Annotated in this window: 51 protein-coding genes and 1 pseudogene (1 of these 52 running past the window's edge); 19 read left to right on the top strand and 33 right to left on the bottom strand. The window is 31.1% G+C overall.

Going from position 1 to position 57,671, the window contains the following annotated elements; translation table 11 throughout:
• The 5 genes from KO500_RS08510 to KO500_RS08490 all read left to right on the top strand — a co-directional run.
• On the top strand, positions 1-1,344 hold the 3' portion of the coding sequence (locus KO500_RS08510; RefSeq protein WP_215956111.1) for a chondroitinase-B domain-containing protein. The gene continues 1,002 nt to the left of window position 1, outside the view; 1,344 of the gene's 2,346 nt are visible here — the last part of the coding sequence; the start codon falls outside the window, past its left edge; the stop codon is at positions 1,342-1,344.
• Between the two features lie 469 nt (positions 1,345-1,813).
• On the top strand, positions 1,814-4,987 hold the full coding sequence (locus tag KO500_RS08505) for a SusC/RagA family TonB-linked outer membrane protein (protein ID WP_215956110.1): 3,174 nt from the start codon (positions 1,814-1,816) through the stop codon (positions 4,985-4,987).
• Between the two features lie 12 nt (positions 4,988-4,999).
• The gene (locus tag KO500_RS08500) at positions 5,000-6,337 is read left to right on the top strand and encodes a RagB/SusD family nutrient uptake outer membrane protein (RefSeq protein WP_215956109.1); all 1,338 of its coding nucleotides are present in this window, start codon (positions 5,000-5,002) and stop codon (positions 6,335-6,337) included.
• Between the two features lie 354 nt (positions 6,338-6,691).
• Entirely contained in the window at positions 6,692-7,408 is a 717-nt protein-coding gene (locus KO500_RS08495) for a FadR/GntR family transcriptional regulator (protein WP_215956108.1), read from the top strand.
• Positions 7,409-7,433: 25 nt separating this feature from the next.
• Positions 7,434-8,186: an SDR family NAD(P)-dependent oxidoreductase gene (locus KO500_RS08490; protein WP_215956107.1), complete on the top strand. Its 753-nt coding sequence runs from the start codon at positions 7,434-7,436 to the stop codon at positions 8,184-8,186.
• Positions 8,187-8,234: 48 nt separating this feature from the next.
• Here the strand turns inward: KO500_RS08490 and KO500_RS08485 are convergent, their stop codons facing one another.
• Positions 8,235-8,996: a hypothetical protein gene (locus tag KO500_RS08485; RefSeq protein ID WP_215956106.1), complete on the bottom strand. Its 762-nt coding sequence runs from the start codon at positions 8,994-8,996 to the stop codon at positions 8,235-8,237.
• A 59-nt stretch (positions 8,997-9,055) separates the two neighbouring features.
• Complete coding sequence (locus tag KO500_RS08480; RefSeq protein ID WP_252732457.1) at positions 9,056-9,391, bottom strand: n-acetylglutamate synthase; 336 nt, start codon at positions 9,389-9,391, stop codon at positions 9,056-9,058.
• 90 nt (positions 9,392-9,481) lie between these two features.
• Here KO500_RS08480 and KO500_RS08475 point away from each other — a divergent pair, with 90 nt between their 5' ends.
• Positions 9,482-10,363, top strand: coding sequence for a DUF808 domain-containing protein (locus KO500_RS08475; protein WP_215956105.1), 882 nt, complete (start codon positions 9,482-9,484; stop codon positions 10,361-10,363).
• On the opposite strand, the gene KO500_RS08470 is transcribed toward KO500_RS08475, so the two are convergent.
• On the bottom strand, positions 10,364-11,338 hold the full coding sequence (locus KO500_RS08470; RefSeq protein ID WP_215956104.1) for a helix-turn-helix domain-containing protein: 975 nt from the start codon (positions 11,336-11,338) through the stop codon (positions 10,364-10,366).
• Between the two features lie 78 nt (positions 11,339-11,416).
• On the opposite strand from KO500_RS08470, the gene KO500_RS08465 reads away from it, so the two are divergent.
• The 7 genes from KO500_RS08465 (at position 11,417) to KO500_RS08435 (ending at position 28,541) form a co-directional block, all read left to right on the top strand.
• Positions 11,417-13,756: a TonB-dependent receptor gene (locus KO500_RS08465; protein WP_215956103.1), complete on the top strand. Its 2,340-nt coding sequence runs from the start codon at positions 11,417-11,419 to the stop codon at positions 13,754-13,756.
• A 17-nt stretch (positions 13,757-13,773) separates the two neighbouring features.
• Entirely contained in the window at positions 13,774-14,490 is a 717-nt protein-coding gene (locus KO500_RS08460) for a DUF4198 domain-containing protein (RefSeq protein ID WP_215956102.1), read from the top strand.
• A gap of 423 nt (positions 14,491-14,913) precedes the next feature.
• Positions 14,914-15,210 carry a hypothetical protein gene (locus KO500_RS08455; RefSeq protein ID WP_215956101.1) on the top strand — a complete coding sequence of 99 codons (297 nt, stop codon included), beginning with the start codon at positions 14,914-14,916 and terminating at the stop codon, positions 15,208-15,210.
• 2 nt (positions 15,211-15,212) lie between these two features.
• Positions 15,213-16,754: a PepSY-associated TM helix domain-containing protein gene (locus tag KO500_RS08450; RefSeq protein ID WP_215956100.1), complete on the top strand. Its 1,542-nt coding sequence runs from the start codon at positions 15,213-15,215 to the stop codon at positions 16,752-16,754.
• A gap of 242 nt (positions 16,755-16,996) precedes the next feature.
• Entirely contained in the window at positions 16,997-25,618 is an 8,622-nt protein-coding gene (locus KO500_RS08445) for an Ig-like domain-containing protein (RefSeq protein WP_215956099.1), read from the top strand.
• A 13-nt stretch (positions 25,619-25,631) separates the two neighbouring features.
• Positions 25,632-26,579 (top strand): PorP/SprF family type IX secretion system membrane protein, encoded by a 948-nt coding sequence (locus KO500_RS08440; RefSeq protein WP_215956098.1) that lies wholly within the window; start codon positions 25,632-25,634, stop codon positions 26,577-26,579.
• Positions 26,580-26,582: 3 nt separating this feature from the next.
• Positions 26,583-28,541, top strand: a complete 1,959-nt coding sequence (locus tag KO500_RS08435; protein ID WP_215956097.1) for an OmpA family protein — start codon at positions 26,583-26,585, stop codon at positions 28,539-28,541.
• Here KO500_RS08435 and KO500_RS08430 read toward each other — a convergent pair.
• Positions 28,538-29,020 carry a DUF305 domain-containing protein gene (locus KO500_RS08430; RefSeq protein ID WP_215956096.1) on the bottom strand — a complete coding sequence of 161 codons (483 nt, stop codon included), beginning with the start codon at positions 29,018-29,020 and terminating at the stop codon, positions 28,538-28,540. The two genes, KO500_RS08435 and KO500_RS08430, sit on opposite strands and share 4 nt — an antisense overlap.
• Before the next feature lie 178 nt (positions 29,021-29,198).
• Here KO500_RS08430 and upp point away from each other — a divergent pair, with 178 nt between their 5' ends.
• Positions 29,199-29,852: a uracil phosphoribosyltransferase gene (gene upp / locus KO500_RS08425; RefSeq protein ID WP_215956095.1), complete on the top strand. Its 654-nt coding sequence runs from the start codon at positions 29,199-29,201 to the stop codon at positions 29,850-29,852.
• 2 nt (positions 29,853-29,854) lie between these two features.
• Here the strand turns inward: upp and KO500_RS08420 are convergent, their stop codons facing one another.
• Positions 29,855-30,490, bottom strand: coding sequence for a hypothetical protein (locus tag KO500_RS08420; RefSeq protein ID WP_215956094.1), 636 nt, complete (start codon positions 30,488-30,490; stop codon positions 29,855-29,857).
• Between the two features lie 231 nt (positions 30,491-30,721).
• Here KO500_RS08420 and KO500_RS08415 point away from each other — a divergent pair, with 231 nt between their 5' ends.
• A complete protein-coding gene (locus KO500_RS08415) occupies positions 30,722-30,940 on the top strand; it encodes a hypothetical protein (protein WP_215956093.1) in 219 nt (72 codons plus the stop codon).
• 66 nt (positions 30,941-31,006) lie between these two features.
• On the opposite strand, the gene KO500_RS08410 is transcribed toward KO500_RS08415, so the two are convergent.
• From KO500_RS08410 to sbcD, 3 genes are all read right to left on the bottom strand, one after another.
• Positions 31,007-31,339: a hypothetical protein gene (locus tag KO500_RS08410; RefSeq protein ID WP_215956092.1), complete on the bottom strand. Its 333-nt coding sequence runs from the start codon at positions 31,337-31,339 to the stop codon at positions 31,007-31,009.
• A 167-nt stretch (positions 31,340-31,506) separates the two neighbouring features.
• Positions 31,507-35,160 carry an AAA family ATPase gene (locus KO500_RS08405; protein ID WP_215956091.1) on the bottom strand — a complete coding sequence of 1,218 codons (3,654 nt, stop codon included), beginning with the start codon at positions 35,158-35,160 and terminating at the stop codon, positions 31,507-31,509.
• Positions 35,161-35,172: 12 nt separating this feature from the next.
• Positions 35,173-36,375, bottom strand: a complete 1,203-nt coding sequence (sbcD, locus tag KO500_RS08400) for an exonuclease subunit SbcD (RefSeq protein WP_215956090.1) — start codon at positions 36,373-36,375, stop codon at positions 35,173-35,175.
• Between the two features lie 277 nt (positions 36,376-36,652).
• Here sbcD and KO500_RS08395 point away from each other — a divergent pair, with 277 nt between their 5' ends.
• Positions 36,653-36,871: a hypothetical protein gene (locus tag KO500_RS08395; RefSeq protein WP_215956089.1), complete on the top strand. Its 219-nt coding sequence runs from the start codon at positions 36,653-36,655 to the stop codon at positions 36,869-36,871.
• 10 nt (positions 36,872-36,881) lie between these two features.
• Here KO500_RS08395 and KO500_RS08390 read toward each other — a convergent pair whose 3' ends face one another.
• Positions 36,882-38,135, bottom strand: coding sequence for an NRAMP family divalent metal transporter (locus tag KO500_RS08390; protein WP_215956088.1), 1,254 nt, complete (start codon positions 38,133-38,135; stop codon positions 36,882-36,884).
• 37 nt (positions 38,136-38,172) lie between these two features.
• Complete coding sequence (locus tag KO500_RS08385; protein WP_215956087.1) at positions 38,173-40,173, bottom strand: DUF4962 domain-containing protein; 2,001 nt, start codon at positions 40,171-40,173, stop codon at positions 38,173-38,175.
• Positions 40,174-40,600: 427 nt separating this feature from the next.
• On the opposite strand from KO500_RS08385, the gene KO500_RS08380 reads away from it, so the two are divergent.
• Positions 40,601-40,819 (top strand): hypothetical protein, encoded by a 219-nt coding sequence (locus KO500_RS08380; protein WP_215956086.1) that lies wholly within the window; start codon positions 40,601-40,603, stop codon positions 40,817-40,819.
• Between the two features lie 14 nt (positions 40,820-40,833).
• Here KO500_RS08380 and KO500_RS08375 read toward each other — a convergent pair whose 3' ends face one another.
• From KO500_RS08375 to KO500_RS08305, 15 genes are all read right to left on the bottom strand, one after another.
• On the bottom strand, positions 40,834-41,283 hold the full coding sequence (locus KO500_RS08375; protein ID WP_215956085.1) for a hypothetical protein: 450 nt from the start codon (positions 41,281-41,283) through the stop codon (positions 40,834-40,836).
• An 82-nt stretch (positions 41,284-41,365) separates the two neighbouring features.
• Positions 41,366-41,965, bottom strand: coding sequence for a GNAT family N-acetyltransferase (locus tag KO500_RS08370; protein ID WP_215956084.1), 600 nt, complete (start codon positions 41,963-41,965; stop codon positions 41,366-41,368).
• Positions 41,966-41,971: 6 nt separating this feature from the next.
• Positions 41,972-42,511, bottom strand: a complete 540-nt coding sequence (locus tag KO500_RS08365) for a hypothetical protein (RefSeq protein ID WP_215956083.1) — start codon at positions 42,509-42,511, stop codon at positions 41,972-41,974.
• Between the two features lie 39 nt (positions 42,512-42,550).
• Positions 42,551-43,657 (bottom strand): YARHG domain-containing protein, encoded by a 1,107-nt coding sequence (locus tag KO500_RS08360; protein ID WP_215956082.1) that lies wholly within the window; start codon positions 43,655-43,657, stop codon positions 42,551-42,553.
• Positions 43,658-43,771: 114 nt separating this feature from the next.
• Entirely contained in the window at positions 43,772-44,281 is a 510-nt protein-coding gene (locus tag KO500_RS08355; protein WP_215956081.1) for a hypothetical protein, read from the bottom strand.
• Between the two features lie 192 nt (positions 44,282-44,473).
• Entirely contained in the window at positions 44,474-44,713 is a 240-nt protein-coding gene (locus KO500_RS17550) for an aspartate dehydrogenase domain-containing protein (RefSeq protein ID WP_215956241.1), read from the bottom strand.
• Between the two features lie 56 nt (positions 44,714-44,769).
• On the bottom strand, positions 44,770-45,096 hold the full coding sequence (locus KO500_RS08345; protein ID WP_215956080.1) for a hypothetical protein: 327 nt from the start codon (positions 45,094-45,096) through the stop codon (positions 44,770-44,772).
• A 243-nt stretch (positions 45,097-45,339) separates the two neighbouring features.
• Positions 45,340-46,416: a hypothetical protein gene (locus KO500_RS08340; protein ID WP_215956079.1), complete on the bottom strand. Its 1,077-nt coding sequence runs from the start codon at positions 46,414-46,416 to the stop codon at positions 45,340-45,342.
• A 230-nt stretch (positions 46,417-46,646) separates the two neighbouring features.
• Positions 46,647-47,423 carry an acetoacetate decarboxylase family protein gene (locus KO500_RS08335; RefSeq protein ID WP_215956078.1) on the bottom strand — a complete coding sequence of 259 codons (777 nt, stop codon included), beginning with the start codon at positions 47,421-47,423 and terminating at the stop codon, positions 46,647-46,649.
• Positions 47,424-47,491: 68 nt separating this feature from the next.
• Complete coding sequence (locus KO500_RS08330) at positions 47,492-48,235, bottom strand: SDR family NAD(P)-dependent oxidoreductase (protein ID WP_215956077.1); 744 nt, start codon at positions 48,233-48,235, stop codon at positions 47,492-47,494.
• A gap of 4 nt (positions 48,236-48,239) precedes the next feature.
• Positions 48,240-48,818, bottom strand: a complete 579-nt coding sequence (locus tag KO500_RS08325; protein WP_215956076.1) for a DUF4334 domain-containing protein — start codon at positions 48,816-48,818, stop codon at positions 48,240-48,242.
• Between the two features lie 260 nt (positions 48,819-49,078).
• Positions 49,079-49,663 carry a Crp/Fnr family transcriptional regulator gene (locus KO500_RS08320; protein WP_215956075.1) on the bottom strand — a complete coding sequence of 195 codons (585 nt, stop codon included), beginning with the start codon at positions 49,661-49,663 and terminating at the stop codon, positions 49,079-49,081.
• Between the two features lie 148 nt (positions 49,664-49,811).
• Positions 49,812-50,225 (bottom strand): organic hydroperoxide resistance protein, encoded by a 414-nt coding sequence (locus KO500_RS08315; RefSeq protein WP_215956074.1) that lies wholly within the window; start codon positions 50,223-50,225, stop codon positions 49,812-49,814.
• Positions 50,226-50,237: 12 nt separating this feature from the next.
• A complete protein-coding gene (locus tag KO500_RS08310; RefSeq protein WP_215956073.1) occupies positions 50,238-50,699 on the bottom strand; it encodes a MarR family winged helix-turn-helix transcriptional regulator in 462 nt (153 codons plus the stop codon).
• A 2-nt stretch (positions 50,700-50,701) separates the two neighbouring features.
• Positions 50,702-51,130, bottom strand: coding sequence for a DoxX family protein (locus KO500_RS08305; RefSeq protein ID WP_215956072.1), 429 nt, complete (start codon positions 51,128-51,130; stop codon positions 50,702-50,704).
• 354 nt (positions 51,131-51,484) lie between these two features.
• Here KO500_RS08305 and KO500_RS08300 point away from each other — a divergent pair, with 354 nt between their 5' ends.
• Both KO500_RS08300 and KO500_RS08295 read left to right on the top strand, forming a co-directional pair.
• Complete coding sequence (locus KO500_RS08300; protein WP_215956071.1) at positions 51,485-51,961, top strand: Hsp20/alpha crystallin family protein; 477 nt, start codon at positions 51,485-51,487, stop codon at positions 51,959-51,961.
• A gap of 90 nt (positions 51,962-52,051) precedes the next feature.
• The gene (locus tag KO500_RS08295; RefSeq protein ID WP_215956070.1) at positions 52,052-52,540 is read left to right on the top strand and encodes a hypothetical protein; all 489 of its coding nucleotides are present in this window, start codon (positions 52,052-52,054) and stop codon (positions 52,538-52,540) included.
• A 215-nt stretch (positions 52,541-52,755) separates the two neighbouring features.
• Here KO500_RS08295 and KO500_RS08290 read toward each other — a convergent pair whose 3' ends face one another.
• The 8 genes and pseudogenes from KO500_RS08290 to KO500_RS08255 form a co-directional block, all read right to left on the bottom strand.
• Positions 52,756-53,511 (bottom strand): hypothetical protein, encoded by a 756-nt coding sequence (locus tag KO500_RS08290; RefSeq protein WP_215956069.1) that lies wholly within the window; start codon positions 53,509-53,511, stop codon positions 52,756-52,758.
• Positions 53,512-53,718: 207 nt separating this feature from the next.
• Positions 53,719-54,228, bottom strand: a complete 510-nt coding sequence (locus KO500_RS08285; RefSeq protein ID WP_252732456.1) for a hypothetical protein — start codon at positions 54,226-54,228, stop codon at positions 53,719-53,721.
• Between the two features lie 165 nt (positions 54,229-54,393).
• Complete coding sequence (locus KO500_RS08280) at positions 54,394-54,894, bottom strand: tetratricopeptide repeat protein (RefSeq protein ID WP_215956067.1); 501 nt, start codon at positions 54,892-54,894, stop codon at positions 54,394-54,396.
• Positions 54,895-55,383, bottom strand: a complete 489-nt coding sequence (locus KO500_RS08275; RefSeq protein WP_215956066.1) for a hypothetical protein — start codon at positions 55,381-55,383, stop codon at positions 54,895-54,897.
• Between the two features lie 204 nt (positions 55,384-55,587).
• Positions 55,588-56,064 (bottom strand): hypothetical protein, encoded by a 477-nt coding sequence (locus tag KO500_RS08270; RefSeq protein WP_215956065.1) that lies wholly within the window; start codon positions 56,062-56,064, stop codon positions 55,588-55,590.
• A 61-nt stretch (positions 56,065-56,125) separates the two neighbouring features.
• Positions 56,126-56,743 (bottom strand): annotated as a pseudogene (locus tag KO500_RS08265) (IS3 family transposase); the annotation flags it as partial.
• A 30-nt stretch (positions 56,744-56,773) separates the two neighbouring features.
• Positions 56,774-56,983, bottom strand: coding sequence for a hypothetical protein (locus tag KO500_RS08260; protein WP_215956063.1), 210 nt, complete (start codon positions 56,981-56,983; stop codon positions 56,774-56,776).
• Positions 56,983-57,378: a transposase gene (locus KO500_RS08255; RefSeq protein ID WP_252732454.1), complete on the bottom strand. Its 396-nt coding sequence runs from the start codon at positions 57,376-57,378 to the stop codon at positions 56,983-56,985. The genes KO500_RS08260 and KO500_RS08255 overlap by 1 nt, the downstream gene beginning before the upstream one ends.
• Positions 57,379-57,671: the final 293 nt, after the last annotated feature.

Here is a 57,671-nt window from a genome sequence, read left to right as displayed (position 1 = left end):
GTAATAGATTCTAAAGTGAACAACAATACATTTGTTAATTGCGATCACATTCAACTATGCGCAGGTAGTGATGCAGAACGAAGTCAAGCACCGAGAACATCTGAAATTTCAGGAAATGTATTTTATAACGAAAATAAGAAAGATATTTTTACGGTTTATGATGATATCAGCGGGATTAACTTTGAGGATAATTTATTAAATGAAAGTGGAGAAACTAGTATAAAGCAAGGGTTTGAAAATGTAGCCATTAGCTTAGTTAAAAATGAACAAGGGTTTTTAATTCCGCAATCAGATAAGATTAAAAATAAAATAACTATTAGCCCTAAAATTGCAACTAAAGGAAATACAGGTACATCTTATTATTATAAATCAGATTCTGAAATAGCTTTAAATTCAGGTAAAACTATAAAAGTAAAAGCAGGAATAAATACCTTATATGATATTGTTAAAACTTCAGAAGCAGGTGATATTATTGAATTGGAAGAAGGCGGTACGTATTTAATAACTAAAGCTGTAAAAATTAATCATCCACTAACATTTAAAACATCAGGAGAAAAAAAAGCTACGATATTATTTGAGCGTATGATGGCTTTTGAAATACAAAATGGAGGAAGCTTATCACTAGTAAATATGTCCTTTGATGGAACTAAATCTCCAGATTATGCAGGTAATTCCGTTATAAGTACTAGTAAAAACTCTATGATTGAGAATTATAAGCTATTTATTAATAATTGTGAGTTTAAAGATATGGTTGTAAATCATTCTTTTGATGTACTTCGGGTTTCAAAAGGTACATTTGCCGATACCATTAGCATACAAAATTCAACATTTAAAAACATATCGGGTCATATTACCGCATTAGATAAAGAAACTGATGACATAGGTGCTTATAATGTAGAATATTTTATCATGAAAAATAACACAGTGTCTAATTTGCAGGGTGCAGCGTTACGCTTATATAGAGGTGGTAAAGATGAGAGTACTTTTGGTCCATTTTTAGAAATAGATCATAATTTATTTGATAATGTAGGTCATGGTAAGAAAAATAAATACAAAACAGCAATATCATTATATGGTGTACAAGTAAATGATATTGAGAATAATATTTTTAATAATTCCAAAGGACTTAATATGCATTTGGTAGTTGGTGAACCTATTGTAAATATTTATAATAATAATTTTTACAATTCTGATATGCTTGAAGTAACAGGAGATCAGAAATATAATGTGAAGAATTTATGGACGTTTAATCCTGGTTTTTCTTCAGACTCATTTAAGTTGTCAGAAAGCTCTCCATTAAATAAAAAAGGGACAGATAATAAAAATTTAGGTCCTTTAAATTAAAATAGGTAAAATGGTGTTTGTTAATTATAAGTTAATGAGTGCCGTTTAATTTACCACTCATTTTATTAATCAACTAATGAATTTAGTTGAATTAGCTTACGTTTCTATACTTATTCAGACAAGTTATTTTCCACGTTTTGTATAAAAATGCAAATTTTTAAAATTTTATAGTTGATGTTCTCAATTAACTAAATGATTTTACAAGAGGCGATTGTGTCTTTTGTTTATTAATTATTCTCATGTCTGCATTAAAATCATTTTATGCATTTCATGATTTAAGGGGTTTAAAAAATCAATTTAGCTGATTTTCATTGTAAATTTTATGTATTTCACAATAAAAGTTAAAATAAATTTTTTATTTAACAATTAAATAACATATATTTGAAATGTTAAATTGGTACACCAAATTGGAGCACCAAAATTTCAACCAAAAAAACTCATATTATTTAATAACTAAAGTGAATGTCAAATGAATTTAAAAACTAAACTTACTTTGTTGTTGATGATGATATTTAATGTATCATTATTTGCACAAGACGGGTACCAATTATCCGGTACGGTATCAGATGAGGCCAATGTGCCAATTCCGGGTGTAAATGTTGTAATTGCCAATTCTTCAAAAGGAACGGCAACTGATTTTGATGGAAATTATCAAATTAATGTAAAAAGTGGCGATGTACTTAAAGTATCTTCAATCGGGTATGTATCTCAAACAATTACAATAACAAATCAGAAAACTCTTAATATTACTTTAGCTGAAGATGCAGCATTGTTGGAAGAAGTTGTGGTAGTAGGGTATGGTACACGAAAAAAATCACATTTAACTGGTGCAGTTGCTAAAGTTGGAGGTGACGATGTTGCTGCAATACAAGCTACTCGTGTTGATGATGCTTTAGCAGGTAAATTACCAGGTGTATTAATTCAGAATCAAAATGGTTCTCCTGGTGCAGATCCAAAAATTCAAATTAGAGCAGCATCATCAATATCAGGTGATTCAAGTCCTTTAATTGTTGTTGACGGTTATCCTATTTCAGGAAGTTTAGCAACAGTAAACCCTAATGATATTGAAAGCTTAGAGGTTTTAAAAGATGCTGCTTCTGCCGCTATCTACGGATCAAGAGGTGCAAACGGTGTTATTTTAGTAACAACTAAAAAAGGAAAATCTGGTAAAGCAACTTTTAGTTATAATGCTTACACTAGCTTCTCAAGTAAATACAGAGATAATATTTTAATGTCTGGACCTGAATGGGCGGCTTTTTCAAGACAAGAGATTGCTGCAGGTAACTGGGATCTTTCTCAAGTTGATTCTGATTTTGTAGAATACAGACTAAATGCTTACGAAAATTCACCTGGTGCTATTAGCCCTGAAGATTGGTTATTTAGAGGAGGAAGTACAGTAAGTCATGATTTTAGTATGAGTGGTGGTACTGATGATGTAAATTATTTTGCTTCAATTGGTTACCAAAATTCTGAAGGTGTAATAATTACGGAAGGTTTTGAACGTTTAAATGCACGTTTAAATGTAGATGCTAAGTTAGGAGACAAATTTAAAACAGGAATTAGCTTTAACGGTTTTACTTCACATAGAGATATGTTAGGTCACGATATGCGAGATCTTTTGAGAGCTTATGGAGTACACCCAGTATATCATACCGAAGAATCTATTGCTTTTGTACAACAATTAGATGCTCAAGCACAGTCTTTAGGTCTTGCTGCTTTTGATGATGGTTACAGAGGGTCAACTTACGAAGCAAGTAGTATTTACGAATTAGAGCCTGGTATGGCTGCTCAAGATTGGCATTATGGTAGAGCTAATAATGGTATTGGTGGTTCAGGTGACGCAGGACCTGCAGCAAAACTTGATAATACTGAACGTTGGGAAAGAACATTTTTTGGAAACGTAAGCTCTTACCTTCAATTAAATATTTTAGATGGTTTAAATGCAAAAACTGTTTTAGGAGGCGATCTTAAAGATACTCAGTTTTATGAACATAGATTATTAGGTTATGATTCTAGAGCTCGAACTACACAAACATATATGGATCAAACAGATTTAAAAGTATCTTCTGTTTTAAGTGAGACAACTTTAAATTATGCAAAGGTATTTGGTAAGCATGATATATCTGCCGTAGCTGGTGTTGAATTTCAAACGACAACATTAAGAGGCACATCTTTAGATGGTGTAAATGTTCCTGATACAGAAATACAAAATTACAATCTTTTTGACCCTTCTGATATTACAGTTACGGAAAGAGATGAAACTAGAGTAAGAGAAAGTGTATTTGGTAGAATAAACTATGCATATGATGATCGTTTTTTAATATCAGCATCTGTAAGAAGAGATGGAGATTCTCGTTTTGGAGCTAATAATAAATTTGAAACTTTCCCAGCACTTTCTTTAGGTTGGAATGTTCATAACGAATCATTTTTACAAGAAAGTGAAGGTTTAAGTCAATTGAAATTAAGATTTAGTACAGGTTCATTAGGTACAACATCTTTCTTAGGTTCTTATGATGCATTGAGTCTTCTTGAGCCACAAGCAACTATTTATGGTACAGGTTTTTTAATTCCTGATAATGTTGCAAATCCAGATTTAACTTGGCAAACAAATACAGAAACAAACTATGGTATTGATTTAGGCTTGTTTAAAAATAGAATTAGGTTTAGTGTAGATTATTACACGTCTGATATTGAAGATATATTAATTAACCAAAGTGTTTCAGAAGTGTTAGGTACTTCATCAATCGTGCTTAATTCAGGTGATGTTAGAAGTTCTGGTCTTGAATTAGAATTAAATGCAAGAGTTATACAGAATGACAATTTTTCGTGGTCTTTTGGAGCTAACCTTTCTACAGTAGACACAGAAATTAAAGATTTAGGAGGTTTGGAAGAATTACCACAAGCAATTTACGGTGTTAGTGGTAGAGGGCCAGTGTTTAGAAACTATGTAGGTGGAGAAATTGGAGAAATGTGGGGATTAGAAACTATCGGTGATGTTGAAATGATTTACTTAGAAGATGGTACTAGACATCCAAACAATGCAACAGGTGAATCTTATGTTGTTGATCAAAATGGTGATGGTGTAATTGATAATACAAGAAGTGTTGAAGATGGTGGTGATTTAGTAAAAATAGGGCAAAATTCACCAGATTTTTACTGGGGTATGTCACACACATTTAACTACAAAAACGTTGATATGTCATTACAATTTCAAGGTTCACATGGAGCAGAAGTTTATAATATTGATCCATTGTATTATGAATCTCAATGGAGTGGAAGGTTAGTAGATAGTTTTGATGCTGATGGTGACGGAATTGCTGATCATAACGGAGAGTTTTATACAGGAAACAGATATCAAACTGATGCTATGATTCAAGATGCATCATATATAGCTTTAAGAAATTTAACAATTGGATATACATTTAATTCAGATTTGACTGATAAGTTAGGTTTAAACTCAGTAAGATTATATGCTGCAGGGACTAATCTATTATATATCTGGGCTGATAATTATACATCGTATAACCCAGAAGGTGTTTATACATCAGGTGGAGATTATTTAGGGCCAACAACATACGGTGCTCAGGTAGGTGCTGCACCAGTAGTAAGAAGTTTTACTTTGGGCTTAAATGTTAACTTTTAAAAAATAATAATAATGAAAAATATATATATACTATTAGGGTTATTACTATCCATAACAGCATGTGATAGTGAGTTAGATCAATTTCCACCAAATATAGCTAGTTCAGATTCTTTAACAGAGTTTGATGGAGTGTTAAGTGCAGCTTATTATTATCAATTAGGAGGAATTACTCCAATAGCAATAATGGGAGAATTTAGAGCAGATAATGCTGTAATGGACGAAGCACCGTATACTGAGTTTGATGAATTTGATAATGGATTAACAGCCATGGAAGACCAATTTTTTGGTCCTTTTTATACAGCAATGTATAAATCAATTTTAAGTACTAATAATGTTATTGAAAACTCTTTAGATGCTACAGAAGTTGGAGAAGCAAAATTTTTAAGAGCATTATCTTATTTTAAATTAGCTCAAGTTTTTGGTGATGTTACTGTAAATTTAGTAGCCAATCCAAGTTTAACAGAAACTTCGGTTTTAGCTAGACAATCAGTAGATGATGTTTACAATAGTGTAATTATACCAGACTTACAAGATGCAATCGCGGCATTAGATACAGAAATTGAAAATGGTAGAGCTTCTAAATATGCAGCGCAAGGTTTATTAGGCAAAGTCTATGTTACCCTTGGTGATTTTGCAAATGCAGAAGCTCATTTAGCAGCGGTTGTAAGTGGTGCAGATGCAGCAGGTATTAGTCTTAAAGATAATTTTGATGAGATTTTTGGAGCTCAAAATGAAGTAGAAAATTCAGAAATAATATTCTCGACACAAGTATCAAGTTCAATTACTGACGAGTATTCTTTTGGGTCTGATTTTTGGAATTGGTTTGTTGGTGATGATTCAAAAGCTGATTTTCCTGTAGATCCAGATTTAGTAGCAGCTTTTGATACGAGTGATGCTAACGGAGGTGGTACAGATTTAAGAAGAGCTGTAACACTTAGTGCAGATGGTACAACAGCAGTAAAATTTCCTAAAGAAGGAGATTTAGGAGCTGAGCATGATTGGATTGAATTGAGATATGCTGATATTATTTTATTATATGCAGAAACGTTGAATGAAAATGGTGCGGCAGCAACTACAGTTTTACCATTGTTAGATGATATAAGAACAAGAGCTGGTTTAAATAGTTTAACAGGAACAGTAACTTCTCAAGCAGATGTTAGGCAAGTTATTTATGATGAAAGAAGACTTGAATTTGCTTTTGAAGGGCAAAGATGGTTTGATTTAGTTAGAACAGGTACTGTTGATGTTGCAATGGGAGAAACAGTAAATGCTAATTATTATTTATTTCCAATTCCAGTTTCTGAAATTCTTGCTACAGATGGTGTAATTACACAAAATGAAGGATATTAATAATAATTAATTAGATATACGTTTTTTAAAGAGCTAAATCTAAAATAGGTTATCTATAAGTTTTAATTTATCGGTGCATTATAATGTGTATTTTATAAATAGCGAAATTAAATATTTTGGTTTTAGTAGTATAGCTATTGATTTATAATAAAGTTTAAAATTATATTTTTTTAAGTGAACAATTAATAAGTTGAGTTTGTTTTTAAATAGGCTGGCCGACCTATGTAAGAGTTGGGTCGGTTAGCCTTTAATGTTAATAAAATTTATAATGGCTTAGTTATTTTTCAGTATAAAATAAATTTAATATGTTTACCGAACCAATCTGGTGTACCAGTTTTTAATTTTAAAATTTATATGAATTTAGACGCCCTTTCAAAAAATGAGAATCAAGAAATTACTAGTAGAGTAAAAAAACTGATGTCTCAAATAAGTGAGCTAATTACTAATAAACATTTAGAACCCGGTGATAAGTTGCCGGCAGAAAGAGTACTAGCAGAAAAATTTGAAGTAAGTAGAAGAAGTGTTAGAGTGGCAATTCTAAAATTAGAATCATACGGTATTCTAATTTCAATGCCACAAAGCGGAACATTTGTAGCTAACATTGGAGCTATTGCCATGAATGGTATGATTGAAGATATCCTGTCAATGGACTTACCAAACTTCAGATCGTTAGTAGAAACCAGAATAATGTTAGAGTTAAAAGCAGTAAGGTTAGCAGCTTTAAGGCGAACAGAGAATGATTTATTAAGAATAAAAGCAGCTATGGATGCGCATGAAGCTAAATTATTATCTGGTGAAGATGCAGTTCAAGAAGATTTATTATTTCACTTAGCCATTGCAAAAGCAAGTGGTAATGTGACCATGAATCAAATTATGATAGGTATTACCCCTCAAATACTAGTAGATTTTAAAAAGTATCATACAAATTATGATGAATTTGATGCTTTAAGAATAAATGAACATCTAGAAATTTATGAAGCAATTAAACAAAAAAAGCCACAATTAGCAAAAAGTAAAATGAAAAAACATTTTAAGTTACTTTATGAGTATTGTGGAGATATTAGAGCATAGTTATTTTGAATATAAAAAAAAGAAAATGAGTTTAAAAGGAAAAGTAGCTGTAGTAACTGGCGGTAGTCGTGATATAGGACGTTCAATATGTGTAAAATTAGCAAAAGAAGGTGCTAAGGTTGTAGTAAACTATTTGAATAGTGAAGCTGATAAAGATGCTACAATGGAAGCTATAAAAGCTGTAGGCGGTGAGGCAATTGCTGTTTATGGTGATGTTACTAAACAAGCTGATATTGATAGTATGGTAGCTAAAACTAAAGAAGCTTTTGGTGATAAAGTTGATATTTTGGTTAATAATGCAGGAGGTTTATTTGGTAGAAAAACAGCAGAAGAATTAGATGAGGATTTCTATGACTTAGTTATGGGAGTAAATTTTAAAGGAACAGTTTTTGTAACCAAGGCTTTTAAAGCACTAATGGGTAAAGGAGCTTCAATAATAAATTTAGCTTCACAAGCTGGTCGTGATGGTGGCGGTGGCGGATCAGTACTTTATGCTGCGTCAAAAGGTGCTGTTATGACATTAACTAGAAACTGGGCTAAAGAATTTGGACCTCAGGGAATTAGAATTAATGCAGTTTGTCCAGGATTAATTGGAACAAAATTTCATGATGATTTTACTAAAGATGAGGTAAGAGAAAGAGTTGCAGGCTCTACGCCATTAAAAAGAGAAGGTAGCCCTGATGAGGTGGCAGATTTAGTTGCTTATTTAGCTAGTGATGAATCTTCTTTCTTAACAGGAAATAATGTTGATATAAATGGTGGATTAGCTTTTAGTTAATTAACCATTAAATATAATTTTAAAAGTCCAGTTTAAGCTGGACTTTTTTTAGGTCTTTTGTTTATTTAATTCTTCAATTAAATAGCTGTAGTCTTTTAGGTTTCCACATTGAATATAGTAGTTTGATGCATCCATTTTTAAAGTTCCGTTTAACAATGAGTTTTGTGGCATGCAATACGCTTCTTTAATAATGTGTTTAATAGTTTTTAAAGTACAAACACCAGCAAAATCAAACTCCCAATTTTCATTATCAATTGTGCCCTTTAGCTCAATTTTATCAATAGCAACGGAATCAAATATATCTTGTTTTTTTAGTATATTTTTCAAATCAGGTTTTAGTCGAATTAAAACAAAATAATCATAATTTTTTGTAGCATCAACATTAAGGTTTGGAGTGTATTCACCTTTTGTATTCCAGTCTTTTTTTTCTAAAAGTAAAAGGTTTGCAAAAAATACTGTAGATTTTATGTTTATTTTTTTTTGGTTACACACCAAATCTACATCATCCCAAATACCTTTTCCGTGAATGGTAGTATCAGGAGATTCTATATCTTTTAAACCAGAACTTATCAACTTTTGGTAAAGAATAAATTCAGCAATTTTACCTTGAAAAGTGTTTGCAAATAACTCACGTCTACACCTTTTATTAACTCCGCCAGAACGGTGAGCTCTATGATGACCATCTTCAAATACCATTTGAAAAGCAAACTCAAAACTCTTATTTATTATTTCTCTAGAAATAGGAACACCACAGAAACTTTTTTTATTATTTATATAATACTCGTTGGTGTTTTTTTTAGTAAGTTTCATTATACCAGAAATTTACTAAAATTATAGTTAATATGATAATTACTCAAATACATATTTAATTAAACTTCTTCAAGAATAGATTTTCCCTTTGATTGATTACCTGACGTCCATTTCCAACTTTCATAAAGTCTTATTTTGCCATTTGGTAATATTTCAGGAGTAGAGATGCATTCTCCAGTCATTAATTCCCTTTTTTTATTTACTTGATGATACCTCATTTCAATAATTCCTTTATTATCTACTAAGCCAATTAAATGACCACTAATAATTTGTCCGCCACTGTATTCAGAAGTTAAAATATTTCCGCTTTGTTGGTATTTAAAAATTGTTTCACTGGAAGTTTCTCCATTTTCTGAATTTTGTATGGGCTTAAATGTTTTATGGTTATAGTTCATAATGAGTTTATTTTTGAAATAGAAGATAGTTTAATTTAACTAAAAGAAAAACCTTAAATTTAGCGTTTTAAATAAAAAAGAATTAAAAATATGGCATCAGGTTTTTTTGCATTGTTAGATGATATTGCTGCACTTATGGATGATGTAGCTGTAATGAGTAAAGTTGCTGCTAAAAAGACTGCGGGTATTTTAGGTGATGATTTAGCGGTTAATGCAGAAAAAGCATCTGGCTTTATTTCAGATAGAGAATTACCTGTGCTATGGGCTATTTCAAAAGGCTCTTTTATAAATAAACTTATAATTCTACCATTTGCCTTTTTGTTAAGTGCTTTTTTACCAATTGCTGTAACTATAATTTTAGTTTTAGGCGGTTTGTATTTAGCTTATGAAGGTGCTGAAAAAATATATGAATACTTAGCAGGTCATGAGTATAAAAGTGAAGATTTACTTGATGAGAATATTTCGTTAGCAGAACTTCAAATATTAGAAAAACAACGAATAAAAGCGGCTATTGTTACCGATTTTATTTTATCTGTTGAAATAGTAATTATTGCTTTAGGAACGGTGACTAGTGAACCAATTTCTACTCAAATTATAGTAGTTTCTATAATAGCAATTATAGCTACTGTTGGAGTGTATGGTATTGTTGCTTTAATTGTTAGGATGGATGAGTTTGGACTTAAGCTTATTAATTTAAACGAATCGGAAAATAGTTTTTCTGACAAAGTGGGAAGGTTACTAGTAAATGCTTTGCCTTGGGTAATTAAAATTTTAGCTGTTGTTGGTACCTTAGCATTACTCTCAGTTGCTGGTGGAGTGTTTGCTCATAATATTCATTATTTTCATGATGTTTTAGAGAAAATACCTTACTTGCCAAGTATGCTTAAAGAATTTTTATTAGGCTTAGTAATTGGTGCTATTGCAGTTTTAATAATGAGTGTCTACAAAAAGATTTTTAATAAAAAGCACTAGTTACATTTTATTACGGTATTCTTTAGGTGTAGTTCCATACATTCTTTTAAAGGCAGCAGTAAAGTGAGTGGCATTTTTATAGCCAGTTTCTTCTGCAATTTGATAAATTAATTTTTCTGAATTCTCTAATAAATTTTTAGCAAAAAGCATTTTTTCTTGCTTACTATATTCATTTATTGAACAACCAAAAATTCGTGTAAAGTCTTTATTTAGGGTGTTACCTGTTACCCCAAAATCTTCACCGATTTCTTGAATTGTATAGTTTTTATGAATATTATTATTTATAGTTTGTTTAATACTATAAAGTCTCTTTAAAGTCTTGTCATTTCCAATAATCAAATTACCATTGTTTCTGTCTCTGTAATTCTTAAGTTGAATAGCTATTAATTCAAATATTTTAGCTTTTAAGTACAGGTTGTTAGTTATGTCAGAGATATGTTTGCGTTCAAAATTTTCAAGTATACCGTATAATTCATCAGTAATAGGAAGTATTAAATTAGAATCATTAATAGTTTTTATTTCAGAATTGGTCATTAAGCCATGTAGTTTTAAAAAATTTAATGGAATATTTATTTTAATCTCTTTAAAAAGTTTTTTTCCAAGTATTCTATTCGACCCATTAAATCCATTAATATTTACTAAATAAGACTCTTTGCTTTCATAAAATATTTCTTTTCTATCAGTAAAATAAATGATTTTTTCCCCTGTAAGTAAGAAGTTGATTTGCATTAATTTATTTTGAATTGGTAAGGCGTATAAAAAATCTTTTTTCAAGAAAAAACGGCTAATGCTTATGCTCACATTATCAGTTGTAAAGTGGTGAATATTTCCAATGCCATATTCTGGCTTTATTTCATAATTACAAGCGGTTACATTGTCTTTTGTTGACTTATTTTTTAATTCAGCCAATTCATCATTAAGTGAAATAATATTTTTTTTTGCAGCAACTTTAATTTCGCGTCTTTTTTTTATCATAACTCGTCATTTATTACTGAATTCTCTTTGTTAGATTTGCACAAATTTATTTAGACTAATTATAAATAGCAAATTAAAATGCTTAAAAAATTACTTGCTTTTGTTGCAATTTTTGGAATGATATCGTTTGCAATGGCACAAACAAGTACAATTAATGGTAAAGTTGTTACATTAAATGGTAAACCTATAGCAGATGTTACCGTAAGATTAGTAAACACTTCATTTGGTGTTATGACTAAAAAAGACGGGAAGTTTATTTTGAACAATGTTCCACTAGGTGATTATACTTTAGAAGTTTCTTCAATAGGTTATGCAAAATCAAGTATTACTGTAAATGTAATAAGCAATAAATCAACCACTATAAAAACAATAAAACTTCAAGAGAAAGATGAAGCATTACAAGAGGTTGTGGTTAATGGTCGTCAAAATAAGTATAATGTAAAAACACCTTCAACATCATTACGTTTAAAAACTGAGATCGTAAATCTACCTCAGAATATACAAGTAATTAGTAGTGATTTGCTACAAGATCAACAAGCAACTAGTATTATGGATGGTGTTATTCGTAATGTTAGTGGCGTAACTATGTTAGAACATTGGGGGCATTTTGCACGTATTAATATGAGGGGTTTTAGGCTTCCTGCTTTTAGAAATGGTATTAATATTGAAGATTCGTGGGGACCTTTATCAGAAGATATGAGTACTGTTGAACGTATAGAATTTGTAAAAGGTCCAGCAGGTTTTATGATGTCTGCTGGTGAACCAGGAGGTTTTTATAATGTGGTTACTAAAAAACCTACGATAAATAAAGTAGCACAAGTATCTGTTGCTACAGGTAGTTTTGATAGTTATAGAGCAACTGCAGATTTTGGTGGTAAGCTTACTGAAAACGGGAAGTTATTATACCGTTTAAACGGAATGTATCAAACAGCTGATTCACATAGAGGAGGGGAAGATGTTGAACGTTTTGGTATTACACCATCTTTAACATATAACATTAGTGATAAGACAGCTTTAACTGCACAATTGAGTGTTCAAGATGCAGAGAGTTATATAGGTTCAGCATATGTTTTTGCGCCAACTGCTGACGGTTACGGTAGTCTTGATCGGGATTTTAAATTTACAGATTCTAATTATCCAGCTACAGACATTCAAGAAGTATCTTTATTTACAAATTTCAGTCATCAGTTTTCTGATAACTGGAGCTTTGAATCACAATTTGCTTACATGAGATATGATCAAGTCGGGAATTCTATTTGGCTTTGGAGTTTAGATTCTGATACTGGTGATGCAACACGTTATATTAGTATATGGGATGCACTTTCTGTTGGAAAATACTTTCAGGCATATCTAAATGGTAAATTTGATACAGGAACAGTTTCTCATAAAATATTGGGAGGTTTTGATTTTAGTGAGAAAAAGTACTGGGCTGATTTTAATCAATATGCTATTATTGATGTTGATGAGCCTTTTAATATTTATAACCCAACATACGGAAATAGTGTATTGCCAGAATTTGATAGATCTGTTGATTTACAATTTAGAGATGGTGTATATTCTTATGGTTCTATAAATAGATCAATTTATTTTCAAGATGAAATTGGGTTTTTACAAGATAAAATAAGACTTACATTAGCAGGAAGGTATACAAACTTAACTACAGATGGTAAAGATGAAAATGATGAAAAATTTTCTCCAAGATTTGGTTTAAGTGTTGATGTTATACCTACTTTGAAAGCCTATGCTTTATATGATCAATCTTTTATTGGACAAACAGGACTTAGTGAAAGTGGTGATTATTTTGACCCGGTAGAAGCGAATGATATTGAAGGAGGAATTAAGAAAACCTTTTTCGATGGTCGTCTAAAAACATCATTAGGAGTTTACCAAATAACAAAACAAAATGTATTAGTTACAGACCCCGATAACGTGAATTTCTCTATTCAATTAGGGGAAGTACAATCAAAAGGGGTTGAATTTGATTTACAAGGAGAAGTTACGCCAGAATTAAATGTAATTTTAAATTATGCAAACACTAATGTAGAAATTACAGAAGATAGTGATCCTGACCTTATAGGAACTAGAGTTGCAGGGCATGCTAAACACGTAACAAATGGTTGGGTAAATTACACATTTGCTGAAGAATCAAAATTAAGAGGTTTTGGAGCTTCATTAGGTTATCAATACCAAATAGATCGTTCAACATGGGCATGGGGTTCAGATAATGAAAGTGACTTGCCAGATTATTTTAGATTAGATGGTGGTTTATCATGGCAAAATAGTAAGCTTAGAATTCAAGCGAACGTCAATAATATTTTAGATGAATATTTATATTCAGGATCAGATTATGGTACATATCTTTACTGGCAATCTGAGCCAGGTATAAATGGCAGATTAACTTTAACATACTCATTTTAAAAATAAAAAGATCACCAATGAAAAAAATAATACTAACATTTGCATTACTACTTTTTGTATCTGCACAATCTTTTGCTCATTATTTATGGATTGAAACTAGTCCTGAAGGAGAAAAAAATAAAGAACAAGAAGTAAGAGTTTATTTTGGAGAATACACGTATGGTGTTATTGAAAAAGTAAATGGAGAAGCATTTCCATCAGTAAAAGATTTTACCCTTTGGTTGGTTGATGCTAATGGTAACAAAAGCGAAATAACAGTTAAATCTACTGAAGATTATTATGTAGGGGCATTTACTCCAAAAAGTAATGGGATTTATACAGTTGTTTTAGATAATGATAAAATTGATGTAATTGATTATACAGCTTATGATTTTGGAATATTTAAAACCCATTATAATTCTATCGCAAAAGTAAAAGTTGGAAGTAAAACTGGAGAAACAGCTGTAGCAAATGATTCAGGAATAACAGTAAAAGATGTTTCTGAAAATAATGAAGAAGTTAAATTACAAGTTTTATTTAAGAACAAGCCTTTGCCTAAAAATGAATTTAAAGTTTATGTGTCTGATTTATGGACAAAAACTTTAGAAACTGATGAAAATGGATATGTAAGTTTTAAAAAGCCTTGGGATACTAAATATATAATTGAAACCACCTTTGAAGAGCGTACGCCAGGTTCTTACAAAGGTGAAGCATATGAGTTTATATGGCATTGTGCCACATATTGCATAAAGTAGATATTAAATTGAGTGAAGTTTAGTTTATTTTTTCCAAGTAACAACTCTGAGTGTTTTTTGCACTCAGGGTTGTTCTAATTTTAAAAACATTATGATAACGACAGCCATTTTACTAGTTTTTTTGTCCTTTTATATTTTTTTTAGCACTTCTAAAAGGGCTGTAAAATATAATGGGTTTAATATTGAAATTTGGCTTTTTAATAATCAAATGTTATCAAAGAGTATAGCTAGTATTTTTATAATACTCTCTTTAGTTTTACATATTATTGCTTTTGGGTTTGGTAGTGGTATTTTATTGTTTTTTGTAATCTTGATGACCTTGTCTAGTCTAATAATATTGCTAACTCCATTACAATTAATAAATTATAAAACTCTTTTTATGTTTTTTGCAATAGCTTTAATATTTGAATTTTTAATCTAATTATGCCAGCAAACACTAAATATTTATCGTCAAATTGGCAACGCTTCGGAAAAATTACAGCAGGTTTTATTGGTGGCTTTATTGTAACTATAACATTGCATATAGCGCTAGCATTTTTTTTTAATCATAAAAATATAATTATAACTTCAAGTTTTACAGGTTTTATTCTATGGGTTGTATTAATGATTATTGCTTTTTTAGCAAAAAACGGATGGAAAATATGGGCTATTTACTTGGCGTTCTCATTTTTGTTGTCAATAGCAATTTATTTAGGCAAAATGTATAACCCAATTATCTAATAATGAAAAATAGAACGTACAATATTTTATTTCATACACATACTGTTAGTGGTATAGTTATAAGCGTAGTTTTATATATTATTTTCTTCGCTGGTTCTTTTTCTTTCTTTAGGGATGAAATAGTAAATTGGGAACGTAATCATACTGTGAAAACTACTGATGATCTAGAGATGAATATAGATCAAAGTTTAGATTCATTAAGTACTAATTATGACTTATATGGTAGAGATATAGAGTTAAAAAAATATTATATTGAACAACAGGTTGGGGTTTATCTTGGTGCTTCTAAAGATAGTTTAGCAAATGATAAAGCAAAAGCTTCAGATTTCTTTTACTTAGATACTAAAAATTTTGATAAAACTACTTATGAAGACTCTTATACCTTAGGAGAATTTTTGTACCGTTTACATTTTTTGACTCAAATACCATACCCGATAGGGTATTATTTATCAGGTTTTGTTGCTTTGTTTTTTCTTTTTGCTATTGTTACAGGAGTTTTAGTTCATTGGAAAAAAATTGTATCGAACTTTTATGTTTTTAGACCATTTTCAAAACTGAAAACTATGTGGACAGATGCACATACTACTTTAGGTATGTTAGGTTTGCCTTTTCAGTTTGTATATGCTGTTACTGGTGCTTTTTTTATGATAAAATTGTTGCTTATTGCACCAAGTGTCATGATTATTTATGATGGTGATGAAGCTAAATTTTATGAAGACTTAGGCTACAGTCATCCACATTTTGAATTTGAAAATTCACCCACAAAATTAGATTTTTCAATTAATGATTGTGTTGATAAAGTAAAAGAATTTTGGCCTGATTTTAAGGTGGTTGAAGCTCATATTTTTAATTATGGAGATAATAATATGCATGTGTCTATAAACGGACATGTTAATTACGAAAACAAATTCAATGGTTTTGGTGAAGTCATAATTAAACCGACAACCCAGGAAGTTGTTTTTAAAAAAAATCCTTACGATAAAACGAGCTATTTAGATGCTATTAAAAATATACTTTACCGTATCCACTATGGTGATTATGGTGGGTATACGCTTAAAATTATTAGCTTAATTTTGGGGTTAATTACTTGTTTTGTAATTATTTCAGGAGTTATGATTTGGTTAGTTGCTCGTGATAAAAAAAATGTTCCTGAAAAAAAGCGAAAGTTTAATGAAAAAGTAGTTCGTATTTATTTAGCAATATGCTTGAGTATGTATCCTGTAACAGCTTTATCCTTTATAGCTGTTAAAGTAGGTTACCCTGCAGATAAATTTTTTATTTATAGCTTTTATTTTATCAGTTGGTTAGTATTTAGTGTGTTCTATATCTTAAAAAAAGATAATAACTTTACTAATAAAAACTCCATTCTATTAGGTAGTATTTTTGGCTTATTGGTACCTGTTGCAAATGGTATTGTTACAAAAAAATGGTTTTGGAACAATTATTTACAAAATAATATTCAAATTTTAAGTGTTGATTTACTATGGATTTTGATTAGTATTTTAGGTTTTTTTGTATACAAAAAACTTGTCAAAAAAGTATGATTTAATTTTTTTAAAAATATGTAATTTATCGATTAAGCCTTTATTTTCAGGGTATTTTACTATCGATAAATAGTAGTTTTATAACATAGGATTAGCTTTTCACAATAGTTTTCATAAGGTTCACAACATTAGTTTTTAGCTTGTATTAAAATATAGTTTTTTTACAATCAATTACTATAAGCTTTTTCTTGCTCAATTGTTTTGGTTTGAAAATAGTTATAAGTAGATGATTTATTTACTATATGCCTAGAGTTTTTAAAACACAACCAACCAAACTAGCTATTCAAAAATTTATTTTTGCAATAGCAATATTGTTTTCTTTCCAATCTGCAATTTCTCAAACAACTGGAGCATGGACAGATTTGGGTTCTGGACTTTATGAATCTATAAGCTCAGATGGTTTAGTAAAAGTACAAGCACAATTTTCTGGTGATATAGATTCTCAAACGAGTGGAACTATGGATTGTTCAGAATCTTCAGATAGATTTAGTGATCCTTCAATTTATAACAACCCCTCTTTAAACTTTGCGGTAGAAGATAATAACGGAACTATTGTATTTAGTTTTTTCGATAATGTATCAGGTTTGCCAATTGAAATTGAAAATCCAATTCTTCATGCAGACAGAGTTGGTGGTTTCTCAACGTTAGGAAATGTCTCAACAGGAATTTTTACACTAGCATCTGGTACATGGACGGAGCTGAATGAAGATGCTTCTGATAGTTTTGAAACAACTACAACAACTTTCCAAACAGATACAGGTTTTTTATTCGGTGGTATTGATGAGTGTTCTGCAGGAGCGGGTAGCTTACAAATTAATTCACTTACAAACACATTTACTATAAATACAACATTTAGCCAAGGCTTTTTAGGAGCTATTTCAGATACTGTAAATTTTGCTTTCTCGAACTTAGTTATTGATCCTTGTACGTATGGTGCAATTACAGGTACAATTACAGCAAATGATAGTGATGGTGATGGTATAAATAATAGTTGTGATTTTGACAATGATAATGATGGTATTTTAGATGATGATGAAGGTAAATGTACTCCATCACAATCCGGAAGCTGGAGTGTTGCAACAACAACAGCATCGTATGATTATGGTAATGGTGTAATTGCAAAAGTAACTACTACTAATGCTACTGATCTTGGAGTTGGTAATTTTACCAGTGGTGATTTTTGGTCTGAAGATCTAAGTGGTGATACAGCTTTTGAGGCAACTTATGTTGATGGATGTACTACAAAAGTTGAATTTGTTGATGAATTTGATAATCCTGTTATTGTAGACAGTCCAATACTTCATTTAGATAGAATAGGTGGCAGTAATACAAATTCAGAACAAACAACATTAATTGTAACATTATTAAATGGGTTAACTTGGTATAAATTAGCAGGTACTTACGACTTTGTTACAACAACTACAACGGCAAAAGATGGCGGTGTAGGTTTGGATATAGATGCTTCGTATACACCAGAAACAACATTAACGGATAGTGATGGTACTGCGGCAGGTTCTTTGCAAATAAACCAAAGAATTTCAGAATTTACATTAGAATTTAGTGAAGCAATAGCTGGAGATACAACGGTAGATGCTATTGAAATAATTCTGTTTGCTTGTAAAGATAGAGATACGGATAGTGATGAAGTTGCAGATTATATAGATTTGGATAGTGATAATGATGGAATTTATGATGCTGATGAGGCTGGTCATAAAAAAACACATACAAATGGAGTGCTTACTGGTAGTGTAGGTTCTGATGGAGTGCCAGATGTTGCACAATCTTCAGTAGACAGTGGCTTAACAAATTATACATTAGCAGATTCTGAAGCTTCACCTGATGGTATTTATGATTTTGTTGAACTTGATGCTGATGGTGATAATTGTTACGATGTTTTTGAGGCAGGTTTTACGGATGATAATAATGACGGACTTCTGGGAGATCTAGTAACAGTTGTTGATGATAACGGACTTGTTACGGGTACTTCGGTTGTTGACGGTTATACAACACCCGCAAATTTAGATAGCGGGGAAGGTAATACAGTCTATGATTTTCAGCAAGAAGGACAAGAAATAGTAATAGCAAACGCATCAGGGCAACCTCAAGATGTAACCACTAATGGTACTGGAGCACAAACTTTTAGTGTAAATGCAACCGGCGATGCATTAGAATATCAATGGCAAGTTGATGATGGTAGTGGTTTTATTGATATAGATCCATCAAATACAACAGATATTTATACGGGTAGTAATACAGAAACACTCACGCTAACAGGTATTACGGCAACATATAATGGTTACTTGTATCGTGTAAATATTACTGATGAATATTTTTTATGTACTGATTTAACTTCAGATGAAGCAGAACTAATTTTTGATTCTCGTTACCCTAGTGCTCCAACAGTTATTATTGTTGAAGATATTGATGATGATGGTTATTTAAACAGTACAGAACTTATAGGAGATATAGATGTTACCGTACAATTACCTTCTGATGCAGTTGCTGGTGATAAGTTGTATATAAACAGTGTTGAGTATGTGTTAACGGCATCTGATATACCTTCTGGGACTTTTAACGTAAGTTATTCGAGCCCTGGAGAAGGGAATACATTAACTGTAGAAGCTTATGTAACTAATAGTGATGGAAGTAATGTAGGTATTAAAGCAGATGACAGTGTAATAATAAGTACAGCTTTACCTGCAGCACCAGTGGTCACAGCTATTTCTGATGATACTGGTAATGATACCACTGATGGTATTACAAACGATAATGAAATAATAATAAGAGGTACTGCAGTAGCAAATAGTGAAGTTGAAATTTTTATTGACGGAACAAGTATCGGAATAACCACAACAAACAGTTCAGGAGTTTGGTCTTACGATCATTCAGCTGTTGTATTATCAGATGGTGATTATGATATTACTGCAATAACTACAGATGCTATAGGTAATGAAAGTGTTTCATCTGCCGAATTTCCAATTACGATTGATACAATTGCACCTACATTAATTGTAATTAATTCAATTTCAGATGATACAGGGAGTAGTTCTACAGATGAAATAACATCAGACAATACTTTAATTATAGCAGGGTTTGCAGATAATGGAGAAACAGTTGAAGTTTTTTTAGATGGTACGAGTATTGGGACTATAACAGCTAATATTACTTTGGGGCAATGGACTTTAGATTATAGAGGTATTCCTCTTGCTGATGGTGATTACACATTAACAGCATATGCAATAGATACTGCTGGTAATACGAGTGCTGTTTCAGCAGATTTTCCAATCACAATTGACACTATAAATCCAAACGAACCAACAGTAACAACCATCACAGTTGATTCAGGAAGTAGTACATCTGATGGTATTACAAATGATACAACATTAATTTTCAGTGGAACATCAGAAGCAAATAGTATTGTTGAAGTTTTTGTTGATGGTGTGAGTATTGGCACTACAACTACAAATAGTAGTGGGGAATGGAGTTATAATCATACATCAACTGTTTTGGCAGAAGGCGATTATACCATTACAGCAAGAGCTTCAGATTTAGCTGGGAATTCAAGTGCTTTAAGTACTGATTTCCCATTAACTATTGATGTTACAGCACCAGCAACTCCTGTTATTACGGCAATTAGTGAAGATACGGGTAGCAGTTCTACAGATGGTATTACATCTGATAATCAATTAATTTTTAGTGGAACATCAGATGCAAATGTTATTTTAGAACTTTTCTTGGATGGTAATAGTATCGGAACAACTACGTCAGATAGTAGTGGTAATTGGACTTTTGATTATACAGGTGTTACTTTAGTGGATAATGATTATGGAATTACAGCAATAGCATCAGATACAGCAGGGAATTTAAGTGCTGAGTCTGCTGAATTTTCTTTTACAATTGAAACAGACAATAACTTTGCGCCTTTTATTTCTAAAATTACTGATGATACAGGAGAAAGTACTACAGATGAGATTACCTCAGATAATACGTTAATAATAACAGGTTTGTCAGGGCCAAATGATACAGTTGAACTCTTTTTTGATGGGGTAAGTGTAGGCACTGTTTTAGCAAATGGTTCTGGTCAATGGTCTTTTGATTATACGGGGATAGTATTAGCTGATGATACGTATATATTAACAGCGCAGTCTATAGATGAGGCAGGAAATATAAGTGGTTTTTCTGCAGATTTTCCAATTACTGTTGATACAACAGCTCCTATAGCTCCTTTAGTTACTTCTATTACTAATGATACAGGTAGTAATACTTCTGATGGTATTACAAATGATACAACAATAATTTTTAGTGGAACTTCAGAAGCTGATAGTGTAGTAGAGGTTTTTATTGATGGTGTAAGTATTGGCAGTACAGCTACGGATAGTGCTGGTGATTGGACGTATGATTATACAGGTACTGTGCTATCGGAAGGAGATTATATTATTACAGCTAGGGCAACAGATTTGGCTGGTAATGTAAGTGCAATTAGTACTGATTTTCCGATTACTATTGATACTACAGCACCAAATAGCTCAGTAGTTACGTCAATTTCTGATGACTTAGGAACGAGCAGTACTGATGGTTTAACAAGTGATAATACTTTGATTTTTAGCGGAACTTCAGAAGCTGATAGTACCGTTGAAGTTTTTATTGATGGTACAAGTATTGGAACTACAATAACAGATGGTTCAGGAAATTGGACTTTTGATTATACAGGTTCAACATTAGCTGATGGTGATTATGACATTACAGCACAGACAATAGATGTTGCAGGTAATACAGGAACACTTTCTGTAGTTTATCCAATCACTATTGACACTAGTTCTCCTACGTTAACATTAGTATTGAATGATATCACCGCTGATAATACGGTAAATAAAACAGAATCCGAAGGTAACATTACAATTACCGGAACAGTAACCGGGGATTATTCTTCTGGCGATACGGTAACTTTAGTGATTAACGGAGTTACTACAACAGGAACTGTAAATAGTTCAGGAACTTTTAGTATTGTAGTTTCAGGTTCAGATTTAGCATTAGATGCAGATTCAACAGTTGCTGGAAGTATTAGCGTTACTGATGATGCTGGTAATATAGGAACAGCAACACACGACAAAGTCTATAATGTTGATGTTGATGAACCAGCACTTACATTAATAATAAATGATATTACAGCTGACAATACAGTTAATAAAACAGAATCCGAAGGTAACATTACAATTACAGGAACAGTAACTGGAGATTTTACAACAGGTGATACGGTAACTTTAGTAATCAACGGAGTTACAACAACAGGAACAATTGACAGTGCAGGTTTATTCAGCATTATTGTTTCTGGTTCCGATTTAGCATTAGATGGAGATACAACGGTTGCAGGGAGTGTAAGTTCATTAGATATAGCTGGTAATACTGGTACTGCAACACATGATAAAATTTATAATGTTGATGTTGATGAACCAGCACTTACATTAGTAATAAATGACATTACAGCAGATAATATAATAAATAAAACTGAGTCCGAAGGAAACATTACTATTACTGGTGCAATAACCGGAGATTTTATGACAGGTGATACGGTAACTTTAGTAATTAATGGAGTTACAACAACAGGAACAATTGACAGTGCAGGTGTATTCAGTATTGTAGTTTCTGGTTCCGATTTAGCAATAGATTCGGATACAACAGTTGCAGGAAGTGTAAGTACAACAGATACTACAGGAAATGTTGGAACAGCAACACATGATAAAGTTTATAATGTTGATATTATTGAACCAACACCTACGTTGGTAATTGATGATATTACAGCAGATAATACTATTAATGCTACGGAGGCAATGGGTACTGTTACGATTACAGGAACAGTAACAGGAGATTTTATGACGAGTGATACGGTAATCTTAGTAATTAACGGAGTTACAACAACAGGAACAGTTGACAGTGCAGGTGTATTTAGCATTGTTGTTTTTGGTTCCGATTTAGCAACAGATTCAGATACAACAGTTGCAGGTAGTGTTAGTACAACAGATACTACAGGAAATGTTGGAACAGCAACACATGATAAAGTTTATAATGTAGAGATAGATTTACCAATGCCTACATTTGTCATTGATGATATTACAGCTGATAATATAATAAATAAAACAGAATCTGAAAATACGGTAACGATCACCGGAACAGTTAGCGGAGAATTTACAGCTGGTGATATTGTTAGTTTAGATATTAACGGAGTTGTTAGTACAGGTGCAGTTGATAGTGCTGGCGAATTTAGTATTGTAGTTTCTGGGGCAGATTTAATAGTAGATGCAGATACTACAGTAGCAGGGAGTATTACTACAACAGATAGCTCAGGAAATACGGGAACGGTTACAACGGATAAATTGTATGCTGTAGATATTGTAGTTCCGAATGCACCAATTGTTACGGCTATTAGTGACGATTCTGGGGTTGATATAACTGATGGAATAACAAATGATAACACCTTAATTTTTAGTGGAACCGCTGAGGCTGATAGTACTGTTGAGGTATTTATTGATGGTTCAAGTATAGGAACAACCACCACAGATAGTTCAGGTAATTGGTCTTTTGATCATACCGGAACTACATTAGCAGATGGAGATTATATTATAACAGCACAAGCTACAGATGAAGCAGGAAATACAGGAGTTATTTCAACTGGTTTTCCAATTACAATCGATGCTACGGTGCCCGTATTAACGCTTGTTATTGATGATATAACAGTAGATAATACAATTAACGCTACTGAAGCAACGACTACTATTACAATTACCGGAACGGTAACGGGTGAATTTATGACGGGTGATACGGTAACTTTAATAATTAACGGAGTTACAACTACGGGAACAATTGATAGTACAGGTGCATTTAGTATTGTTGTTTCTGGTTCAGATTTAGCAATAGATTCAGATACAACAGTTGCAGGAAGTGTAAGCACTACAGATACTAAAGGTAATATTGGAACAGCAACACATGATAAAGTTTATAATGTAGAGACTGATTTACCAATGCCAGCATTTGTTATTGATGATATTACTGCCGACAATATAATTAATAAAACAGAATCTGAAGGTGATATTACTATTACAGGAACAGTTAGCGGAGAATTTACGGCTGGTGATATTGTTATTTTAGATATTAATGGAGTTATTTCTACAGGAACAGTTGATAGTGCTGGTAATTTTAGTATTGTTGTTTCTGGTTCAGATTTAATAGTAGATGCAGATACTACAGTAGCAGGAAGTGTTACAACAACTAGTTCTTCAGGAAATACAGGAACAGTAACTACTGATAAATTATATAATATAGATATTACAAATCCAGTACCAGGTTTATTTATTGATGATATTACTGATGATAATACAGTTAATAGAATAGAATCTGAAGGAGATATTACAATTACAGGAACAGTTAGTGGAGAATTTACGGCTGGTGATATTGTTAGTTTAGATATTAACGGAGTTGTTAGTACAGGTGCAGTTGATAGTGCTGGCGAATTTAGTATTGTTGTTTCTGGGGCAGATTTAGCTTTAGATGCAGATACAATTGTTGATGGTAGTGTTACTACTATTGATAGTGCAGGAAATACGAATACAGTAATTCAGCAAAAAGATTATGATGTTCAAACAGTTGTAATCGTAAGTCCAATTATAACAGATATTTCAATAGATTCTAATATTGTTGATGATCAAATAACGAATGATAATACTTTAATAATTAGCGGTACTTCTGAGGCTGATAAGATTATAGAAGTATTTATTGATGGAGTAAGTATAGGTACTACAACTGCTGATAGCGCTGGTGATTGGAGTTTTGATTATACAGGTACGACACTTTTTGATGATATGTATGATCTTACCGCGATAGCATCTGATGTGTATGATAATACAAGTGTTTCTTCTGCAGTATTTACAATTGTAATTGATACGGTTGCACCAACAGTAGAAGATCAAATTACAGATAATTTAACACCAGTAATTAGAGGAACTGGTGAAGCAAATGAAATTTTAACGGTTGCTATTGATACTGATGAAGATGGTATTGATGATGTAACATATACAGTTACTGTTGATGCTAATGGTGATTGGAGTCTTGATACAGCAACATTAACACCAGATAGTGGTTCGTATACGGTTACCAATTATCCTTCAATTTTAAATGTGAGTACAAGCGATATTGCAGGAAATATTGGTACAGGAATTATTACAATAACCAATGATTTTGATAATGATGGGTTAACTAATGACGAAGAAAATACATTAGGTACAGACCCTTATGATGCGGATTCTGACGATGATGGTATCAATGACGGACAAGAAGTTATTGACAATACTAATCCGTTAGATGATTGTGATTCTATTGGTGGAACACCGTTGGGCACTTCTGATTGTGATGAAGATGGCTTAACAAATGATGAAGAAGCGAATATTGGAACTGATCCTGAAGACCCTGATACAGATAATGATGGTATAAATGATGGTGCTGAGGTTATTGATAATACAGACCCATTAGATGCTTGTGATTCTATCGGCGGAACACCACCAGCAGACGTTGCTTGTGATATCATAATTGTAAGTGATTTGGTTACTCCAGATAGTAATCAAGGTGTTTTCTTAATACAAAACATAGAGGCTTTCCCTGATAATTCCGTTGAAGTTTTCAATAGGTGGGGCGTAAAAGTATTCTCAACACAAACGTATAATAATAACTCTAATGCATTTGTTGGTGAAGCAAACGGTAGAGTAACATTAAACGCTAACGAACAATTGCCAACAGGTACTTATTTCTATGTTATTAAATATGTAAAAAATGACGAAGTAAACCAAAAGTCGGGCTATTTATACCTTAACAGATAAACAAACGAAAAATATGAACTTTCGTAACCATATAAAATCACTAATTGTATTGCTTTTGCTAGCCGTGCCATTTTTTAATGCAAATGCACAGCAAGATGCACAGTACACTCAATATATGTATAATACCCTTGCTATAAATCCTGGTTATACAGGTTCAAGAGGTGTGTTGAGCATTGCAGCATTGCATCGTTCACAATGGGTGGGATTAGATGGTGCGCCGACAACACAGACATTTAATATTCATAGTCCCATAAACAATCGAGTAGGTTTAGGTTTATCTATAGTAAACGACGAAATAGGGAACGGAACTAATCAAGACACTTATTTTGATGCTACTTTTTCGTATACAATATTAGCTTCTGAAACTGATAAAATATCATTTGGTTTAAAAGCTGGCGGTCATTTTTTAAATATCGATTTTAATCAATTGAGAGTTTATGATCCATCATCAGCACCACCAGGAACCACAAATATTGACAAAAAGTTTTCACCCAATTTTGGTGCAGGAATCTATTTTCATAATGAGCGTTTTTATGCAGGTGTTTCCATTCCTAACTTTTTAGAAACGGAACATTTTGATACAAGCGAAACTTCATATGTAGGTACTGAGCGTATGAACTGGTACTTTATTTCAGGATATGTTTTTGATTTAAGTTATAATTTAAAGTTAAAACCAGCAATTTTATTTAAAGGTGTTAATGGTGCTCCTTTACAGGCTGATGCTTCGGCAACGTTGCTTTATAATGATACTTTTTCACTAGGTGCAGGGTACAGATGGGATGCAGCATTAAGTGCACTTTTAGGATTTCAAATTACAGAACGTTTAATGATAGGTTTAGCCTATGATAAAGAAACTACAACTTTAGGAGCTTCAAGTTTTAATGATGGTTCTTTTGAGGTCTTTTTAAGGTATGAATTTAAATCGAAAAACCAGAACGCATTAACTCCTAGATTCTTTTAAGCTATGAAAAAACAACACTACATCATATTGCTTTGTTTCTTGGGTGTGTTTCAAAGCACTTTCGCACAAAAATATGGCTTAAAAAAGGCTTCAGAAAGTTTTGACAACTATTCTTATGCTAAAGCTATAGAAACCTATGAACAACTTGTTTCAAAAGGTTATGAATCGCAAGAGATTTATGAAAATTTAGGTGATGCAAATTATAATAATGGCGATTACGAAGAAGCATCTAATTGGTACGGTAAACTTTTCGATTTAAAAGAAACTACGATTGGTACCGAATATTATTTTAGATATGCTCAGTCATTAAAATCAGTTGGTGATTATAAAAAATCGGATAATTACATGCGTAAGTTCAACAAATCAAAAAAGAATGATTTAAGAGCTTTAAAGTTTTCAAATAACATTGATTATCTTAAAAAAATAAACAATAGCAAAACAAAATTTACGCTTAAACCATTATCAGTAAATTCAAAAGAATCTGATTTTGCTCCGTCATTATATGAGAAAGGGCTTGTGTTTGCAAGTGCTCGCGATTCAGGAACTTTTGTAGGTAATATTCATAAATGGACGAATAAACCATTTTTAAATTTATTTAAGGCAGATACTGTTTCAGAAGGAGAATATGCCGCACCTGTAGAGTTTTCAAGTGAACTAAACGGAAAAACAAACGAATCATCTACCGTCTTTACAAAAGATGGTACTACCGTATATTTTACCCGTAATAATAGTGAGAATGGAAACTTTGTAGAAGACGAAACAGGGTTAAGCAGACTAAAAATTTATAGCGCAACTTTAGAAAGTGGTAAATGGACAAACATTACAGAATTACCTTTTAATAGTAATTCTTATTCAACGGCAAACCCAACTTTGAGCGCCGATGAAAAAACAATGTATTTTGCATCAGATATGGAACCTAGTTATGGTGCATCTGATATTTTTAAAGTTGAAATTTTAGAAGATGGAAGTTTCGGTACACCTGAAAATTTAGGAGAAACAATTAATACGGAAGCTCGTGAAACTTTCCCATTTATTGCGGCTGATAATGAATTGTATTTTGCATCTGATGGACATCCTGGCCTTGGCGGACTTGATATGTATAGTATAAAATTAGATAGTGACGAGGTGTTGAATTTAGGGGCACCAGTAAACAGTAATAAAGATGACTTTTCCCTTATTTTAGATGAAGAAAATAGTACGGGTTTCTTTGCTTCTAACAGAGAAGGAGGAGTAGGTGATGATGATATTTATGGCTTTGAATATGAAAAACAAGAGGAAGAACAAGAAGTTGTATATTCAAAAATTAATGGAACTGTAATTGATAAAGTTACAGGTGAAGCTATTCCATTTGCAAGAATTACGGTGTATGATTACTCTAAAAATGAATTAAGAGAAATTGATGCTGATTTTGAGGGTAAATTTGCTTCAGAAATAGAATTTCCCAATATAAAGTATAGATTTGTTTCACAAGCAGAAAGTTATAATGATGCTACGGCATATTTAATTACGCCAATTGGTGAAGTCGATGAAACGTTAGGAGAGCTTGACTTTATAATCGCCATGGAAAAAGGTGAAGCTTCGACGGTAATTGGTGCCGATTTAGTTAAAATACTTGAAATGAACCCTATTTACTTCAGCTTAAACAGCTCGTATTTAAATAGAGAATCATATCCTGAATTAGATAAGGTAGTAGCGTACATGAAAGAAAACCCAAATACTAGGGTAGAAGTGGGTTCACATTCTGATAGTAGAGATAGTGACCGATACAATATCTGGTTGTCTGACCGTAGAGCAAAATCTACAGTAAAATATATTGTTTCTATGGGAATAGATACAGACCGTATAACAGGTAAAGGTTACGGAGAGTCACAATTAGTAAACAAATGTAGTAATGATGTAGAATGTTCTGAAGAAGAGCATGCACTAAACCGTAGATCAGAGTTTATTGTTTATAGCAACTAATTCTCATTTTCTAATCGCTCTATCATTGCTTTCATTTCTAGTATTTCCTTTTTTTGAGCTTCAATAATTTCTTTTGAAAGTTGTTTAACTTCTGGATCTTTTATTGCAGCTCTTTCACTGGTTAGTATTGCAATAGAATGGTGTGGAATCATAGCTCTCAACCAAAAAAGGTCACCAATAATTGGTTTTTGGGCTCTTACTAGTGACAATGATCCGAAAAAAATGATAATACTCCCAAATATAATAGCTATGTTTTTTTTAGTGTTTTTATACATTTTCAACATAAAAAACAGCATAATCAATGCCATTGCTGAAATACCTAAACAGGTCATGTAAAACCGTGTTAAGCTAAAATAAACATGGTCAATTGCATATGTATTTAAGTACATTGTAATATACATGGCTACAAATGAGCAACCTAACATTAAAAAGAATTTAGTGTAAGTACTGCTTTTTGTTTTTTTGTCAGAATGATTCATAATAAAAATTTGTAATTAATATAAATTCTAATAGTTCAATATTAGATGTGGACTATCGTAAAATTAGAATCAATTAAACATTCTCCTTTCTTCAAAAGCTTTTAAAAATAACTGAAATCAAAAATCGAGATTTAAACTTGTAGCTAAAAAATTGTATTTTTAGACAATATTATTTGCTATGACGATACATAATTTTGAAAACGAAAATTCTATTTTAAACAGATTTCTAAAACAACTTAGAGATACAACTATTCAAAAAGATAGTATGCGTTTTAGAAAAAATATAGAACGTGTTGGTGAAATTATTAGTTATGAGATTAGTAAAACATTGCCATACAAAGATGAAGAAATAACAACACCATTAGGAACTAAAAACGTACCCGTACTTGCTGATGAAATAGTGGTATGTTCAATTTTAAGAGCTGGTTTGCCATTGCACCAAGGTTTGTTAAATTATTTTGATGATGCAGAGAATGGTTATATTTCTGCTTTTAGAAAACATGAAAATGGCGAAGATGAATTTGAGGTAATTGTCGATTATTTTGCAGCGCCATCATTAGAAGGTAAAATACTCGTTTTAGCCGACCCTATGTTAGCTACTGGTAGAACCTTAGAAAATGTATTAGAAGGATTAAAACCACACGGAACTCCAAAGCAGATTCATATAGCATCAGTAATAGGTTCGCAAGAAGGTGTAGATTTTGTAGCCACTAAATTCCCAGAGAACACCCATTTATGGATTGCAGCTGTTGATGATGAGTTAAATTCAAAAGGCTATATAATTCCTGGTTTAGGTGATGCTGGTGATTTAGCCTATGGTTCTAAATTATAAATCTAAACGCTAGTATTTGCTGGTGTAGGATCATTTTCTTTTATACGAGTTCTACATTTTTGTTCTACTGAATACAAATTATCAATACCTGAAATAGAAATAGTGCTTGGTACATATTGGCTAGGGCCATTTTTTCTACTACGCATTTTTCCTGTTCTGAGTTGAAATGTGATGTTTCCACTAGTTCCTTTACTTTTTGTATTTATCGTGCCATTAAATTGCTCCCAATCTGTACTTGTAGCTTTGCCTTTTCTAAATTGAATTAACCGACTAGGTGTTCCCACAAAATAGCCTCCTTTTTGAAAAAAAATTACGATAGCGCTAATCAATATAACAATACCAATAAGCATAAAAAAACTGAGTATTGCTGCGGGCATTAATAGTGAATCATAATTATCTAAGGTAGCCACTTTTGCGACACCGTTTTCTTTAAAATGCACTTCTTCACCAAAAAACAAAGGGCCTAAAAATAAAAAACCGATGGTACCACTTATGCCCAACCAAAAAGTAGAAAACACAAATAGTAAAATTGAATAACTTAAAGGTTTTCTTCTTTTGGCTTTAACTATAAAATCAACTTCTTCAGTGCCAATTAAAGTTTTAAGTTCATTTGGTACAGCGTTTATATTGATGTTCATGCTTTGTTTTTTATGTAAAGATACTTAAAAAGTGAGTTCGATGATTTTGAGCAAACCGACGAAATACATCTACAATCGCTGAGCTGTAAATCGATCAAATACGCTTGGTCGGGTGAGTTATACCACTTATCTGATATTTTTCAAAAGAACGAAAAAGAGTGTCGTTGAGCGAATCAGAACCTAGCAAAACAACAATGTCTGCGTTATATATATGTAACAAATACGCAAGACATGAAAACTTTAATCATCACTATCTTTTTTATCTTTATCGGAGTAACTGCTCAAGCACAAGATGTTAAAAAAGAAGTAAAAGTTGAAACTGCACCAAAAACAATTGTTATATCAACATCTTACGAAACTTCTACGGCACGTTTATACAAGTTCAAAAATTCAAGAATTAAAAAAGAATTGTCTTTCACTACAAAAGCAAACAAAGCGAAGTTGTCATAACTAAAAAAGCAAATACTATAATCAAATAATATTTGCTCAAATTCTTAATAAAAAAAGTTTTGTTTTTTAATCTAAAGATTGTTTTCCAATTTCGTCTAACATATCAATCGGATTCGGATTATTTTTCTTCCAAGTTTTTTCTAGATATTTATAAAGTAAATAGCAACTTAAAATTCCAAATGGTAATGCTATGATACTTAATAAAGTTTCATTAATAGTATCTATTGTACCTGGAGAAACAATCTCTGTAATAATACCACAAATTAAACCAAAACCTAAACAACCAACATAATAAGAAACTATGCCTAAAATAGCATAACCCCATTTTTGTTTATCAAATTCATCGGCTAAATTGTAAAAATACTTTCCTATCCAATAAAATAATATCAGTGCTAACATAATTTTTTCTTTTGAAGGGTTTGTAAATGGTGTTTGGTTGTTCTATTTCAAACGCTATAATTAAAATAATAGTATAGTTGTTTATGCATAGACACTTGTTATGTAAAAGGTTGTAATTACTTGTAAATCTACTATATAGTTTTCATAGTCATAGCTTTAGTTGCCAATTAAACAATAGCTACCGAACTTACCCCATTACTTTTTTTAGTAATTTGAATTTGAGTAGCAATACGTTCTTTTAAATTTTCAACATGTGAAATAATCCCAATCATTTTACCTTGAGATTGTAATGTTTCTAGTGTAGAAATTACAGTTTCTAAAGTGTTCTTGTCTAAGGTACCAAAACCTTCATCAATAAACAGAGAGTCTATTTTAACATTTTTACTGGCCAAATCAGATAAGCCTAAGGCTAACGCCAGACTAATAATAAATTTTTCACCACCACTTGATGTGTCTACTAATCTTACTTGATCAGTTTGGTAATGATCAATTAAATTAAAATTAAGTTCTTCTTTTGGTTTGTAATCAGTTTCAATTTTTAATGAGTATCGCTTGTTTAATTTGTATAAGTGTACATTGGCAAGATCTAATAATTGTTTTAAAGTTAAGCGCTGTACATACACATTAAAAGCATCTTTTGAGTTCCCAATAACTTTAAAAAGGTCTCTCCAGATAGTACACACAGCTTCTTGTGCATCAATTTTTTTATAAATTTCTTTATTTCGATCTCTAATCTCTTGATCTTTTCTATAGGCTTCAACAATTTTTCCTTTTTCGGTTGAAATAGCTTTACTCTGTACTTTTAAATTTTCTAAAATTGTTTTGCTTTCAGCCTCAGTAGTTTCAAAGTTTTTTAAGTTGTTTAATTTTAAAATAGCATTTGAGTTTTCTTCTTTTAAAGTTTTTAATTTTACTTGATTTTCTTTTATACGCTCTCTGTTTTGCGTGTATTTTAAAGTAAGCTCTTTTGGTAATAATGCATTTTCTACAGCTTGTTTAGATTCAAAAATACTAGCAATTATTTGTGAGTTTAATTTTGAATTTAAATCTTTAATTTGATCAATTAATTTTTTTTGGTCGTTTACAGTATTGAGTTTTAATACTTCTTTTTCATTTTTTGATTTTCGCAGATTTTCCAGTTCTTTTTTACTTATGGTAACTTTATCTGTTACTTCTTTTATGAAAGATTGTAATTCTGTTCTTTTAGTTTCAACACTAAAATTAAAAGGTAATATGGCGCTACGCTTCAGTTTTATACGATCTACTTTAAGCTCACTTTCTTTACTGTTTTCAAGATACTCCTTTTGCGATTTGGAAAGATTTTCTAATTGTTTTGTATTGCTAGCTAAGTTACTTTTAAGTACAGCTATATTCGCTTCTAAGCTATTTAATTGATCTTGAGTTTTGTTATAATTAGTTATTGAATTTTCAATATTCAGAATAAAGGCGTCTATCTCTAAAACAGAAGGTAGTTTATAGTCAAACTTGGCAAGTTTGGTACTTAATTCATTTTCTAAACCAGTACATTCTTTTTGTAAACTACGTATTGTTTTTTGTTTCTGCTCAATCTCGGTTTTTATATTCTTTATTTTTTCTTTTTTGGTTGCTATGGCCGTTTTTAAAGTGTTAATAGTCTCACTTTGATCTTTTATGTTTTCAGATAGACTGTTTTTTTGATGCTGTAGTTCTTGCTCAATTTTTAAATTATCATCAACCGTTTTTAATTGCTCCGTAGCTAATTGTAACTCACTTTGTATTTTATCAATGTCACTAACCTCACAATTGAGCGCTAATTTTTTAGCATCAAGTTTATGAGAGTTAATTTCATCAATAATAGCTTCAAGTTGTGTTGAAATCCCTTTAAGAGTGGTGTTTAATTGTACTTCTTCTTTTTCAAGATTATTAATTGAATTTGAGGTTTCAGTCAATTGTGTCTCACGTTTTTTTAGCTCTAATTCAGATTCTGATACATCTACAGCTTTTAAATGTTCCGTAAACGGATGTTCTTTAGAACCACATAATCCACAAGGTTCTCCAGGAATCAAATTTTGCCGATCATTCTCGTATTTTGAAATGCTTTTTTCTAATTCTAAAATTTTAGCAGCATCGGCAACTGATTTTTCTTGGACTTCTTTATTGTTTTTTAATGATTGCAGTTGCTTTTCAACCTTATCTAAATCTTTTGTTGCTGTTTCTTTTTGAACAATTAAAATTTCTTGTTCTTTTTGAGTTTTTACAACTAAAGTAGCAATGTTTTTAAAAGATTCCCACTTAGCTTTTTGTGAGGATAATTCTTTTTCTTTTTCACGTATTGAAGCAATGTTGTATTTTAAAAGCTCTTCAGTAATAGTCAAATATTTTTTTTCTACTTTATGAAATGAAGCTAGTTTATTTTGGAGTTGTTCGTTATCTTTTTCAAGTAAAAGAGTGGTTTCTTTAAGTGCCGAATTTTTCTGATTTAGATAAGCGGTATCTTCTTCTAATGATTTTTTTTCAGACTTTAGCGTACTTAAATTTTTAGTCCAGTTCGAAATTTCTAAGTCAACCTCTTTGAGTTTTTTGTGTTCATTTAAAAATATTTTAGCTTTTTCAATTTCAGTATTTTTATAAGAATTTTCTTTAGTTATTGCTTCATTTTCTTTTGTAAGGCTATCAATTTTAGCAGTAATTTCATCTGCTCGATGTTTTGCTTTTTGCTGATTAGTTATTTCATTCTTTAATTGACCATCTAAATTTGTAACCGTGTCAAATTTAGGAAGCCATTCATCAAACTCAATATTTATTTTTTCTAATGTATCGGTGTGAGATTTTGTAGTTGACTCAGAATTTTCAATTTCAGGATTTAACTTTGTTAATTCACTTTCTAGAATTGCTAAAGTTTTGGCCTTCTCAAAATGTTCTTTTTCAAGTCTATTTAAATCTTGAATATGAGAAGCAAAAGGCAAAGCTTTTTCGTTTAGATTTAAAGCTTCTAATTCAGTTTTGTGCTCTTCAACAAAAGCATCAATCTTTTTAGAATTTTCTTCTAATTCTTTTGATTTTTCTTCTAAATTTTTAAAATCAACATACCAGTCAACGACAGCTTCAATTATTTTTGTTTCGTTTTCAACTTTTATAATTTCATTATCAAGTATTTTATCTTTTTCTGCTAATTCAATTTTAGCTTCGTCTGTTAATACGTCATCAGCATTAATTTTAGATTGAATTTCTTTTAATGTATTTTCTTCTTTAGATTTTCGTTCTAAAATACTTTGACCAATTTTCTTATAAATTTCCTCACCAGTAATTTGCTCTAGTAATTTACCTTTATCCGGCCCTTTAGCAGTTAAAAATGAAGCAAACTCACCTTGAGCAAGCATTACAGATCTTAAAAACTGATTATAATCTAATTGCGTAACTTCATTTACTTTAGTTATTAATTCTCTTTTTTGGTTGGCTATTGTAACATCAGTAGTTAAGTTTTTTAAACTAACTTCTTCTTTAGGATTCTTATATTCTTTCCCTTTTTTATCGGCTATTCGAATGCCCCAAAAAGCTTCATAAATAGTATGGTCGTTCTCAAAAGTAACTCTACTAAAAGCCTCAGGAGAACCATGGCTAACCACATTAATTAAACTGCCTTTTGTACCATTAAATCTCGGTACACTATGGTACAATGCAATTGTTATAGCATCTAAAAGCGTTGTTTTTCCTGCACCAGTAGAACCTGTAATGGCATATAAACCAACATCTTTAAATTGCTCGTTTTCAAAATCAATAACAATAGGAGTGTCTGATTTTAAAGAATTTATATTCTGTAATTCTATTTTTAAAATTTTCATATCAGACTATGCTTATTGATTTTTAACAACTTGTAAAACTTCATTAAAAGCATCCCAAACTTCGGGTCTTTCTTTTAAGTCAAAACCCATTTCTTCACATTTTAATTTAAAAACCTCAGTAGGTAACAATTCTTTAATTGATTTTGTGTCTTCCAACAACTCTTCAATTCCTTTGATTTTCCGTTGTCTTTTTAAAGAGATTTTTAATATTTCAAAGGAGTAGTTACTGGCTTCTTTTTTTAATTTATCAGTATTTACCGTATTATCTTCATTCAATACAATTTCAACCCAAGGCGTTAATCCGTAAATATTTGAAATTAGCTCAGGAAATTTTTCAATACATTCCGTTAGTGTTCCTGTAATTTTATAGAACGCTCTAAAATTAGGAATAACAGCATCTTCAACTTTTGTTAATTTATTGCCTTCAACCGTTAGTGTTAATATTTTTTTATCATAATTAATCTCGCTGAAACTTAAAATGTTTGGAGAACCCGAATAACGAACTTTATCATTTTCACCAATTATTTGTGGGCGGTGTAAATGACCTAGAGCGATATAATCAAAATAGGAGGGAAAGTCTTCAGCGCCAATATGCCCCAAAGTGCCCACATAAATATTCTGTTCACTATCAGATATTGAACCTCCCGTAGCAAATAAATGACCCATTGCTATAACAGGTGCATTTGTAGTATTTATCAATTTACATTGCTCAGCTATTGCTTCATAATGATTTATTAAAGCATTTTTATATTTATCGGTAAGCTCATCAAAAGACTCGCCAGCAACAGCACGCCTAATATCACCATCTCTTAAAAAAGGTACAGCACCAATAATAATCTTTTCATTGTTTACCTCAATTTCAAAAACCTCATCTTCAATTTCTTCGGTAGCTTTACCAACAACTTTTATAGCCAAAGCATCTAATAAATATTTAGGAGCATTTAAAGTTCCGGGAGAATCGTGATTACCACCTGTGATAATAACTGATTTGCAAGTTGTAGCTTTAAGTTTAACTAAAAAGCTATAATACATTTCTAGGCTTTGGTTTGATGGTGATCCGGTATCAAACACATCACCAGATACTAGTAATACATCAATTTTATGGTCAATAATATACTGTTCAATCCAATTTAAAAATAAGGTTTGTTCTTCAAATTGTGATTGTTCGTGTAACCTATGTCCTAAATGCCAATCGGCAGTATGAAGTATTTTCATGTATAGTGGATGCTGTTTTTTTAAGCTCTTACAAATTAAAAATAATGAATTTACTTTTAAGGGTGTTACTAGGTTTTATTTTAAATAAGATTATAGCGCTATCGATGAACTACACACTCAATCGCTGAGCTGTAAATCGTTCAAATGCGCTTAATCGGGGGAGTTTTACCACTTAGCTGATATTTTTCAAATGAACGAAAAAGAATGTCGTTGAGCGAATGAGAACCTAGCAAAACAACAAGTTCTGCGTTATATATATGTAACAAATACGCAAGACATGAAAACTTTAATCATCACAATCTTTTTTATTTTTATCGGAGTAACTGCTCAAGCACAAGATGCGAAAAAAGAAGTAAAAGTTGAAACTGCACCTAAAACAATTGTTACAACAACATCTTACGAAACTTCAACGGCTCGTTTATACAAGTTCAAAAATTCAAGAATTAAAAAAGAATTGTCTTTTACAACAAAAGCAAACAAATCTAAATTGTCTTAATTTAAATTCTTTAAAAAAGCATAATCCAACCATAATAAATAGCTAGTAACGAGAGGAATGTAATACCTACAAAAGTTAAAATTTGAAGTCTCTTTTTTGGTTTATTCACTTCAGGAAAATCACTGTTAGTTACATTTTTTAAATTCATATACCCAACAATAGGAGCTAGTATAAAAGAAATGGCAGTAGCAATAGATAAAATTAGGCCCATATTCGCCCCTAAAGTGTACATTACAATAATACTTACGGCAGCGATTACGATAATGCCTATAATATAATATTTTTTACCCGTATATTCTTCATGCTCACCAACAAGCAAACCAATAATATCAATACTCACTCTTGAAATAGCATCGTGCTGTGTTAAACAAGTACTATACATAGTCGCAAAAGCCGAAACAGCAATAAATGCATAAGCCCAATTACCAATATGCGTAGTAAATAAATTAATTACTTGATCGGCAAAAGTAACAGCATTACCACTAAGTTCCGTACCAGAACCGTAAAGCGTCATGCATCCAATCGTTAAAAATAATATGGCAAGAACGGCTGTAAGTACGTAACCTGTATTAAATTCTTGCAAGGCTTCTTTTAAAGGCGGTTTGTTTTCGTCTACTTTATATTTTTCAGCAGTCCAAAGACTTAGCCAGCTACTTGCTTCAACTGCTGTTGGCATCCAACCGATTAAAGTGATTAAAAATAACACACCCAGTTCATTAAAAAATTTAGGGGTTTCAAAAGTTGGTATGGCTGTCACTGGTCCTGCTTCAATAACTAAGCCAGTGGTAATTAATAATGCTATAAATAGAATTGGAATTAGAAGCTTTAAAGTGTTTTCTAAAAATTTATACTTCCCAATTATGAGTATAATACTATTTAATACAAACAACCCAAAAGCAATAGTAGTGATGGGTACAGTTTCTATTTTAAATAAATTAATAAGAAGTCCGGCAGTAATAGCACAAAGTGCCGCTGGGCTGGCCAAACTTGTTGCCAAAGTAATAAATGCATACAACCACAAATAGCCACGGCCTCTATCATTATACCCCTCAATAATACTTTTACCTGTAACATTAGTGTATCTAATTCCAAATTCAAAAAAAGGATATTTTAAAATGTTGGCTAATAAAATAGGAATAACCATTAACCAGCCAAATTGCGCTCCTGCTTTTGTAGAAAGTACTAAGTGCGAAGTTCCAATGGCCATACTAGCAAACAAAAGTCCGGGACCGAGGTTTTTTATAAGTATCTTTATTTTTGACATATTGGTTGATAACAAATATTTTATAAAAAGCGTTATGTTATTCTACTTTTTGGATAGCCAACTTTGTAATAAAAGTTGCTTTTGATACTTTCTCAGAAGTAGAAATAGCTAGTTTCTTTCCTCGTTCTTGAAGTCCACCTTTATCAACACTACCTGGATCTCCAGGAGCTGTGAGAATATTTTCTTCAATTGCTGTACTAAATTTTTTAGGAGCTACTATAGTTACCATTAAACTCGTACCACTAGGTTCAAATTCAAAAGTATTCTCTGATATTTTTTTAATCGTATTATCGGCATGTAAGAATGAAGTAACCATTTTTGGAGTATTTGTTTCAACATCATCTGTAATTGTAAAATTTCCGGGTGCTTGAAATTCAAACTTTCTAATAAATCTATTTACACCAACTTCTGGTTCGTATGCTGCAGTAGCATCTGCTATAATAGACACTTTTTTGGCAGTCATTTGTACATCAGTGATTTTAATTTTATTGATTCTTTCGTACGGGATACCGTAAAAAACATCATGACCTTCACCTTCATTATTCTGCCCTTTGCCATCAAAAACTAAGGTATTATGACTTTGTGTAACCGTTAAACCTTCGTAGCCAGAATCTCCCGTTAAATATTTTCCATCTGCCCAAATAATAAAACTACCAGCATCAGGGTGCGCGTGGCCACTTGATAATCTCCACTCCGGAAATGAAACTTGCTTTTTTAATACCGAATGTCCTTCTGATGGCCCGCATTTAAATGAAAACGCAGTAGCATCATCACCCCAACTAGAACGCCAAAATACCACATCGTGATCCTTAAAATAGTGCCATTTTTCTTGTTCTTCAATTGGTGTAGAAGCTATTTCAGGATTATACCAAATAAAGGTCCACATTTCTTCGGCATTTACTTGACCTTTTTTCTTCAACCAATCGGCAACACCTTGCGCATCCGGAATATTAAATTTACTGGCTAATTTGTACAGAATATTATAACTTGTTTTAAAGTGTCCGTCAATACGTTCACGACCATAATCTTTACTAATTTTTGATCTCGTTTGGTTGCCAGTGTAAGTGTCACCATAATCAAAATGAGAATCAGCACCAGGTAATGTAGCGTGAGCAATATATTTGTGAATTAATTTAAAACCAGGAGCTTTTGCATATAAATCTTCACCAGTAGCATGTAAATGTGCATCTAAATAATGCATTAGCCAAGGTGTAGAAAATATCCAATACTCAACACCTTCATAATAAAAACCATCATCAGAATAAGTCGCTAAAACGCCTTCATAAATTGCTCTAGGTAATGCGGCCCATTTTTTGGCATCGTTAGCTTCGCCAGCAAGTGCATAAGCGGTAACTGCCAAACCAGCCATAGGGATAAAAGTATGGTTTTGACTATAAGCATACGTTTTACCCGATTTTGGTTTGTAAAACTCATACAATAAGTTGGCTTGTCTGATTAATTTGGCTTTGTATTTTTCGCGTTCTTCAACAGTTAAATCATGATAAAGTAAATCATAACCCCAACCTAATCCGTACAGTAAATGCCCTGCAGCCAAATCAACATCAGGTTTGTTATACTCGTAACCCCAAACTTTATAAGACATGGCAGTGTTCATGTATTTTTTAGCTGCCTCTAAATATTTTTTCTCACCAGTAATTTTATAGGCAAGTGCCGCTTCGGCAATACCTAAGCCAACAGGATTTTGTACTCTTCTTGCTTGCGCAGGAGCAGGAGCAGGCTCAATACTCATGGCTCTAACATTTGCCAAGGCTATTTGCCATAATTCTTTTTGAGATTTTGTTTTATCTTTTAAATTGTCAATTTCTTCTTGTGTTAAAAATACTCTTGGGTGTATACCTTTTAATTCCTTTTTTAAAGATGAGTTTTTAGTTTTCATAAGGCCTACAAGTACACTTTCACCTTTTAAATTTTCATTAATAGCATTTTCGGCTTCTAGCTCTTGGGTGTCTTGTGAAAATGATAATTGTAATGTAATTAAAAGTAGGAATACGGTAAAAAATGTTGTCTTAAAATACATGAAGTCTATTTTTTATATTAAAAATTTAACACATTATGAATATAAATCATTTCAAACGTAATCAAATGTGTGGAACAATCCTAAAAAATGAAAATAAAAAGTGGATTCTAAAGGTGTTAAAATTTAGGAAATGGTTTTTGGTTCTAATGCGTTTATAGCGAGTATGTTATAATTTAATTTTCAACTTATATTTTTTAACTGAGATTATTACAAAAAAGTGGAGTAGTGCAATAAGTGGTATTTGGTAATTCTCGATGAACTACATGCACAATCGCTGAGCTGTAAACTGCCTAAATGCGCTTAATCGGGGGAGTTTTACCGCTTAGCTGATATTTTTCAAATGAACGAAAAAGAATGTCGTTGAGCGAATGAGAACCTAGCAAAACAACAAGTTCTGCGTTATATATATGTAACAAATACGCAAGACATGAAAACTTTAATCATCACAATCTTTTTTATTTTTATCGGAGTAACAGCTCAAGCACAAGATGCGAAAAAAGAAGTGAAAGTTGAAACTGCACCACAAACTATTGTTACAGAAACTAGCTATGAAACTTCAACTGCTCGTTTATATAAGTTTAAAAATTCAAGAATCAAAAAAGAATTGTCATTTACTACAAAAGGGAACAAAGCTAAATTATCTTAATTATTACATGCGTTTTATTCTACAAGTATTATGTAAATTCCTGTTTCAGTATCTAACTCGAATTCAGAACTCGAAATTGTAATTTCATTATATTCCGTATAACTACAGCAATCGGCTGTATTTCTTTCAGCATCAACATAAAAATTGAAAATAAGAGTGTCAGAAACTGCTATGGTAAGGTCTACTATTTCTGTTTGCCAACCAATTGAACTAATATCAATTATATTATATTCATTTTCAGATATAAATGTAAATGTAATAGGTTCATCATCATTTAAGCTGTCCGTTATTGTTATATCTTCAGCGTTATAGGTTCCGTTTGTAAATAAATTTTCACCACTTGTTTTGTCAACAATTTCAAAAGCAAAACTATAAGGAGGTGAAAAACATTCTCCACAGTCATCATCAAGACAACTTTGAAAAAGTAGCGTAACAAGTATTAGAATGAAATGGATTTTTTTCATTTTAGTTCGGTTTTAATGTTCTGTATATCAGATGGATTTTTTAAAGAAAGGTTGCGTGTAGATAGCGAAGTAGATTTTACATTTATCTCGATAAAAACTCTCTAAAATTTTCTACTCTTAATGCATTCCAATCTTCCTTTATTATGCTATAATACACGTCATTTCTACTTTCTCCGTTTGGTGCAATATAATTGTTTCTAAAAATACCTTCTTTTTTAGCGCCTAGTTTTTCAATAGCTTTTTGTGATTTCAGATTTTCTTGGTCAGCACTAAATTGAATTCTTCTAAACCCGATACTTTCAAAACCAAACTTTAATAATTCGAACTTACAGCTTTTGTTTAAGCCTGTACCTTGAAATTCGGTTCCATACCAAGTCCATCCGATTTCGCATTTTTGGCTTATACTATTTAAATACCCATATCTAGTACTTTCTGCAACTTTATTGTTTTTCTTATCAATAATTAAAAAAGGATAACAAATCCCATTTTTTTGATCTTTGAGAGTATTAGTTACGTAGTTTTCAAAATCTTTCTCGGTTTTCATATCCGTGCCCATATATTTCCAAATTTCTGGGGAGAAAATAATTTCTTTGAGTTCTTCATTTCTTTCACTCTCAAAGGGGATGAGTTTTACGCGGTCATTTTCGAGTTGAATAGTCGAATTTAAAATAGCTATATTCATTTTTTATTAATTCTGATTGTTGTTAAAAACATACGTTGTATCTAATACATATTGATATTTTTTGTCATCTAATTTAAATTTAGTTACAGAAAGTTTTAAAGGATTATAAGGCTCAATTTCTTCAAATGATTTTATACTTAAAAATCCATTTAACTCTTTTTCAAATACAGTACCTTTTAAATAATCCATAAAAGCTAAATTATAGTAGTTATTATATTCATTAAGGAATATAGCATATATGCAACCGCCAGTACCACATGCACCTAAATTGATAATTACATCTTCTTTATTATCAGCATTAAAGTCATCAAACTGATATATTTTAAAAAATTCAGTATTTTCTGGAAAAGTAAAATCTAATTTTTTTGGTGCTTTAATTGTTATTGAATTTAGATCACCTCTAATATTGAGTTCGAATAAGCTATCTATTTTATTTTCAAGTAATATATTTTGTTCCGTAATTATGTTGTTTATAGCGATTTTTTTTTCTTGATTGTACTTGCAAGAAGTTAAAATTAAAATTGTTATTGTGAATATGATTTTCATGTTTATCAATATTTTTATTCAATTTTTTAATAACTAACCTTACTGTTTATCCCATTTTTTCGATTTTACAATACTTAACCAATCTCTTTCTTCTGTATATAGTTCGTCCAGATTTGATTTATAATCAGGATTAGGTATATACCAATTTTGGGATAAATAATAATCTTGAATTAATTTGGTTTTAAAAACATAACCTTTAATCGCAAAAGGTAAATTTCTTAATATTTTAAATGAGTTTTCGTTGACGGAATTAGTACTAGTATTACCCAAATCTATTTTTTTAGGTAAATTATGATATGTATAATCAAAAGTCATAAAATGACTTTTCATTGGACCATTTAAAGACTTTACATATAGCTCGCCGTTTGGATGAAAGTTTTTCTTTTTAAATGTAATTTTATCACTTTGATTTATAAAATTAGTATAACCTTCTATATCAATACTTCTACCGTTACTAATTTGCCATTCGTTTTTATGATCAAAAAAGCTGTTTTTTACAGAAAAACCTTGATTTAACCCCATATCAATATTTAGTGTAAAATCATCTATTTGATTGTTAGCCCATCTATTTGCAGCAGTTAGAATATAATCAAAACTATAATTTTCAGATATAGAGCCTGACATTTCAAACCTATAAGTATGAACAATTTTATTTTTCCCGGGATTAAATTTTGCATTAAAATGATAGACGTAATAAAATTCAGGTGAATTTGAATTAAAGTCTTCTCCAGTAACTTCTTCTTCAGTTTTGGCATCAATTTGATTATTGATATAATAGTTGTCGGAATTTACCATAGCAGTTTCAAAATTTAGAGTTGTCCCGTTCATAATTACTTTGAAATTTGACATATAAGGGTGGGCACCATTTTTAGGAAAACCATTAACATCACCAGATGGAGAAGGAGCTTCAAACCCAACTAATATTTTTTTTTCGACACCAGGATTAAAAAAAGTATAGTTAACAGTTACATAAGCATATTCTATACCATCAACGGTTTTTCTAGCGACCGTTAATATTTCTTTTGTTATTTTAACGTCATTTTCAGTAATAGGAATTAATTGATTTCCAGAAGCATAATAAGCTCCATCATTAGCAAAAATTGTAAGGTGTATTAAAAATAAAAATGTAAATATTAGTTTTTTCATGATAAGTTTGGTTTGGATTAATGCGTTTCAGTTAATAATTACAATTCGAAAATATTGTTTAAATTAAACGATTGCTACTAAATATATTGCTTAGTGAATAACACTACAAATGTATTACGGAACAGCAATAAAGTACTTTTTATTCAAAGGTGCGTCTTGCCAAAAAGCAAGCTCAAATGTCCAGTAAGGTTTATCTTCATATAAAGAATGATAATATCCCCAAGTATATTCAAATGTGTATTCTTTTTGTGTGTCTTTAGGGTATACTTTACCAAAAAGATAAGCGCTAGTAGTACCACTTACTCTACCGGTGTATAGTACAACTTTGTCAATTATTACTTTTGAACCTATTGGAATTGCTGCATTCACTTCTAAATGTGAATCCATGCCATAACTAGTTCCATCTTCTAAATGATTCGTGTAATTTTCGTTTTTAAGAATACCCGGATGTACTAGAATTAAAGTTCGTTTTTTTGTAGTCAGCGTTTTATTTACAATTTCAGAAAAATGTTTTTGATCAGAACTATCTTTTAATTTGGGTAAAGAAAGTATGTAGAACATTAAGCATATTAAACCAAGCCCCACAACTAAGAATATTCCACAACCTATTGCAATTTTTTTCATAGGATTACTATTTTATACAGTTTTACGTTTGTAAGCTATTCAATTTAATTGCAACTGAGCAAGAAAGTTAGAAAAATAAAACAAATAGATTCTATTTATTTAAAAAAAAGAAACCGCTTAAAAAGCGGTTATCCATGTAATTATTTTATTTATTAAAAGTCTTATAAAAATAGTTCTAGGCACAAACGAGTCTTAGTTAATTTTAATAATGGAATTTATATTTCTAAGGAAACTAATTACACTTTTAACAGCTAAAAAGCTTGTTTTTGGGTTTGTAGGGCTTGGTTTATTTTCAGTACGAGTATAAATTTTTCCGAAATCGCCTTCATAAGTTATCTCATGCATATTGCTATTAGCGTTAGGGTCTGCAACTATTTTAATTCTTAAACCGTCACATTTAGATGCAAAATAAATACTAGCTACTACATTAATATTTTAGGAAATAAACTTACAGCTTCACTTACATCACCTTCCCAAATAGTTTAGGTTTAGGCTGTTTTAATTGAAGCCAAATCAATATCAGAACTATAAAAAAATGGCGTAACCTCTAGACTTTTAGGATGTTTTGTAGTTTGTATGTTTATAGGTTCAATCTCATCATTCACAGCTTTTATAACATCAAGACCTGCAATAGCACCTATTGGTAAAATTACCTCACAGTTTTTCAAGGTTTTTAAAACCTCTTTATTTTGGTAAAGACCACCAGTACTAATTACAATTAATTTTAAGCCAGTACGATCTATTTCATCAAATTTTAATAATTGAGAAACAACTTCTTTGGTTGCGCATTCAATAATAATATCAACATCATTCAATTAAGTCTGCGGTAACTTCTTTTGTGAACTGTACAGGTTCGTTTTTAAAATCAAATCCTTCTATATTAATTTCTCTTCTAGCAACTATATAATTCAATTCAAAAGAGGTAGGATTAACAACCCATTCTGCTAAATATTTACCAATATTTCCAAATCCTATTATAGCTATTTTTACGAGTAAATTTCTGTTGTTGTATTAAAAATTTATTGTTCTTATAAATAAATTTAGTAGAGCTCAAATTTTTAAGCTTTACCAAGATACATTAACTCCCAAATTGCTTTGTCACTTGAGTACGACTCAAGAAGTTCATCGTTTTTGTAAACTTTTAATTCTGCAATTCCTGTAAACCTATAATAAATACCATCAAAACCAGTAATCATTTGTGCTAGCTTGTATTTTATATTCTTAGATCCTATAACTGATAGTAATAAATCTTCTGTTTCAATAGTTTTTTTACGGAATAAATTATATTCATATCTATAACCTGTCTCAGGGTTTCTATAAATAAACGAAACATCATCACTAATATCTTTGTTATGCTTACTGTCCATTTTACCGTAAGTTCTATAGGCTTTTACCAATTCTTCATTATCTACAATGGTTTTTCCATCTTTAGAAAGGTTATATACAATTAAACTTTCATTATTAAAATCATCAGCCGAGATTGATTCTGAAGCAATAACACTATAAGGCCCTATTTCTGATCTTGACCAATACCAGTGATTCATTAAATCGACCATGCTTGCGTTACCCCAGTTATGGTCATGATAACAAGAACCTTCTGTTTTGGCAGTATCGCCTTTATATGTGTATGTTAACTCTGCATGGCCTTGTGGTACAGCTACTACCCAAGCAAAGTAGTTTTTATCCCCAAATTCATTATATCCGGTTTTTGGTCTCCAGCTTTCCGTTGTTCTTTTAATTTTTGCAGATAATTTTAAATCTTCATCTTCAAAATAAATTTCATATTCACTTAAATTTCCTCTAAAGTAATTTTTGCCAATCTGAACATTACAAGATTCTTTTGATGCAGAAAACTCGTCCTTATTATACTCTATCCTTTTAACAATAGAACTTCCATCTGGTTTATCTATATTTATGGTAATTAAAGGTAAAAGCGGTTCTTTAATTTTGTTATACTGTTTTGTATAAAATACTATTACAGCTGTAGAACCATCTTTTAAATGGGCATCAAAATACCACCATTCAAAAGTTCCTTTTTCACCCGTAGTACGAAATCCATCTTCCCAAACTTCAGGAATATTACTTTCTTTAAGACCATACTTTTTAAAATCGGTACTTAATTTTGCGTGTTTCATAATTATAAAAATTAAAGATGTTTATTATTTACTTATTGCTTGAGAATCTTAGCTGAACTACGACAACAAGTATTTTACCTTTTTTAATTCTTTTTTCAATCGCATTAAGAACATCTTTAGGGTAAGAGGTCTTGTGTTTTTTGAAAAAAGCGATTTCAATTAAACATCGAAACCGCTTTTGGTTAAAAATTTAAAAAACGGTTTCTAAATTTATAGACTTACTTTACTTACTATTTAAGGTAATTATGTAGCGTAGTTCCGCAAGTTAATACCCAATCATACTTTAAATAGTATGACTCAAGAACTTCTTTTACAGGTAAAGCACGACCAGTATCTAAAAGTATATCTCCATTAATTTTTCCTTCTAGAGGTCTCATTTCCTTCATTTTTAAAGAACCATCAACCATATTTGGTGTATTAATCTCTAAAACATCCCAACCGTTTCCACTAACATTAGGAATGGCTTTACAAAGTAATAAAGGCCCTTGAGGTACCGCAGATCCAAGATTATCTGGTGCTTCTGATGTCCAAGTTTTAAAGTCTAAATCCCATAATGTTTTTCCATGACGTTCCTTCACAACCTTTACATCATCCTTTCCAAATTCACCATTTATAGAAAATATAGCTTCTCTTTTAGGATAACCATACAGCAATTGACCGCTCAAAATAGGAGATATATCACTTTCTGGTTCAATAGAACCTAAGTAGAGTTGCGCAGCATATTCACCAATTACAGTTTCTCCATTTACTTCTATGGAAGCTGGAACAGAAATAACAGACTCCCAATAAGGTCTAATTTTTTTCTCTGTACATTCAAACTTATTAATTCGTAGTAATACCACATCTTCGTAACCTGGTACAAAACTTAATCCTTCAGGTAAAAAACCTTCAAGTGCAGCTTTATCTGTTTTAAAAGCTATGGCATAGGTTTCAGAATCTGGAAATGAATAATCTGGTCTATCAAAATTTGATGTTATTTCATTTGGTATAAAAAATTGTTTTTTCATGATTATATTTTTTAAAATTATTATTTACGCATTTGGGCGCTTATTTTATTATGTTTATTAATTGATATTTACATAAATCTATTTAAAAACGCCATTATACCAGCAGCACCTGGATAGCAGATTTTTTTTCCTTTTTTAATGCTTTTTTCTACAGCATTTACAACAGCTTCAGGAGAAGAGGTCATATATTTTTTGAAGAAAGTGCTATTGAACATATCGGGTTGATCCGTTTCTTCTGCTTGTTTTAAAAGCGGTGTATTTACAGCTGGCGGACAAACCAATAATATTCTAACTTTAGATTTTTTGTTTTCTTCAATTAATACTTTGGTGTAAAAATTATTAGCACTTTTTGTAGCACCATAGGCACCAAATTTGGGAGTAACCAGCATACCTGCAGTAGAACCGTAAATAATAACATCACCACTATTTCTTTTTAACATTTCAGGCACTACAGTTTGGCATATATTAACCATTCCACTGTAATTGATTAGCATTAACTTGTTGATATGTTCTGCGTTTAAATCTTTCAGCAAACCGGCCGGCATAATCCCAGCGCAATTAAATAAACGATCTATAGGTCCAAAGTCAGTAACCACTTTATTAATTACTTCTCGTACTAATTTAATATTTGTTACATCGCAATAGTAGGGGTGTATGTTTTCTGATCGAGAAGCTGTTTCTTCTAATCCTTTTTCATTTACATCTAAAATGGCAACTATAGCGCCTTCTTCTGTAGCTAATTTTGTGGCATGTAATTGACCTATTCCACTGGCTCCTCCAGAAATCAATACTATTTTATCCTTGAATTTCATATGCTTAGAATTTTATTTGGTAGTTAGACTCATTATCTCTTTCTAATACAAAAGCATAAGGGAAATTTGGAGAATCTCCTTTTTTGTCCATAAGTCCCAATACGGTATTCTCATTAATTTTTATAAAATGATCATTAATAGGTTTATCATCATATTGCATTGTTGCTGTTGCTTTTCCTCTATACTCAATCATTCTTAGCCGAGCACCAGACTTTTTTGTTTGTAAAAACGGCTTTGCTAATGACATTAAAACACCTATAATTTTGCTAGGAACTTTTACATCCATAGAAAGTTTCTTGGGGTTTACAGCATATAATTGAGTTTTATTCTTAGCAAAGAAAACTAACGGATGTACTTCTTCGGGAGATTTAAATACTTTTCCATACCAGCCAGAAGGTACTAACATACCATCTAAAGAATGGCCTGTTTTAATTTCATAACCTTTCCAACGACCGGTCATAAAACCTAAACTTACAGGTTCTAATTGGTCATAAATTCTTACTACGTCAGAAACATCTCCTTCTCCATTACTTAGTATTTCGTTTAAGAGTTCTGTGTTTACTTTTTTATTATTTGTGTCCATAAATGCTATTTTAATCACTTGTACGTAATCGAGTAAATAACTCTAATACAAAAGTATAATAGCGTTCAAAGTAAATAACGCACCATATGGTGCAAATAGGTTTTATTGGATTTTATTGATTACATTTTTATGCGCAGGGAGATAGGCAATATTTTTTATTTTAAAATACTTGAATCAGCAAAATCTCTATTGATTAACATAGTTTTCAATTATGGTTGTACATATAAGATGGATGCTTTTTTGTATAAAGTAATGAGGGTTTATTGCTGTTTTGAAAAAACACGCCTAAATGTGTTTCTATGAATACCTAAATAGGAGGCAATGTGTGAATAAGGAAATAATTCAAAAGCTTTAGGCTTGTGTTTTTGTAATAATTTTATTTTTTCTTCTGCTGTACCAAGTTGTAATGTCTTACTTCTTTGCAAAGCATATTGAAATTGTTGTTTTACCAATAGCATTTCTAAATGAAGAAAACGAGGATACTCTGTGTAAAGGTTTATGATTTCTTGAATATCAAAGAAACCTACAAATGATTCTTCCTGAAATTTAATATTTAAATTAGAGCTTTCATTTTGTAAATAGCTCTCATAATTAAAAAGAATATCTTGATTATTGGGGTAGAAGAAGTGTTTTATAACTTCTTCTCCATTATCATCCATTTTATAAGAGTAAGCTGTGCCTTTAAATATTACGCCTATTTTTTCACAAGGTGTTCCTTCTTTCAAGAAAAGGTCATTTCGTTTAAAATAACACGTTGTTATATGTTGCTCTAAAATAGATATTTCGTCATCTGTAAGGTTAAAATGAGGATATCTCTGTTTTATAAGCTCTGATATATTGATCATTTTAAAATAGATGCGTTTTCATTTCAAACAAATTTAAATATAAAATTTACTTTTAGTAAAGTTAGTTATGCTAAACTCTTATTAAATAATAAAGTGGTATGAATTTTAATTCAAACCACTTTTATTTATTTGCAGTGTTTAAAATAGCTTATTTTAAATTTATTTTAACGTCTACATTTCCTTTCAAGGCTACAGAATATGGACATACTGCGTGTGCTTTTTCTAACAATTCTTGTGCTTTTTCTTTTTCTACACCTTTAACTTCTACATCTAAAACTGCTGTTAAACCGTATGAAGTTGGGTTGTGCATTACTAAACCTATGTTAGCAGTGGTAGCCGATTCAATTGCTATTTTTTCTGCACCAGCAACCATTTGTAAAGCACTGTCAAAACAAGCTGAATATCCAGCTGCAAATAATTGTTCTGGATTGGTGAATTTTCCGCCTTCTCCACCCATTTGTATTGGCATTTTTAAATCAAACTCAATCACACCATCCGAACTTTTCACATGTCCGTTTCTACCTCCTGTTGTTGTTGCTGCGGTTTCAAATAACTGTTTCATAATTTATATCTTTTATTTATTATTCGTTTTATCTTGTATTATATGTAATAACTTGACTAGATTATTTTTGAATGAAATAAGCTCCGATTCATTAAAATCTTCTGTTGTAAAAGCACTTTGAATTTTCAAAGGAATTTCTGCTGCTTGCTCTTTTAATTTTTCTCCTTTTGTACTTAAAGACACCATAACCGTGCGTTCATCTGTCTTAGATCGAATTCTATGAATAAGTTCTTTTTGTTCTAAGCGTTTTAATAATGGAGTAAGTGTATTGGATTCTAAAAATAAACGAGCACCAATATTTTTGACTGACATTTTCTCGTACTGCCACAAAGCCAATAATACCAAATACTGTGGGTAGGTAATATCCAACGGTTTTAAGTGTGGTGTATACATTTTTGTCGTTAACCGAGAGGCAGCATACAAAGGAAAACACAATTGATTATTAAGTTGTAATTGTTCGCAAGTAGTACTCATAATTATTTTTTTATTTTATTTTTAAGATATGCTAATGCTCCTGTTGACCATAATGCCCATAAAATAAATACAGGCTGAAAAAACAATCGAATTAACCTTTTTTGATCTGTGTCTAGTCCAAAGGCACTAATACCATTAGTGTATTGCGAAATATTCCCTGGAAAGATTAATACATAAAATACGGCTAAAGCTATTCCTATTTTTATTTTGTACTTAGTTAGGAAAACCATTGCAAATCCTAATGAAATTTCCACAATACCTGATGACAGTACCATAAAATCCATAAATAGCGCATTATCTGGTAACCAACGAGGTACTTGTGCTAAAAATTCTTGTCTTTGAAAAGTTAAGTGTCCTACACCTGCTAAAAGCATTAGTCCTCCTAAAATTACTCTAGCTATGTTTTGAAAAATTGAAGTTTTGTTATTCATATCGTTAAAGATTAAATCGCACACGATGCAAATGTAGTAAAAATTTTAAAAAAACCAATTTTACAATGTTTATTGTTCGTAAAGAGACATAGTTTACATAAGTTACATTCATAGGTTTTAATACTATTTATTAGTCTAGTTCTTAAATAATCAATCGATTGTAGAATGTAAATAGGTCGGTAATTTAGATTAAAACATGTCAATAATTCATTAATATGTCAAAATTTCAGAGAATTAAGTGGTTTTTCACATAAAAACTGGTTCTGTTTATTTTGGTATTTTTTTTGTTTTATTGAAGCTGAAATCAATTAAGATTTCAAATTTGAAATAATGTTTAATTTAAATTTTTTAATTATGAGCAATTTAGTTAGTGTTCCTAAAAATGGAAGTTTAGCGAACAGCAATTCAAATCAAAACTTCCCAAATTTGTCAAATTGGTTGGATGATATCTTTAATAGAGATCTACAATCAGTATTCACTTCTAATTTTAATACTGGAATTACTTTACCCAAAGTAAATATTAAAGAAACTGCCGATGCTTTTATGGTTGAAATGGCTGTTCCAGGTCTAAAGAAATCAGATTTTCAAATTGACCTCGATAATCAAGTATTATCTATTTCTACAGAAACAAAGGAAGAAAGTGAACATAAAGAAGAAAAATATACACGTAGAGAGTTTGGTTATTCTTCGTTCAAAAGAACCTTTAATTTACCAGAAAGTGTAAACGATGAAAAGATCAATGCAAATTATGAAAATGGTATTTTAAATATTCTTTTACCAAAAAAAGAAGAGGCTAAACAAAAACCAGCCAGAAGCATTAAGATTTCATAATTGTTTCACTAAATTTTAGAGTAAAATATTAAGAGGATGCTGATTTTTCAGCATCTTCTTAATAACAAGTTGAACTTAAAATATAAAGTGATGAAAAAGTATATTTTGTTATTTATAGTTGGCTTGATGAGCGTTGGCTGTAAAGGGCAAGAAAATGAAACTAAAAAAGTTGAAAAAGAAGAAAATCAAACCAATATAGTTGAAGAGCCTAAAGGCACTTGGAAAGTTGATAAAGAATTTGATGAAAACGGAAACCTAATTAGATATGACAGTATTTATTCTTGGTCTTCGAACAATAAGTTCGGTAATCTCTCATTGTCTGATAAAGATAGTCTGATACAATCTTTTAAATCACGATTTTTCTCAAACTATTCAGGATTTGAAAATCAAGGATTTGAAGATGTTTTTTCTCAAGATTCACTTTTTAGCAAACATTTCTTTAATGATGATTTTTTTGGAAGTAATTTAGGAAATGACTTTATGGACATTGATAAATTAAGGCAACAAATGATTGCGAGGCAGAAGAAGTTTTTAGAAAAATATCAGTCGGAATTAATTAAACCTGAAGACGAAAACTAAATTGTTTTTGTCTTTTTTTTCTTCCGTATTCGAGTGTTTTTGCATTACACACAACATCTCGATTAAGCACTTAGCTAAAACTTTTTATTTTTTTCTGTTCTAAAGCGAAATGAAAAGATTTCGCGGACTTAGTAAAATATACAAACCAATTCGTTTATGCCCGAAGCCCGTATTGTTTATAGGTTGTGTTGTGTGTAGGCTTTTCCGTCCGAGTTTTAGTTTTGATTGAACCTTATTTTATTTTTGAATTGTGAAAGATTTATTTGAATTTCATTCAATTCACACTTGAACATTTTTCCATTGATATTATACCCATAAAAGGCTATACCGTCGTTATTCTCTGTTAAAATCAATGTTGGCCAGTTATGCGCAAACATTAAATCAAATCCTTCAACTTTTGCTAAACCCCAACTTGGCGATTCCCAGTTCGGAATGTTCTCAACTTGGTTCCTATGCATAATGAATTGGCTATCAAAATAAATTGTGTCATTAGATTTAGGAATGTTTGCAAATTCTGAGAAGTCTACATAATTAGGGATATTAAATTCAAAAGCTTTTCCTGTTAACTTCTCTTTCCAAATAGAATTGTTTTTTAAAGTATCTGGGATTTTTTTTAGTACAATTTCACGTTGTACCGAACCGGTTATGTTTATGACTAGGCTATCTCTATTCACTTTATTAATCTTGAAAGCAAAACCATTAACATTTTCCTCTGACTTTAAATTAAACTTCATACCAAAGTCAAAATAATTACTGCCTCGAACATTTTGTAAAGAACTTAAATTATAATAATAAATTTTTTGGTTTTGGATATCCCACACACCTTGTCCGTCACTTTTAAATTCTGTCTGATTGTTGTCAGTTGTATGGTTAAGTACCCAAACGCCTTCTATTCGTTTATTCAAATAAAATAAATAGCCACCTCCACTTAATAGAGAAAAAAATAATATTAGAATGAGTGCCCTTTTCATAAGAACTTTGAGTTATGCTAGCTTTTTTTTAGCTTGTTAACGTTTAGGCTATGGTTAGTACGGGAATTAATAAGCGATTAACTTCCGATTAAGCAATTAGCCAAAACTTTTTATTTTGTTTTATATTTTTTGTTCTAAAGCCAAATCAAAAGATTTGGCGAACTTAGTTAAAAACTCTAAACTTTGGGTTAAGCAACAGAACCCGTATTAATTATAGCCATTGTTGTGCGTTCGGCTTTCTTTTGAGCCTGTTGATTTCCATTTACCTTTCTTAAAAAACATATTGTGAAATTTCGGTGATTTAAATACTAAATAATAATTCCAAGCACTTCTATAAGTTGTCGGATTACTTGTCAAAATATGGTGAGTTGGTTGTGTCATATTAATAATCAAACGTGCCGAATTGTATGGTTCAGTCGTACTTATTTTTCCTTTATATGTTTTTAATATCGTTTCATTGTCAGTTTCATAAAAGTAGATTGAGTCATTTTCCATTATTTCAAATCGGAAGTGGTTATATTGCCAATCTGTTTGTTTGCCTTTAAAAAGCTCTCTGTTAATCACATATTCTCCATAATAATCTTCTTTATCCAATACAGTTTTTGCTGTCAACCATTGAGTAATTCCCGATAAGAATGCAAGTCCGAAAATTCCGAGCCAAATAATTCCAAGTATTTTTCCAATCAGTATTTTTCGAGATAACAGCCATATAATCAATAATATTCCCGTTAATGGAACAAGAATGAAAATGAAGAATAAGTTAAATCCAAAACCCATAATAATTACTTAGTGTCTTTTTTTCGGCTGACGCAAAACGTTAAATATTTGGCGACTTTGCAAATAGACAACAATCTTTTGATTAAACACTAATTGCCCAATTTGTTATATATCGTATCGTGATGCGTTATTTTCCATTGCACTCATCATTTTTAGAGCACTTTTAGCAAGTCCGCTTTCTGGAAACTCTGTCAAAGTTCTTTGATAATATTCCTTTGATTTTATACCATTCCCTATTTGAGAGTAACAAAAGCCTATATTCGCTAAAGCCATTTCTCGATATGACATTTTGGAAGAGCTTAATAAAGTAATAAATCGGTATTTGTCAATCCATTCATATTTTTTGAAAAAAGTATAACTCTTTTGAAAGTCAAGAATTGCTTCTTCAAATTTTTCAGTATTGTTTTTCTTTATTCCATTTCTATGGTCTTTTGGAATTAAGTTTCTTAAAGAGAATGAAATCAACAAGTAAGTCATTGCGCCATAAATAAATGCCTTTTCTGGATTTATCAAATACCATATGAAAATTATAGCTCCCATAATTATTAGGTGAGGAATTATAGAAATCCAATTAGTCTGTCTTACTGTTGGTACTTTTGAACTCATTTAATTATTCTGTTTTTTCTCAAGTTTAGTTATTCCTATAATTCTTGTCAATTTATTCAGTCCGGTCTTAGAAACAAAGCGAAAACTCAACTCCATAAATATAAATCTCACAAATACAATTAACACTATCAAAGGGATAATTATTCCAAAAGATTCTTTAATTCCGTTTGTCAATGCTATAATTACGAATCCGATAATTGGTATTAACATCAAAATCGAAAACATAATTTTAAATGCTTTATGAATTCGAACTTCAATTTCGCCAGTTTTTCCATCAAATTTTCCATTTAACACGCAAATTGCTCCGTGACCAATTTCAGATGATATTATTTTAAATCCGTTTTCATTTACTTGTCCACGAAATGCTTTTTTTGTCCAGTCAGAAATGAGGGAATCAGTTATATCAGTATTCCGTTTTAATTCACCCATTGCTATAGAATTAATTTCACTTAATTCAGCTGTAAAATTTCTTTTCGGAAATAATTTCATTCAGTTTACAATAATTTTCTTTAATGCACCATAACGGTTGGGCTAAGCGTAGTGCGGAGGCAAGGAAACTTGTAGTTTTCGTCTGCGTACTAAGCTAAAGCTTTTGGTTTTGATTTGTTTTTTGTTTTATCCAAAGCTAAATCCAACAGATTTAGCGACATTATAAATATACAAAGACCTTTCCGTTTTGCCCTATAGTCTGTATTACGTTTGGGTATTGTTAGCATTAGTTTTAATTACAAGTTGCCGAAATCTTTCATCATTTTTCAGTACTTTATTTAAACGAGTTTCAAGTACTTCACTTCTCCTTTTACTTAAGATATCTCTTAATAAAAAATGCACCGAAATAGAGCCACTATATTTTGTAAAAATACAAGGGAGGTTATAATAAATATTCGATTTATCACGAGCATAAATACCCCATTTCGATTCAGGTATTAATTCAATAAAAGTTTCTCCAATATAAGATGCGATTCCATCTAGGGCAAGATTGTTTTTTTTATTTTTTAAATCCGCTTCACTATATTCTGAAAGGATATATTTTTCTAATTCAGAAAGAGATTTTATTGAATAATCTAATTTGATTTTCATATAATTCACATCGAAAGATTTTTTCCAATTATCAATTCTTGTAAATGTATTTTCCTTCCAGATTTCGAAAGTCTCTTCTTTCTGATTCATTCTAGTAGAGTTTATTTTAAATGTCACGTCCTAAAATACGGCTACAGATTAATATTATTATTTAAGCGGCATCTTGATGCACGTAATTTGGTGTTTTATAATCTAAAGATAAATGTAATCTTTTAGAGTTGTATAATTTGATTGCATTTTTGGTTGCTTTTTTAGCATGGACCACACTGGTAAAGGTTTGATCAAGATAGAATTCATCTTTTAGAATACCGTTGACCCTTTCGGCTAGGGCATTTTCATAGCAATGATTTTCTTCTGTCATACTGATTTTAATTTTCTTTCTTTTTAGTATTTGGGTATAGATATTACTGCAATATTGAATACCTCTATCAGAATGATGAATAAGCTTTTTAATATTTTTAGCATTATAAATAGCTTTGTTCAAAGCTCTGACACAACCTTTTAGTTCTAAGCTATCACTGAGGTCGTATCCAACGATTTTACGTGAGTACATATCTGTAATCAAGGCTAGGTAACAGAATCCTTTAATGGTTCTTATATAGGTAATATCGGAAGCCCAAACTTGATTAGGTTTATTAATAGTAAGATCTTTTATACTATTTCCATACTTGTAAAACCGATGATATGAATTGGTTGTCCTAGAAGAATATTTTTTTCTTCTTATGAGCAACTTATTTTCTCTTAAGATTCGAAACAACTGGTCTCTTCCTACTTTAAGGTTGTACTTGTGAAAGTCATTTTATAATGACCTCATTAACTTTCTGGTGCCTTCTCTAGGTAGTGTTCTCCTGCTTTCACGAACAAGTTCAATTATATCTTGTTCTATCTGTTTTTTGATAACAAACCTTTTTTGGTATTTGTAATAAGCATCTCTTTTTAGATCAAAAGCATTGCAGATAGTACCAACTGAAAACAGTCTTTTATTACGATCAATAGGAACTACTTTCATTAAGGCTTTATGTTTAAGTTTTTTTTTAATTCATCAACATCTCTATAACCTAAGTTCTCTGCAGCTACCTCGAGATAGCTATCGGTCACCAGTTTGTCCAAGTCTTTTTTAATAAGAAGGTCCTTAAGTTGCTTTAGCTCTTTTTGCAGGGCTTTGATACGGGATAGTTCATCGTCTGTTTGCACGGTTACACGGGTGTTCATTAAATCTTTACGATCATATTTTTTGATCCATACGTTTATAGTACTGGATTGTATTCCGTAAGTTAAGGCTATTTGTCTTTTAGAAAAGTTTCCTTTAGTAAGTTCTGCTAAAACTTTGAGTTTAAAACTCTCGCTATAGCGTTTTACATATCCATCATTTTTATACATATACTTGAAGTGTTGTGTATACATATTTCAGGACGGGTCAAAATTAATGCTAACGTTTTTGTGTATGATTTCGTTGCGTGTTTCAGCAACTAATTTAGCAAATACAAACCGAATAGAAAATTCGCGAGGATTTTCGTAAGTAGGCGAGTATTAGCAATGAATTATACACATCTTAAGTTTGATTTCTATTAAATTTAGTTATAAATCAGAAAGAATAAAAGAGAGAATTAAGGTTACTTTATACGGTGAAGCTGAAGACTTCGACAACATTGATAATCCTCTCTCTTTTACTACTTACATCACGTTCAGTTCCTTTA

This window comes from Cellulophaga baltica (assembly GCF_018861125.1).
In the GTDB taxonomy this organism is placed as follows: domain Bacteria; phylum Bacteroidota; class Bacteroidia; order Flavobacteriales; family Flavobacteriaceae; genus Cellulophaga; species Cellulophaga baltica_A.
The sequence above is the reverse complement of the archived record's forward strand: the minus strand, read 5'-3'. Positions and strand labels throughout refer to the sequence as shown.

Excerpts from the sequence above, each read along its gene's own strand:
- KO500_RS08505 (WP_215956110.1), top strand. The coding sequence starts at position 1,814 with ATGAATTTAAAAACTAAACTTACTTTGTTGTTGATGATGATATTTAAT.
- KO500_RS08500 (WP_215956109.1), top strand. The coding sequence starts at position 5,000 with ATGAAAAATATATATATACTATTAGGGTTATTACTATCCATAACAGCA.
- KO500_RS08495 (WP_215956108.1), top strand. The coding sequence starts at position 6,692 with ATGAATTTAGACGCCCTTTCAAAAAATGAGAATCAAGAAATTACTAGT.
- KO500_RS08490 (WP_215956107.1), top strand. The coding sequence starts at position 7,434 with ATGAGTTTAAAAGGAAAAGTAGCTGTAGTAACTGGCGGTAGTCGTGAT.
- KO500_RS08485 (WP_215956106.1), bottom strand. The coding sequence starts at position 8,996 with ATGAAACTTACTAAAAAAAACACCAACGAGTATTATATAAATAATAAA.
- KO500_RS08480 (WP_252732457.1), bottom strand. The coding sequence starts at position 9,391 with ATGAACTATAACCATAAAACATTTAAGCCCATACAAAATTCAGAAAAT.
- KO500_RS08475 (WP_215956105.1), top strand. The coding sequence starts at position 9,482 with ATGGCATCAGGTTTTTTTGCATTGTTAGATGATATTGCTGCACTTATG.
- KO500_RS08470 (WP_215956104.1), bottom strand. The coding sequence starts at position 11,338 with ATGATAAAAAAAAGACGCGAAATTAAAGTTGCTGCAAAAAAAAATATT.
- KO500_RS08465 (WP_215956103.1), top strand. The coding sequence starts at position 11,417 with ATGCTTAAAAAATTACTTGCTTTTGTTGCAATTTTTGGAATGATATCG.
- KO500_RS08460 (WP_215956102.1), top strand. The coding sequence starts at position 13,774 with ATGAAAAAAATAATACTAACATTTGCATTACTACTTTTTGTATCTGCA.
- KO500_RS08455 (WP_215956101.1), top strand. The coding sequence starts at position 14,914 with ATGCCAGCAAACACTAAATATTTATCGTCAAATTGGCAACGCTTCGGA.
- KO500_RS08450 (WP_215956100.1), top strand. The coding sequence starts at position 15,213 with ATGAAAAATAGAACGTACAATATTTTATTTCATACACATACTGTTAGT.
- KO500_RS08445 (WP_215956099.1), top strand. The coding sequence starts at position 16,997 with ATGCCTAGAGTTTTTAAAACACAACCAACCAAACTAGCTATTCAAAAA.
- KO500_RS08440 (WP_215956098.1), top strand. The coding sequence starts at position 25,632 with ATGAACTTTCGTAACCATATAAAATCACTAATTGTATTGCTTTTGCTA.
- KO500_RS08435 (WP_215956097.1), top strand. The coding sequence starts at position 26,583 with ATGAAAAAACAACACTACATCATATTGCTTTGTTTCTTGGGTGTGTTT.
- KO500_RS08430 (WP_215956096.1), bottom strand. The coding sequence starts at position 29,020 with ATGAATCATTCTGACAAAAAAACAAAAAGCAGTACTTACACTAAATTC.
- upp (WP_215956095.1), top strand. The coding sequence starts at position 29,199 with ATGACGATACATAATTTTGAAAACGAAAATTCTATTTTAAACAGATTT.
- KO500_RS08420 (WP_215956094.1), bottom strand. The coding sequence starts at position 30,490 with ATGAACATCAATATAAACGCTGTACCAAATGAACTTAAAACTTTAATT.
- KO500_RS08415 (WP_215956093.1), top strand. The coding sequence starts at position 30,722 with ATGAAAACTTTAATCATCACTATCTTTTTTATCTTTATCGGAGTAACT.
- KO500_RS08410 (WP_215956092.1), bottom strand. The coding sequence starts at position 31,339 with ATGTTAGCACTGATATTATTTTATTGGATAGGAAAGTATTTTTACAAT.
- KO500_RS08405 (WP_215956091.1), bottom strand. The coding sequence starts at position 35,160 with ATGAAAATTTTAAAAATAGAATTACAGAATATAAATTCTTTAAAATCA.
- sbcD (WP_215956090.1), bottom strand. The coding sequence starts at position 36,375 with ATGAAAATACTTCATACTGCCGATTGGCATTTAGGACATAGGTTACAC.
- KO500_RS08395 (WP_215956089.1), top strand. The coding sequence starts at position 36,653 with ATGAAAACTTTAATCATCACAATCTTTTTTATTTTTATCGGAGTAACT.
- KO500_RS08390 (WP_215956088.1), bottom strand. The coding sequence starts at position 38,135 with ATGTCAAAAATAAAGATACTTATAAAAAACCTCGGTCCCGGACTTTTG.
- KO500_RS08385 (WP_215956087.1), bottom strand. The coding sequence starts at position 40,173 with ATGTATTTTAAGACAACATTTTTTACCGTATTCCTACTTTTAATTACA.
- KO500_RS08380 (WP_215956086.1), top strand. The coding sequence starts at position 40,601 with ATGAAAACTTTAATCATCACAATCTTTTTTATTTTTATCGGAGTAACA.
- KO500_RS08375 (WP_215956085.1), bottom strand. The coding sequence starts at position 41,283 with ATGAAAAAAATCCATTTCATTCTAATACTTGTTACGCTACTTTTTCAA.
- KO500_RS08370 (WP_215956084.1), bottom strand. The coding sequence starts at position 41,965 with ATGAATATAGCTATTTTAAATTCGACTATTCAACTCGAAAATGACCGC.
- KO500_RS08365 (WP_215956083.1), bottom strand. The coding sequence starts at position 42,511 with ATGAAAATCATATTCACAATAACAATTTTAATTTTAACTTCTTGCAAG.
- KO500_RS08360 (WP_215956082.1), bottom strand. The coding sequence starts at position 43,657 with ATGAAAAAACTAATATTTACATTTTTATTTTTAATACACCTTACAATT.
- KO500_RS08355 (WP_215956081.1), bottom strand. The coding sequence starts at position 44,281 with ATGAAAAAAATTGCAATAGGTTGTGGAATATTCTTAGTTGTGGGGCTT.
- KO500_RS08340 (WP_215956079.1), bottom strand. The coding sequence starts at position 46,416 with ATGAAACACGCAAAATTAAGTACCGATTTTAAAAAGTATGGTCTTAAA.
- KO500_RS08335 (WP_215956078.1), bottom strand. The coding sequence starts at position 47,423 with ATGAAAAAACAATTTTTTATACCAAATGAAATAACATCAAATTTTGAT.
- KO500_RS08330 (WP_215956077.1), bottom strand. The coding sequence starts at position 48,235 with ATGAAATTCAAGGATAAAATAGTATTGATTTCTGGAGGAGCCAGTGGA.
- KO500_RS08325 (WP_215956076.1), bottom strand. The coding sequence starts at position 48,818 with ATGGACACAAATAATAAAAAAGTAAACACAGAACTCTTAAACGAAATA.
- KO500_RS08320 (WP_215956075.1), bottom strand. The coding sequence starts at position 49,663 with ATGATCAATATATCAGAGCTTATAAAACAGAGATATCCTCATTTTAAC.
- KO500_RS08315 (WP_215956074.1), bottom strand. The coding sequence starts at position 50,225 with ATGAAACAGTTATTTGAAACCGCAGCAACAACAACAGGAGGTAGAAAC.
- KO500_RS08310 (WP_215956073.1), bottom strand. The coding sequence starts at position 50,699 with ATGAGTACTACTTGCGAACAATTACAACTTAATAATCAATTGTGTTTT.
- KO500_RS08305 (WP_215956072.1), bottom strand. The coding sequence starts at position 51,130 with ATGAATAACAAAACTTCAATTTTTCAAAACATAGCTAGAGTAATTTTA.
- KO500_RS08300 (WP_215956071.1), top strand. The coding sequence starts at position 51,485 with ATGAGCAATTTAGTTAGTGTTCCTAAAAATGGAAGTTTAGCGAACAGC.
- KO500_RS08295 (WP_215956070.1), top strand. The coding sequence starts at position 52,052 with ATGAAAAAGTATATTTTGTTATTTATAGTTGGCTTGATGAGCGTTGGC.
- KO500_RS08290 (WP_215956069.1), bottom strand. The coding sequence starts at position 53,511 with ATGAAAAGGGCACTCATTCTAATATTATTTTTTTCTCTATTAAGTGGA.
- KO500_RS08280 (WP_215956067.1), bottom strand. The coding sequence starts at position 54,894 with ATGAGTTCAAAAGTACCAACAGTAAGACAGACTAATTGGATTTCTATA.
- KO500_RS08275 (WP_215956066.1), bottom strand. The coding sequence starts at position 55,383 with ATGAAATTATTTCCGAAAAGAAATTTTACAGCTGAATTAAGTGAAATT.
- KO500_RS08270 (WP_215956065.1), bottom strand. The coding sequence starts at position 56,064 with ATGAATCAGAAAGAAGAGACTTTCGAAATCTGGAAGGAAAATACATTT.
- KO500_RS08260 (WP_215956063.1), bottom strand. The coding sequence starts at position 56,983 with ATGAAAGTAGTTCCTATTGATCGTAATAAAAGACTGTTTTCAGTTGGT.
- KO500_RS08255 (WP_252732454.1), bottom strand. The coding sequence starts at position 57,378 with ATGTATACACAACACTTCAAGTATATGTATAAAAATGATGGATATGTA.